Source organism: Micromonospora sp. DT53 (genome assembly GCF_049841535.1).
Lineage (GTDB): Bacteria > Actinomycetota > Actinomycetes > Mycobacteriales > Micromonosporaceae > Micromonospora.
This window is the reverse complement of record NZ_JBNCKM010000001.1, coordinates 303,923-360,051: the sequence shown is the minus strand read 5'-3', so window position 1 is coordinate 360,051 and position 56,129 is coordinate 303,923. Positions and strand designations below refer to the sequence as shown.

Annotated in this window: 53 protein-coding genes and 1 pseudogene (2 of these 54 running past the window's edge); 22 read left to right on the top strand and 32 right to left on the bottom strand. The window is 72.0% G+C overall.

Features of this window, described 5'->3' with window-relative positions; genetic code table 11:
- Both ACLQ3B_RS01840 and ACLQ3B_RS01835 read left to right on the top strand, forming a co-directional pair.
- Positions 1-209 carry the 3' end of a TIGR01777 family oxidoreductase gene (locus ACLQ3B_RS01840; RefSeq protein ID WP_425776752.1) on the top strand. Its footprint begins 691 nt before the window's first position, so the window shows 209 of its 900 coding nt (coding positions 692-900); its start codon lies off the left edge, out of view; the stop codon is at positions 207-209.
- A gap of 88 nt (positions 210-297) precedes the next feature.
- Positions 298-828: a hypothetical protein gene (locus ACLQ3B_RS01835; protein WP_425776751.1), complete on the top strand. Its 531-nt coding sequence runs from the start codon at positions 298-300 to the stop codon at positions 826-828.
- Between the two features lie 99 nt (positions 829-927).
- Here ACLQ3B_RS01835 and ACLQ3B_RS01830 read toward each other — a convergent pair whose 3' ends face one another.
- Complete coding sequence (locus tag ACLQ3B_RS01830) at positions 928-2,127, bottom strand: extracellular catalytic domain type 1 short-chain-length polyhydroxyalkanoate depolymerase (RefSeq protein WP_425776749.1); 1,200 nt, start codon at positions 2,125-2,127, stop codon at positions 928-930.
- A 217-nt stretch (positions 2,128-2,344) separates the two neighbouring features.
- Here ACLQ3B_RS01830 and ACLQ3B_RS01825 point away from each other — a divergent pair, with 217 nt between their 5' ends.
- From ACLQ3B_RS01825 to ACLQ3B_RS01805, 5 genes are all read left to right on the top strand, one after another.
- Complete coding sequence (locus tag ACLQ3B_RS01825) at positions 2,345-4,177, top strand: DUF2079 domain-containing protein (RefSeq protein WP_425776747.1); 1,833 nt, start codon at positions 2,345-2,347, stop codon at positions 4,175-4,177.
- A 104-nt stretch (positions 4,178-4,281) separates the two neighbouring features.
- Complete coding sequence (gene lipB / locus ACLQ3B_RS01820) at positions 4,282-4,923, top strand: lipoyl(octanoyl) transferase LipB (RefSeq protein ID WP_425776745.1); 642 nt, start codon at positions 4,282-4,284, stop codon at positions 4,921-4,923.
- 236 nt (positions 4,924-5,159) lie between these two features.
- On the top strand, positions 5,160-6,086 hold the full coding sequence (locus ACLQ3B_RS01815) for a threonine synthase (protein WP_425776743.1): 927 nt from the start codon (positions 5,160-5,162) through the stop codon (positions 6,084-6,086).
- A gap of 192 nt (positions 6,087-6,278) precedes the next feature.
- On the top strand, positions 6,279-6,623 hold the full coding sequence (locus ACLQ3B_RS01810; protein ID WP_357712902.1) for a YciI family protein: 345 nt from the start codon (positions 6,279-6,281) through the stop codon (positions 6,621-6,623).
- 4 nt (positions 6,624-6,627) lie between these two features.
- A complete protein-coding gene (locus ACLQ3B_RS01805) occupies positions 6,628-7,971 on the top strand; it encodes an RNA polymerase sigma factor (protein WP_425776741.1) in 1,344 nt (447 codons plus the stop codon).
- Here the strand turns inward: ACLQ3B_RS01805 and aspS are convergent.
- Positions 7,961-9,247, bottom strand: a complete 1,287-nt coding sequence (gene aspS / locus ACLQ3B_RS01800) for an aspartate--tRNA(Asn) ligase (RefSeq protein WP_425776739.1) — start codon at positions 9,245-9,247, stop codon at positions 7,961-7,963. The genes ACLQ3B_RS01805 and aspS overlap by 11 nt on opposite strands.
- A 452-nt stretch (positions 9,248-9,699) precedes the next feature.
- On the opposite strand from aspS, the gene lipA reads away from it, so the two are divergent.
- Entirely contained in the window at positions 9,700-10,695 is a 996-nt protein-coding gene (gene lipA / locus ACLQ3B_RS01795; RefSeq protein WP_425776737.1) for a lipoyl synthase, read from the top strand.
- A 53-nt stretch (positions 10,696-10,748) separates the two neighbouring features.
- Entirely contained in the window at positions 10,749-12,413 is a 1,665-nt protein-coding gene (locus tag ACLQ3B_RS01790; protein ID WP_425776736.1) for a hypothetical protein, read from the top strand.
- A gap of 72 nt (positions 12,414-12,485) precedes the next feature.
- On the opposite strand, the gene ACLQ3B_RS01785 is transcribed toward ACLQ3B_RS01790, so the two are convergent.
- Together ACLQ3B_RS01785 and ACLQ3B_RS01780 are read right to left on the bottom strand one after the other, a co-directional pair.
- Positions 12,486-15,383 carry a helix-turn-helix transcriptional regulator gene (locus tag ACLQ3B_RS01785; protein WP_425776734.1) on the bottom strand — a complete coding sequence of 966 codons (2,898 nt, stop codon included), beginning with the start codon at positions 15,381-15,383 and terminating at the stop codon, positions 12,486-12,488.
- A gap of 185 nt (positions 15,384-15,568) precedes the next feature.
- Entirely contained in the window at positions 15,569-15,739 is a 171-nt protein-coding gene (locus tag ACLQ3B_RS01780) for a hypothetical protein (protein WP_425776732.1), read from the bottom strand.
- 207 nt (positions 15,740-15,946) lie between these two features.
- Here ACLQ3B_RS01780 and ACLQ3B_RS01775 point away from each other — a divergent pair, with 207 nt between their 5' ends.
- Complete coding sequence (locus tag ACLQ3B_RS01775) at positions 15,947-16,633, top strand: DUF4191 domain-containing protein (protein WP_124822539.1); 687 nt, start codon at positions 15,947-15,949, stop codon at positions 16,631-16,633.
- A gap of 222 nt (positions 16,634-16,855) precedes the next feature.
- On the opposite strand, the gene ACLQ3B_RS01770 is transcribed toward ACLQ3B_RS01775, so the two are convergent.
- On the bottom strand, positions 16,856-17,254 hold the full coding sequence (locus ACLQ3B_RS01770) for an RDD family protein (RefSeq protein WP_355432875.1): 399 nt from the start codon (positions 17,252-17,254) through the stop codon (positions 16,856-16,858).
- A 262-nt stretch (positions 17,255-17,516) separates the two neighbouring features.
- Here ACLQ3B_RS01770 and glnA (ACLQ3B_RS01765) point away from each other — a divergent pair, with 262 nt between their 5' ends.
- The 3 genes from glnA (ACLQ3B_RS01765) (at position 17,517) to ACLQ3B_RS01755 (ending at position 20,412) form a co-directional block, all read left to right on the top strand.
- Entirely contained in the window at positions 17,517-18,941 is a 1,425-nt protein-coding gene (gene glnA, locus ACLQ3B_RS01765; protein WP_425776729.1) for a type I glutamate--ammonia ligase, read from the top strand.
- Positions 18,942-19,063: 122 nt separating this feature from the next.
- Positions 19,064-19,429, top strand: a complete 366-nt coding sequence (locus ACLQ3B_RS01760; RefSeq protein WP_425776728.1) for a PadR family transcriptional regulator — start codon at positions 19,064-19,066, stop codon at positions 19,427-19,429.
- Positions 19,426-20,412 carry a hypothetical protein gene (locus ACLQ3B_RS01755; protein ID WP_425776727.1) on the top strand — a complete coding sequence of 329 codons (987 nt, stop codon included), beginning with the start codon at positions 19,426-19,428 and terminating at the stop codon, positions 20,410-20,412. Before ACLQ3B_RS01760 ends, ACLQ3B_RS01755 begins: the two co-directional genes overlap by 4 nt.
- Positions 20,413-20,909: 497 nt before the next feature.
- Here the strand turns inward: ACLQ3B_RS01755 and mptB (ACLQ3B_RS01750) are convergent, their stop codons facing one another.
- The 5 genes from mptB (ACLQ3B_RS01750) to ACLQ3B_RS01730 are packed head-to-tail and all read right to left on the bottom strand — an operon-like array spanning position 20,910 to position 29,383.
- Positions 20,910-22,394 (bottom strand): polyprenol phosphomannose-dependent alpha 1,6 mannosyltransferase MptB, encoded by a 1,485-nt coding sequence (mptB, locus tag ACLQ3B_RS01750; protein WP_425778000.1) that lies wholly within the window; start codon positions 22,392-22,394, stop codon positions 20,910-20,912.
- A 59-nt stretch (positions 22,395-22,453) separates the two neighbouring features.
- Positions 22,454-23,854: a polyprenol phosphomannose-dependent alpha 1,6 mannosyltransferase MptB gene (mptB, locus tag ACLQ3B_RS01745; protein WP_425776726.1), complete on the bottom strand. Its 1,401-nt coding sequence runs from the start codon at positions 23,852-23,854 to the stop codon at positions 22,454-22,456.
- 48 nt (positions 23,855-23,902) lie between these two features.
- Positions 23,903-25,546, bottom strand: a complete 1,644-nt coding sequence (locus ACLQ3B_RS01740; RefSeq protein ID WP_425776724.1) for a hypothetical protein — start codon at positions 25,544-25,546, stop codon at positions 23,903-23,905.
- A complete protein-coding gene (locus ACLQ3B_RS01735) occupies positions 25,539-28,616 on the bottom strand; it encodes a bifunctional [glutamine synthetase] adenylyltransferase/[glutamine synthetase]-adenylyl-L-tyrosine phosphorylase (RefSeq protein ID WP_425776723.1) in 3,078 nt (1,025 codons plus the stop codon). Before ACLQ3B_RS01735 ends, ACLQ3B_RS01740 begins: the two co-directional genes overlap by 8 nt.
- Positions 28,616-29,383: a type 1 glutamine amidotransferase gene (locus ACLQ3B_RS01730; protein WP_425776721.1), complete on the bottom strand. Its 768-nt coding sequence runs from the start codon at positions 29,381-29,383 to the stop codon at positions 28,616-28,618. Before ACLQ3B_RS01730 ends, ACLQ3B_RS01735 begins: the two co-directional genes overlap by 1 nt.
- Positions 29,384-29,528: 145 nt before the next feature.
- On the opposite strand from ACLQ3B_RS01730, the gene ACLQ3B_RS01725 reads away from it, so the two are divergent.
- Positions 29,529-30,464, top strand: coding sequence for a S66 peptidase family protein (locus ACLQ3B_RS01725; RefSeq protein ID WP_425776720.1), 936 nt, complete (start codon positions 29,529-29,531; stop codon positions 30,462-30,464).
- A gap of 144 nt (positions 30,465-30,608) precedes the next feature.
- Here ACLQ3B_RS01725 and ACLQ3B_RS01720 read toward each other — a convergent pair whose 3' ends face one another.
- Positions 30,609-31,493 carry a virginiamycin B lyase family protein gene (locus ACLQ3B_RS01720; RefSeq protein WP_425776719.1) on the bottom strand — a complete coding sequence of 295 codons (885 nt, stop codon included), beginning with the start codon at positions 31,491-31,493 and terminating at the stop codon, positions 30,609-30,611.
- A 185-nt stretch (positions 31,494-31,678) separates the two neighbouring features.
- On the opposite strand from ACLQ3B_RS01720, the gene ACLQ3B_RS01715 reads away from it, so the two are divergent.
- Positions 31,679-32,155 carry a hypothetical protein gene (locus ACLQ3B_RS01715; RefSeq protein ID WP_425777999.1) on the top strand — a complete coding sequence of 159 codons (477 nt, stop codon included), beginning with the start codon at positions 31,679-31,681 and terminating at the stop codon, positions 32,153-32,155.
- A 527-nt stretch (positions 32,156-32,682) separates the two neighbouring features.
- Here ACLQ3B_RS01715 and ACLQ3B_RS01710 read toward each other — a convergent pair.
- The 4 genes from ACLQ3B_RS01710 to glnA (ACLQ3B_RS01695) form a co-directional block, all read right to left on the bottom strand.
- Entirely contained in the window at positions 32,683-33,066 is a 384-nt protein-coding gene (locus tag ACLQ3B_RS01710) for a VOC family protein (protein ID WP_425776718.1), read from the bottom strand.
- A gap of 147 nt (positions 33,067-33,213) precedes the next feature.
- Positions 33,214-33,906, bottom strand: a complete 693-nt coding sequence (locus ACLQ3B_RS01705; RefSeq protein WP_425776716.1) for a helix-turn-helix transcriptional regulator — start codon at positions 33,904-33,906, stop codon at positions 33,214-33,216.
- Between the two features lie 141 nt (positions 33,907-34,047).
- The gene (locus ACLQ3B_RS01700; RefSeq protein ID WP_124818273.1) at positions 34,048-34,473 is read right to left on the bottom strand and encodes a DUF350 domain-containing protein; all 426 of its coding nucleotides are present in this window, start codon (positions 34,471-34,473) and stop codon (positions 34,048-34,050) included.
- A 132-nt stretch (positions 34,474-34,605) separates the two neighbouring features.
- Positions 34,606-35,955 (bottom strand): type I glutamate--ammonia ligase, encoded by a 1,350-nt coding sequence (gene glnA / locus ACLQ3B_RS01695; protein ID WP_091409557.1) that lies wholly within the window; start codon positions 35,953-35,955, stop codon positions 34,606-34,608.
- A gap of 214 nt (positions 35,956-36,169) precedes the next feature.
- Between glnA (ACLQ3B_RS01695) and ACLQ3B_RS01690 the strand changes: the two genes are divergently transcribed.
- Together ACLQ3B_RS01690 and panB are read left to right on the top strand one after the other, a co-directional pair.
- The gene (locus ACLQ3B_RS01690; RefSeq protein WP_425776713.1) at positions 36,170-37,927 is read left to right on the top strand and encodes an NAD+ synthase; all 1,758 of its coding nucleotides are present in this window, start codon (positions 36,170-36,172) and stop codon (positions 37,925-37,927) included.
- 217 nt (positions 37,928-38,144) lie between these two features.
- Complete coding sequence (gene panB, locus ACLQ3B_RS01685; RefSeq protein ID WP_425776711.1) at positions 38,145-38,990, top strand: 3-methyl-2-oxobutanoate hydroxymethyltransferase; 846 nt, start codon at positions 38,145-38,147, stop codon at positions 38,988-38,990.
- A gap of 109 nt (positions 38,991-39,099) precedes the next feature.
- Here panB and npdG read toward each other — a convergent pair whose 3' ends face one another.
- The 4 genes from npdG to ACLQ3B_RS01665 all read right to left on the bottom strand — a co-directional run bounded on the left by npdG (position 39,100) and on the right by ACLQ3B_RS01665 (position 42,530).
- Entirely contained in the window at positions 39,100-39,798 is a 699-nt protein-coding gene (gene npdG, locus ACLQ3B_RS01680) for an NADPH-dependent F420 reductase (RefSeq protein WP_425776710.1), read from the bottom strand.
- Positions 39,799-39,898: 100 nt separating this feature from the next.
- A complete protein-coding gene (locus ACLQ3B_RS01675; RefSeq protein ID WP_425776708.1) occupies positions 39,899-41,329 on the bottom strand; it encodes an RNB domain-containing ribonuclease in 1,431 nt (476 codons plus the stop codon).
- 80 nt (positions 41,330-41,409) lie between these two features.
- Positions 41,410-42,243 (bottom strand): histone, encoded by an 834-nt coding sequence (locus tag ACLQ3B_RS01670; protein WP_425776706.1) that lies wholly within the window; start codon positions 42,241-42,243, stop codon positions 41,410-41,412.
- A gap of 83 nt (positions 42,244-42,326) precedes the next feature.
- Complete coding sequence (locus tag ACLQ3B_RS01665) at positions 42,327-42,530, bottom strand: hypothetical protein (RefSeq protein WP_130403226.1); 204 nt, start codon at positions 42,528-42,530, stop codon at positions 42,327-42,329.
- 174 nt (positions 42,531-42,704) lie between these two features.
- Between ACLQ3B_RS01665 and ACLQ3B_RS01660 the strand changes: the two genes are divergently transcribed.
- Positions 42,705-43,202 carry an NUDIX hydrolase gene (locus ACLQ3B_RS01660; protein WP_425776704.1) on the top strand — a complete coding sequence of 166 codons (498 nt, stop codon included), beginning with the start codon at positions 42,705-42,707 and terminating at the stop codon, positions 43,200-43,202.
- A 3-nt stretch (positions 43,203-43,205) separates the two neighbouring features.
- Here ACLQ3B_RS01660 and ACLQ3B_RS01655 read toward each other — a convergent pair whose 3' ends face one another.
- The 4 genes from ACLQ3B_RS01655 to ACLQ3B_RS01640 are packed head-to-tail and all read right to left on the bottom strand — an operon-like array spanning position 43,206 to position 46,444.
- Entirely contained in the window at positions 43,206-44,162 is a 957-nt protein-coding gene (locus ACLQ3B_RS01655; protein WP_425776702.1) for a hypothetical protein, read from the bottom strand.
- Positions 44,163-44,193: 31 nt separating this feature from the next.
- Positions 44,194-45,225, bottom strand: a complete 1,032-nt coding sequence (locus ACLQ3B_RS01650) for a hypothetical protein (RefSeq protein ID WP_425776700.1) — start codon at positions 45,223-45,225, stop codon at positions 44,194-44,196.
- Entirely contained in the window at positions 45,219-45,551 is a 333-nt protein-coding gene (locus tag ACLQ3B_RS01645) for a PadR family transcriptional regulator (protein ID WP_425776698.1), read from the bottom strand. Before ACLQ3B_RS01645 ends, ACLQ3B_RS01650 begins: the two co-directional genes overlap by 7 nt.
- A gap of 20 nt (positions 45,552-45,571) precedes the next feature.
- The gene (locus ACLQ3B_RS01640; protein ID WP_425776696.1) at positions 45,572-46,444 is read right to left on the bottom strand and encodes a GyrI-like domain-containing protein; all 873 of its coding nucleotides are present in this window, start codon (positions 46,442-46,444) and stop codon (positions 45,572-45,574) included.
- 153 nt (positions 46,445-46,597) lie between these two features.
- Here ACLQ3B_RS01640 and ACLQ3B_RS01635 point away from each other — a divergent pair, with 153 nt between their 5' ends.
- Entirely contained in the window at positions 46,598-47,188 is a 591-nt protein-coding gene (locus ACLQ3B_RS01635; RefSeq protein WP_425776695.1) for a GrpB family protein, read from the top strand.
- Positions 47,189-47,291: 103 nt separating this feature from the next.
- On the opposite strand, the gene ACLQ3B_RS01630 is transcribed toward ACLQ3B_RS01635, so the two are convergent.
- The gene (locus ACLQ3B_RS01630; protein ID WP_425776693.1) at positions 47,292-47,918 is read right to left on the bottom strand and encodes a GNAT family N-acetyltransferase; all 627 of its coding nucleotides are present in this window, start codon (positions 47,916-47,918) and stop codon (positions 47,292-47,294) included.
- Between the two features lie 60 nt (positions 47,919-47,978).
- Between ACLQ3B_RS01630 and ACLQ3B_RS01625 the strand changes: the two genes are divergently transcribed.
- Positions 47,979-48,854, top strand: coding sequence for a transglutaminase domain-containing protein (locus ACLQ3B_RS01625; protein ID WP_425776691.1), 876 nt, complete (start codon positions 47,979-47,981; stop codon positions 48,852-48,854).
- Positions 48,855-48,901: 47 nt separating this feature from the next.
- Here ACLQ3B_RS01625 and ACLQ3B_RS01620 read toward each other — a convergent pair whose 3' ends face one another.
- The 3 genes from ACLQ3B_RS01620 to ACLQ3B_RS01610 all read right to left on the bottom strand — a co-directional run bounded on the left by ACLQ3B_RS01620 (position 48,902) and on the right by ACLQ3B_RS01610 (position 52,062).
- Positions 48,902-49,843: a redoxin family protein gene (locus ACLQ3B_RS01620; protein WP_425776689.1), complete on the bottom strand. Its 942-nt coding sequence runs from the start codon at positions 49,841-49,843 to the stop codon at positions 48,902-48,904.
- Positions 49,844-51,070: an epoxide hydrolase family protein gene (locus tag ACLQ3B_RS01615; protein ID WP_425776688.1), complete on the bottom strand. Its 1,227-nt coding sequence runs from the start codon at positions 51,068-51,070 to the stop codon at positions 49,844-49,846.
- A gap of 155 nt (positions 51,071-51,225) precedes the next feature.
- On the bottom strand, positions 51,226-52,062 hold the full coding sequence (locus ACLQ3B_RS01610; RefSeq protein WP_425776686.1) for an SDR family oxidoreductase: 837 nt from the start codon (positions 52,060-52,062) through the stop codon (positions 51,226-51,228).
- 122 nt (positions 52,063-52,184) lie between these two features.
- Here ACLQ3B_RS01610 and ACLQ3B_RS01605 point away from each other — a divergent pair, with 122 nt between their 5' ends.
- Positions 52,185-52,787: a TetR/AcrR family transcriptional regulator gene (locus tag ACLQ3B_RS01605; protein WP_425776685.1), complete on the top strand. Its 603-nt coding sequence runs from the start codon at positions 52,185-52,187 to the stop codon at positions 52,785-52,787.
- Positions 52,788-52,811: 24 nt separating this feature from the next.
- Here the strand turns inward: ACLQ3B_RS01605 and ACLQ3B_RS01600 are convergent, their stop codons facing one another.
- The 5 genes and pseudogenes from ACLQ3B_RS01600 to ACLQ3B_RS01580 all read right to left on the bottom strand — a co-directional run bounded on the left by ACLQ3B_RS01600 (position 52,812) and on the right by ACLQ3B_RS01580 (position 55,765).
- Positions 52,812-53,300, bottom strand: a complete 489-nt coding sequence (locus ACLQ3B_RS01600) for a hypothetical protein (RefSeq protein ID WP_425776684.1) — start codon at positions 53,298-53,300, stop codon at positions 52,812-52,814.
- A gap of 114 nt (positions 53,301-53,414) precedes the next feature.
- Positions 53,415-53,951, bottom strand: a complete 537-nt coding sequence (locus ACLQ3B_RS01595; protein WP_425776682.1) for a barstar family protein — start codon at positions 53,949-53,951, stop codon at positions 53,415-53,417.
- 227 nt (positions 53,952-54,178) lie between these two features.
- Positions 54,179-54,292, bottom strand: a pseudogene (locus ACLQ3B_RS01590) (integrase); the annotation flags it as partial.
- A gap of 178 nt (positions 54,293-54,470) precedes the next feature.
- A complete protein-coding gene (locus tag ACLQ3B_RS01585) occupies positions 54,471-55,118 on the bottom strand; it encodes a class I SAM-dependent methyltransferase (RefSeq protein WP_425776680.1) in 648 nt (215 codons plus the stop codon).
- Positions 55,119-55,318: 200 nt separating this feature from the next.
- The gene (locus ACLQ3B_RS01580; protein ID WP_425776679.1) at positions 55,319-55,765 is read right to left on the bottom strand and encodes a hypothetical protein; all 447 of its coding nucleotides are present in this window, start codon (positions 55,763-55,765) and stop codon (positions 55,319-55,321) included.
- 217 nt (positions 55,766-55,982) lie between these two features.
- Here ACLQ3B_RS01580 and ACLQ3B_RS01575 point away from each other — a divergent pair, with 217 nt between their 5' ends.
- Positions 55,983-56,129: the 5' end (the start) of an expansin EXLX1 family cellulose-binding protein gene (locus ACLQ3B_RS01575; RefSeq protein WP_425776677.1), read on the top strand. The gene runs 783 nt beyond the window's last position; the window shows 147 of its 930 coding nt (coding positions 1-147); it begins with the start codon at positions 55,983-55,985; its stop codon lies off the right edge, out of view.

The following is a 56,129-nucleotide window of genomic DNA, read 5'->3' as shown; positions in this document are numbered from 1 at the left end:
ACGCCGAGTTCACCCGCGAACTGGCCCGGCAGCTGCACCGCCCGGCCATCGTCCCGATCCCCGCACTGGCGCTCAAGGTGGTGCTCGGCGGCTTCGCCCACGAGGCCCTCACCAGCACCAGAGTCCTCCCCGGCGTCCTGGCGAGAGCCGCCTTCCCGTACCAACACCCCACCCTCCCCAAAGCCCTCCAAAAAGCCCTAACCCCCTAACACCCCCCACCCACCCCCACCCCGTTGATCATGAAGTTATTACCACTTGCCTCGGCGTGTCGTGGCAATAACTTCATGATCAACAGGGGTGAGGGGCAGTGCCTCGCCCTGGTGGTTTGCGGCCGAGCTGACGATGCGCGAGGCGGTGCTGCGCGAACCCCGGCCGGTGCAGGACCGGATCCCGCTGACGATTGGCGCGGCGAACTCGACGCTGCTGCGCTGGGCCGGCGCGAACGCCGACGTGGTCGGGTTGACCGGGTTCGGGCGCACCCTCGCCGACGGCCACCAGCATGAGGCGCGCTGGCGGTCCGACCAGATCGAGGCGCAGCTGGCCTGCGTGGCCGCCGGCGCGGCCGGCCGGACCGACCCGCCGGCGCTGGAGGCGCTGGTGCAGACGGTGGTGGTCACCGACGACGCCGAGGCGGCCGCCGCGGAACAGGCCCGGCGCAACGGCATGACGCCCGCCGAGCTGCTGGCCACCCCGTTCGTGCTGATCGGCACGGTGGACGAGATCAGCACGGCGGTCGCCGAGCACGAACGGCGCTGGGGGGTGACCCGCTTCGTGGTTCGCGCCGACGCGCTGAACCCGCTGGTGCCAGTCCTGGCCCGCCTGACCTGAGCCCACTCCGACGGCCGTACTGATCAAGAGGTTTGCGTCAGATTCCGGCTTCCGGATGACGCAAACCTCTTGATCAACAGGGGCGAAGGGGGTGAGGGGTTAGCAGCCGAGGACCCAGTGGTTGGCGGCGGTTTGCTTGAGGGTGCTGGTGTAGAAGGTGTTGTAGAGGCCCATCCGCTGGTTGGAGCCGTTGGCGTAGGCGTAGCCGCCGGACTGGTAGGCCCGGCCCGCCGCCACGTGCGCGTAGTTGCTGGCCGTCACGCAGGTTGGGGGCGTGGTCGGGGTCGGCGTGGGGGTGGGGGTGGGGGTGGGGGTGGTGCCGCCGCCGTTCAGGCCGAAGAAGAGCGCGTCGCGGTACGTCGAGCAGATGGTGTCCAGGAAGTACGCCCCGGCGGTGCCGCACTGGTCGGCCCCGGAACCCGGGTCGACCGGAGTGCCGTGGCCCATGCCGGAGACGCGGTAGAGCCGCACCTCGTCGTTGCCGTACACCTCCAGGCTGGTGTTGGCCGGCAGGGACGAGGTGCTGGTCGGGGTCTGCGAGATGCCGCGCACGTTGGTCCACTGGTCACGGGACTCGGTGCCGTTGAGCGGGGCGACCGTCGGGTCCGAGGTGCCGTGCCAGATGGCCACCCGGGGACGCGGGCCGGTGTAGCCGGAGTACGCGCCGCGGACCAGGTCGCCCCAGGCGGCCGGGGTCTTGTCCGCGCCCGGGTTCATGCAGCTGAACGCGTTGACCATGCTGGTGGCGCAGCGGTACGGGATCCCCGCGATGATCGATCCGGCCGCGAAGACCTCCGGGTAGGTGGCCAGCATGACCGCGCTCATCGCCCCGCCGGCGGAGAGCCCGCTGACGTAGACCCGGGAGCCGTTCACCCCGAAGTTGGCCTTGGCGTGGTCGACCATCTGCTTGATCGACAGCGCCTCACCCTGACCCCGGGCCGTGTCTCCCGCCTCGAAGAAGTTGAAGCAGGAGTTGGCGTTGTTGCCGGAGGGTTGCTGGGCGACGATCAGGGCGAACTTCCACTGGTCGGCGTACTTCTGCCAGCCGGAGTTGGCGAAGTAGCCGGAGGCGTTCTGCGTGCACCCGTGCAGCAGGACGACGGCCGGGGCGTTGGTCGGCAGCCCGTCCGGCCGGTAGGCGTACATGGCGAGGTTGCCGGGGTTGGAGCCGAACCCGGTGACCTGGGTGAGGGTGGCGGCCTGGGCGGGTGCGGCGATGGCGACCGCGCCCGCTACGGCGAGGGCGAGCCCGGCGACCGCACCGAGCAGCCGGGTGAGGGTGGACGAGGAGCGGCGCACGGCGGCCTCCAGGAGGGCGGACTGTGAACTGGGTCACGGTCGAGTTGCCGAGACGTTACGACGACGTGTCGCCGCTATGACATGGGGCACAGTCACACATTCACGACGGACGCTGTGTACGCCGGACCGTCGACATGGCGGACCGAATCCGTCCCCAACGGTCCCCTCCTTGCAGGTCTGACCGGACCGTCCAGGTCCGGTTGGTAACGTCCGCTGCGTGCCGTCCTCCCCGTCGCTGGCCACCGGGCCCGCACCCGCGTCACCGCCGCGCACCGTCCGGGACCGCCGGGCCGACCTGATCGTCGTGCTGGTGGCCCTCGCGCTCGCCGTCTGGGTGACCAGTGGGCTGTGGCGGGACCCGAACGTCCGCACCATCACCGTCAACTCCAGCGACCAGGCGCTCTTCGAGTGGCTGCTGGCCTTCGGTGGGCACGCGGTCACCCATGGGGAAAACCCGCTCTTCACCTACCTGATCAACGTCCCGGACGGCGTGAACCTCGCGGTCAACACCACGATCACGGTGTACGCGGTGGTCTTCGCCCCGCTCACGTACCTGATCGGGCCGCCGGCGACGTTCCTGGTGATCCTCACCCTGAACCTGCTCGCCACCGCGCTGGTCTGGTATTGGCTGCTCTCCCGGCACCTGGTGCGCAGCCGGCTGGCCGCCGGGATCGGCGCCCTGTTCATCGCCTACTCCCCCGGCATGGTGTCGCACGCCAACGCGCACCTGAACTGGACCGCCGGTTGGCTGGTGCCGCTGCTGATCTGGCGGCTGTTCGCGTTGCGCCGCGCGGGGCACTGGCTCCGCGACGGAGTGATCCTCGGCGCGCTGGTCGCGGTGGCCTTCTCGATCGCCGCCGAGGGGCTCTTCTTCGCCGCGCTGGCGCTGGGGGTGTTCGTCGCCATCTGGGCGTTGCACCCGGCCAACCGCGTGGAGGCACGCGCCGCGCTGCCCACCTTCCTGCGCGGGCTGGGGGTGACCGCCGTGGTCGCCGGTGTGCTGTTGTCGTACCCCCTGTGGTTGCACTTCGCCGGGCCGCAACGATTCCACGGCACCGGCTTCGACCCGGTGATCCACTCCGAGGACATCGCGGCGTTCGCCGCCTTCCCGCGCCGCTCGCTGGCCGGCGAGGCCGGGTTGGGCACCTCGTTGGCACCGAACCCGACCGAGGAGAACTCGTTCTTCGGCATCCCGCTGCTGGTGCTCACCGTTGTCTGTTTCGTCGCGCTCTGGCGGCGCGCCGACACGCACCGCCGGGCGACCCTCTGGGCGCTGGGCGCCGTCGCGCTGATCTTCACGGTGCTCTCCTTCGGGCCGATCGCCAAGGTCGACGGCCGACGCACCGACCTCCCCATGCCGTTCGACCTGGTCGGACAACTGCCGGTGGTGAACGCCGCCCTACCGGCCCGGCTGGCGCTTGTGGTCGCGCCGGTGATCGGGCTGTTGCTGGCGTACGTCGTCGACCAGTTGCGGGCCGCGCCACCCCGGCACCGCTCCACCGAGTTGGCCTGGCTGGTCGGGTTCGCGGTGGCCCTGGTGCCGCTGCTGCCCACCCCGCTGCTGACCGACGAGCGCGAACCGATCCCCCGGTTCATCACCTCCGGCACGTGGCGGGACTACGTCTCACCCGACGGGGTGCTGACCCCGGTGCCGCTGACCGTGGACATCTACCCGGACGGCCAACGGTGGCAGGCGTACGCGCTGTCGCACCGGCAGGGCGAGTTCAAGATCCCCGGCGGCTTCTTCCTCGGCCCCGGCGGGCCGGACGGGCGGGGCCGGATCGGCCCGGTGCCGCGCACCCTGAGCGCGTTGATGGACCAGGCCGGCCGGACCGGGCTGGTGCCCATCGTCACCGACGGGACGATCCGGGAGGTCCAGTCGGACCTGCGGCACTGGCGCATCGAGACGGTAGTGCTCGCCGACGAGGTGCACGGCGCGAAGTTCGAAGTCGACGAGGAGACGCTGCTGCGTACCGGCACCGCCCTGTTCGGCGAGCCGCAACGGGTCGACGACGTCTGGCTCTGGCGCATCCCGCCGGCCGACCGATAGGCAACGGCAGCGGCAGCGGCAGCGGCAGCGGCAGCGGTGGTGATCTTCCCTGGTGAGGCGGCTCACGAGGGGCGATCACCGGGTGCGGGACTAAACTGGAGACCGTGACAACGACGATCTCCGGCCTCACCGCCGTCCGCGCCGGCCTGCTCGACTACCAGGCAGCCTGGGACGAGCAGCGGCGCCTACACGAGTCGGTGGTGGCTGGCGAGCGTGGCGACACCGTGCTGCTGCTGGAGCACCCGAGTGTCTACACCGCGGGCAAGCGCACCGAACCGTGGGACCGGCCGGTGGACGGCACTCCGGTCGTCGACGTGGACCGCGGCGGCAAGATCACCTGGCATGGGCCGGGGCAGCTCGTCGGTTACCCGATCCTGCGCCTGCCCGACCCGGTGGACGTGGTCGCGTACGTGCGCCGGACCGAAGAGCTGCTCATCGACGTGTGTGCCGAGTTCGGGCTGACCGCCGGCCGCGTCGAGGGGCGCAGCGGCGTCTGGGTGCCCGAGGACGACCGGGGGCCGGCCCGCAAGGTGGCCGCGATCGGCATCCGGGTGGCCCGGGGCGTCACCCTGCACGGCTTCTCGATCAACTGCGACTGCGACCTGACGTACTTCGACCGGATCGTGCCCTGCGGCATCCGCGACGCCGGCGTCACCTCGCTCACCGCCGAGCTGGGCCGCCCGATCACGGTCGCCGACGTGCTGCCGGTGGTCGAGCGCCGCCTCTCCACACTCATGGCGGTCTGACTGCGGCGTTGGCCGACGGACGCACCCACATCCGCCCACGGCTTCGGGGACGTGACATGACGGACGCGGTACGACCGCCGACCGGTACCGCAGTCACGGCCCTCGAGTGCATTCGATGCGGTGCCCGACATCCGGTCGGCGACTATTCGCTCGGGTGCCCCTCCTGCGCGGCCGCCGGCCGCGGCTCGAACCTGTTCTGCCGTTACCCCGCTGAGGCGGTACGCCAGCACCAACTGGTGCCGTACCCGGTCGTGCCGGACCTCGGCCAGGGGCGCACGCCGCTGTTCCCGTTGCCCTGGCTCGACGGGGTGCTCGTCAAGAACGAGGCAGCGAATCCGACCGGATCCCACAAGGACCGGTTCGCGGCCATGGTGGTGACCCACGCGAAGGCGTCGGGCTACGAGCGCGTCGTCGTCGGATCGTCCGGTAACGCCGGGCTGGCCACGGCCGCCTTCGCCGCCGCCGTCGGCCTCCGGGCCGTGGTGGCCGGCTTCACCTGGCTGCCCGAATCGCTGGCAGAGCCGCTGCGCAGGCTCGGAGCGGACCTGCGCACCTTCGACACCGACGAGGAACGCATCCGGTACGTCAAGGAGGCGGCCAACCGTCACGACTCGTTTGCCGTCTCCAACGTCGCCGACATGGTCATCGGAAGTAGCTGTTTCGGGATCGAGGGCTACAAGGCCATCGCCTGGGAGCTGGCAGCCGACGTACCTGGCGGGGTGGATCACGTCGTGATCCCGTCGAGCCGCGGCGATCTGGCCTGGGGCATCCATCTCGGTTTCGCCCAGTGGTCCGCCCTGACCGGCGGGCACCTGCCCCGCCTTCACCTGGTCGAACCCTTCCCCAGGTTGTCCGCCGTGCTCGCCGGCCGGGACGTCGCGACACGCTTCTCCGACAGCGCCGGAAGCCTCCACTCGATCGCCGGGGACAGCACGACCGTGCAGGCCCAGGCCGCGGTGACCCGTAGTGCGGGCAGCGTCGTGGTGGTGCGGGAGGACGTGGCAACCAGCTGGTACGAGCGGGCGAGCCGACACGGGCACACCTGGGAGATCAGCAGTTGCACCGTATTGGCTGCCTACGACGTCCTACGGCGACGCAACGTCGTCCCGTCTGGCGATCGGACAGTCCTGATCACCACCTCCCACCTGTTCAAGGGGCTGTGACCGCCCTGGCAGTGAGGGGAGCGCGCCAAAGAATGAGGCCTGAGGGTCAGGTCGGCGTCGCCGGCCAGAATTTTCGCACCGAGTGTCCCGTGGGACGGCCGGCCGATCGTCCCTATGGTGGAGTCGGCGATCAGCGTCGGCTCGACACCTGAGGCCGGCGACCACCGCCCGGCCCGGACGCGAGGAGCGGACATGCCCACCTACATCGCGCTGACCTACACCGCGGACGTCGACTGGAGCAGCCCCGAACAGGCTGACGAGATGGCGGAGTACCGGGAGTTCGGTGCGGCCGCCCGTGCGGTGATCCGGGGCGGCAGCGCGCTCTACCCGACGGCCACCGCGACCACGGTGCGGGTCTCCGGCGGCAGGGGCGGTGACGTGCTCACCAGCGACGGCCCGTACGCCGAGACCAAGGAGGCCCTGACCGGCTTCTACCTGCTGGAGTGCGCGGACCTGGACGAGGCCGTGGCGACGGTCGCCATGATGCCCGCGGCCTGGAACGGCGCGGTCGAGGTCCGTCCCGTCATCCCCCTGTGATCCGATGCTGACAGGTGACGCGGCGCAGCGGGCCCAACCGCCGGACGCGGCGCAGCGGGCCCAACCGCCGGACGCGGCGCAGCGGGCCCAACCGCCGGAGGCGGCGCAGCGGGCACGGGCCGCCGACGCGGTGCGGCAGGTGGTCCGGGCCGAGCGGTCCCGGATCCTCGCCACGTTGATCCGCGTCACCGGCAGCGTCGACCTGGCCGAGGACGCCACTCAGGACGCGGTGCTGCGCGCCCTGCAGACCTGGCCGCGCGACGGCGTACCGGACAGCCCGCGTGGCTGGCTGCTGGTCGTGGCGCGACGGCGTGCGGTCGACCTGATCCGCCGGGAGGCCCGCCGCGCCGGCAAGGAGGCCGAAGCAGTGACGCTGCTGGACCCCGCGTCGGACTCGCCCGAGGCGGTTCGGGACGACCTGCTCCGGCTGGTCTTCACCTGCTGCCATCCGGCGCTGTCGCTGGACGCACAGGTGGCGCTGGCGCTGCGTACCATCGGCGGGCTCGGCACCGCCGAGGTGGCCCGCGCCCTGGTGGTGCCCGAGGCGACGATGGCCAAGCGGCTCACCCGGGCCAAACAGAAGATCACCCAGGCGGGCATCCCGTACCGGATACCGCCGGCCGAGGAGCTGCCGGGACGACTCGCCGGGGTCGCCGCCACCGTCTATCTGATCTTCAACGAGGGTTACACGGCCGGCGTCGGCGACGACCTGATCCGGGTCGGGCTGGCCGACGAGGGCCTCCGGCTCGCCCGGCTGCTGGTCGAGCTGATGCCGGACGAACCGACAGTGCTCGGCCTGCTGGCCCTGCTGCTGTTGCAGGACTCTCGGCGGACCGCGCGGGTCGGCGTCGACGGTCGACCGCTGCTCCTGGGCGAGCAGGACCGCACGCGCTGGGACCGGGCCGCGATCGCCGCCGGGGTCGACCTGGTCGGTCGGGGGCTGCGTCGCACCCCCGACCACCCCGACGGGTACGTCGTCCAGGCCGCCATCGCCGCCTGCCACGCCCTCGCCCCGTCGTACCAGCAGACTCCGTGGGACGCGGTGATCTCCTGGTACGACGTGCTGCTCACCGTCCAGGACACTTCGGTGGTGCGGCTGAACCGGGCGGCGGCGGTGGCCGAGCGCGACGGCCCCGCCGCCGGGCTGGCGTTGGTGGACGCGATCGGCGGGCTGGCCGGCTACCCGTGGTTCCACGCGACCCGGGGCGAGTTGCTGTACCGCCTCGGCCGAGCCGACGAGGCCGCCGCGGCGTACCGGGCGGCACTCGCGCTCGACCTCAACGACCCGCAGGCGGCCCGGCTACGCGACCGGCTCGCCGAGTGTGCGCCGACCTCCCTCAGGGAGTGAGCCGGTGCAGGTCACGTGGAAACGCGGTGACCTCCCGGATGTTGGCCGCGCCGACCAGCCGGGCCACGAACCGTTCCAGGCCGATGGCGAAGCCACCGTGTGGTGGCATGCCGTGCCGGAACGCGTCCAGGTAGCCCACGTACGGCTCGACCGGCTCACCCCTGGCCGCCAACGCCGCCAGGTAGTCGGCGTGCCGGTGCAGCCGCTGCCCACCGGTGACCAGCTCCAGACCACGAAAGAGCAGGTCAAAACCGTTCGAGTACGCGGGCCGCGCCGGGTCCGGGTGGGTGTAGAACGGTCGCTTCGCCATCGGGTAGCCGGTGACGAAGAGGAAGTCCGAGCCGTGTTCGCGTAGGGCCCACTCACCCAACGCCCGCTCGTGGGCGGGCGCGAGGTCCGGTTCGTCGGCGGGCGCGCCGGCGATCGTCAGCGCCTCGCTGAAGTGCACCGCCGGGATCTCCGCGGGCACCTGCGGTGGCGTCACGCCGAGCGTCGCGAGAGCTGCGCCGGCCCGTCCGTTCACCGCGTCCAGCATCCCGGCCACTGTGTCGCGCAGTACGCGCATCACGTCCCGGTGGTCGGCGATGAAGCCCAGCTCCGCGTCGAGCGACGTGTACTGCGCGAGGTGCCGGACGGTGTCGTGCGGCTCGGCCCGGAAGACCGGCCCCACCTCGTAGACACGTCCGAAGACGCCGACCATCAGCTGCTTGTAGAACTGCGGTGACTGGGCCAGGTACGCGGGCCGGCCGAACCAGTCCAGCGCGAACACGTTCGCCCCGCTCTCGGTGCTGGAGCTGACCACCTTCGGGGTGTGGATCTCCACGAAGTCGTGGGCGTCGAGCGCGGCCCGGAACCCGGCCACCGCGGCCGCCGAGATCCGCAGCGCGGCCGACCGGGTCGGGTGGCGCAGCGCGGTCGGCGCGTTGTCGAGCTGGGTGGGCAGGCTCGCGGTGAGCGCCGGCCGGTACAGGTCGAACGGTGGCGGCACGGCGGGCGGCCCGAGCGGGCGTACCTCCGGGTCGGTCAGCTCGACCCCGGCGGGCGCCGTGTCGTTCGCGGTCACCGTCGCGGTGACCTCGACGACCGTCTCCTCGGTGAGTTTCTCCAGCTCGGCGCGGACGGCCGGGTCGGTCACGACCACCTGGGCCAGGCCGGCGGCGTCCCGGACGATCAGGAAGGCCACCGACTTGAGCAGTCGGCGGCGGTGCACCCACCCGGCGATCCGCACGGTCGTGCCGATCTGGGCGGGCAGGTGGTGGGACAGGGTTCGTTGCATGGCGGGTTGCTCCTCGGTCGATCGCCACGCCGTCGCCGCCCTGGGGAAGCGATGCGTCGCGTCAGCCCCAGGGAGGTGTGGGCGAGCGGGATCCTCGCGGTGCCACCACACCTTCACCCCCGCCGGAGCGGGGGCCTCGTTCGTCGCCTGATGACCGGGGCCAACCGGGCGGGCTCTACTGGGCGCGGATGCCCGCGGCCGTTCTTCCCGCAGCTCGGGAGGGTCTTCGCACACCGGCACCAGACCGCCTCTCAGCACCGGCGGCTCTCTGCACTGGCGGGTCGGTGCGCTACTCGGCTCCGTCGTCGCTGTTGGCGGAGACCGTAGCACCCGATCCCCCGCTTTATGACGCCCTTTTCTGACCGAGCGGTGTCCGGCGTCACAACGTTCGGGGCGTGACGCCGGTCGCCTGACGCACATAGACACCTGCCGTCCGGCGTAGGCTCGTTTTCGTGACGATCGAGCACTCCGCGCCGACGACCGGCCAGGCAGCGCGCACCGCAACGGCGGCCCCCGAGGGGCGGCGCCTGCTGCGGATCGAGGCGCGCAACGCCGAGACGCCGATCGAGCGCAAACCTCCATGGATCAAGGTCAAGGCCAAGATGGGCCCGGAGTACACCCAGCTGCGCGGGCTCGTCTCGCGCGAGGGGCTGCACACCGTCTGCCAGGAGGCCGGCTGCCCCAACATCTACGAGTGTTGGGAAGACCGGGAGGCCACCTTCCTCATCGGCGGTGACCAGTGCACCCGACGCTGCGACTTCTGTCAGATCGACACCGGCAAGCCGGCCGAGTTCGACGCCGACGAGCCGCGTCGCGTCGCCGAGTCGGTGGTCTCGATGGGGCTGCGCTACGCCACCATCACCGGTGTCGCCCGTGACGACCTGCCCGACGGCGGCGCCTGGCTGTACGCCGAGACCGTCCGACAGATCCACGCGCTCCAGCCCGGCTGCGGCGTCGAGCTGCTGATCCCGGACTTCAACGCCGTCCCCGAGCAGTTGGCCGAGGTCTTCGGCTCCCGTCCCGAGGTGCTGGCGCACAACGTGGAGACCGTGCCGCGCATCTTCAAGCGCATCCGGCCGGCGTTCCGCTACGATCGCTCGCTGGACGTGATCCGGCAGGCCCGCGCCGATGGCCTGGTCACCAAGAGCAACCTCATCCTGGGCATGGGCGAGGAGCGGGCCGAGGTCTCGCAGGCGCTGCGCGACCTGCACGACGCCGGCTGCGAGCTGATCACCATCACGCAGTACCTGCGTCCCTCGCCCCGGCACCACCCGGTGACCCGCTGGGTCAAGCCGGAGGAGTTCGTGGAGCTGCGCGAGGAGGCCGAGGAGATCGGCTTCGCCGGGGTGATGAGCGGGCCGCTGGTGCGTTCGTCGTACCGGGCGGGCCGGCTCTACAAGCAGGCGCTCGACGCCCGCGCCGCAACCCCGGTCGTCACCGCCGGCTGACTTCACCGGCAGCGCCGCACGGCCGTTCGCCGTCCGGGTGCCATGATCCTGTGATGACCGTCGGCGTACGCGAGCAGCCGCGCGGCGCGGGCTCGCCCCGCCCGCGACCCGGCGTACGTGCCGGTCTGGTCGACTGGCTGACCGGGTTGGCCGTGCTCGCCGGGGTGGGTTACCGGCTGTGGTTGCTGCTGCACGCCGCGCCCCCGACGAACAGCGACGAGGCCACCATGGGGTTGGCGGCGCTGCACATCGCGCGGGGTGAGGGCTTCCCGGTCTGGTTCTACGGGCAGCAGTACATGGGCACGCTGGAGGCCTACCTGGCCGCGCCGGTGTTCGCTGTGGCCGGCGGGCCGTCGCTGCTCGGTCTGCGGTTGCCCACGCTGGCGCTGTACGCGCTGTTCCTGCTGCTGACCTGGCGGCTGACGCTGCGGCTGACCGGGGACCGGTGGTTCGGGCTGCTGGTGGTGGCGCTCCTGGCCCTCGGCTCCGACCGGGTCGTCAAGAACCAGCTGATCGCCGGCGGCGGCTACCCCGAGATGAACGCGGCCGCAGCGGCGCTGGCCCTGCTCGCCGTGGACCTGGCCAGCAGCCGACCGGAACGTCCGTCGGCCGGCGCTGGCCGGCCCGGCTGGCGGCTGGCGCGCTGGGCCACCTGGGGGTTCCTGGCCGGGCTGATGCTCTGGGTCGACCCGCTCGTGCTGCCGTACGTCGCCGCGGTCGGCGCGGTCCTCGTCGGGTTCTGCCGCCGGGAGCTGTGGGGTGCCGCCGGGGCGCTGCTCGGGGCGGCGGTCGTGCTGGGGGCGACCCCGCTGCTGCTGCACAGCCTGCTGACCGGGCGCAACCCGCTGCACGCCGTGCTCGCGGCCAGCGGCGCGAACGCCAGCGCCGGCTGGCCGGACCGGCTGCACGGCGGTCTGGTGCTCGGCCCGCCGCTGGGCATGGGCTTCTGCTCCCCCGGGCAGTGCGCCACCTGGCAGCTGTGGTGGGCGCTCGTCCTGCCGCTGCTGCTGGTCATCGCCGCCGTCGCCGCCTGGCGGACCCTGCGCCCTGCTTCTGTCGTACCCGACGCGGTGTCGCCCCGGGTGGTGGCGGCGATCCGGCTGGCGCTCGTGCTGGCCGCGGTGGCCACCCTCGGCGCGTACACCGTGAGCAGTTCGGCCGGGCTCACCCCGGTGGAGAGTTCCCGCTACCTGTCCTGCCTGCTCATCTCCCTGCCGGTGCTGCTCTGGCCGGTGTGGACGGTGGCCCGACACGGGCTGGGTCCGGCGGTGACCGGCCGGCACCGCATCGGGTCGCCGCTGGCCCGGTCGTTCGCGGTTCTGGCGCTCGCCGCCACGCTGGGCACCGCCGCACACGCCACCTGGCGGGCAACGGAAACCGTTTCGGCGACCCGGGCCGCCGAGGCCCGGCACACCGAGTTGGTGAGCACCCTGCGTCACCTCGGTGTACGGCACGTGCGCGCCGGCTACTGGACCTGCAACCGGCTCACCTTCGCCAGCGCGGAGCAGGTGGTCTGCGCGGTCGTCGACGACACCCTGCGCCCCGGCTTCGACCGCTACCCGGCGTACCGCCGGGAGGTGGACAGCGCGGTGGCACCGGCCTGGGTCGCGCCGGCCGGCTCGCCGCTGGCGGAGGTGCTCGACGAGCGGCAGCGGGTCACGCCGGGCAGCCTCGACCTGGTCACCATCGAGGGCTGGCGCATCTACCTGCCGCGCTGATCGCGCGGGCTCGACAAGCGTCAGCGCGGCGGTCTCGGTGCGCGTGTCAGCGCGGTTGTCTCGGTGCGCGTGTCAGCGCGGCCCGGCGGTCTCGGTGAGCAGGCCGAGGCGGTGGGCCAGGGCGGCGGCCTCCACCCGGTTGGTCACGCCCAGTTTCGCGATGATCCGGGAGACGTGCACGCTCGCCGTCTTCGGGGAGATGAACAACCGCTCGGCGATCCGGCTGTTGCTGTGCCCCTCGGCGACCAACCGCAGCACCTCCCGCTCTCGGGCGGTCAGCAGGTTCGCGCCGGCCCCGCCCCCGGCCGCACCGCGCAGGCCGACCCGCCGCGCCAGGGTGGCAGCCGCCTCGACCAGTGGCGTCGCACCCAGCCGCCGGGCGATCTCGGTGGCCTCGGTGAGAGCCGCCGCCGTCTCGTCGCGTTCCCCGGCGGCGGCGGTCGCCTCGGCCAGCGCCAGCAGCGCCCGGCCCAGCGGGTAGGGCTGCCCGTCGGCCCGCCACGCGCCGACCGCCGTACGCCAGGCCGGCAGCGCCTGGTCGCCGACCGCGAGCAGCGCGGCGACCTGGGCGGCGTGCGCACGGGCCGCCGGGTGCCGCGCCGGCAGGTTGGTGGCGAGCGCCGCCACGGCGGCTGCCAGCTCCCGATCACTTACCCGGGCTGCGGTACGTGCGGCGGCGCTGAGCACCGGCCAACCCTCTCGGGGCAGCTGCGGCAGGCTCTCGTCAGCCACCGCGACGCGGGCCGCGCGTACCGCCTCGACCTTGTCGTCCGCGGCCAGCGCCGCCTCGATCGCCAGTTCGTGCAGGGGCAGGCGGTGGTTCGGCCACAGGTACGGCCGACCGAGGAAGGTGAGCGCCCGGTCGACCAGCTCGTCGGCGCCCGGGTGGGCGCGGGCCAGCCGCAGCCCGGCGCCCAGTTGGAGCCAGTGCAGTCCGGTGACACCGGAGAGGTCGATCCGGGCGGCTTCCGCGCACACCGCCTCGGCCTCGTCCCACCGGCCCAGCGCGATCAGCGCCTCGGCCCGGTTGGAGAGCAGGTACGCCCCGGTGGAGCGGCTGATCCCCACCCGTCGCGCCTCGGTCGCGCCCGCCTCGGCGGCCTGCGCGGACTCGGCGTAGCGGCCCAACTCGCAGAGCATGTCCGACTCGAACACCAAGGCGGCCACCAGTGTCGGCGCATCCCCCGTCGCACGGGCAGCGGCGGCGGCCCGGCCCAGCTCGGCCAAGCCTCCGGTCCGGTCCCGCTCGCCGTGGCAGAGCAGCGCGATCCGCGTCGACAGCAGAGCCACGTTCACGCCGAGCGCCTCGGCGTCGGTGGCGGCCTCGGCTGCCACCCGGGCGGCCTTCTCCGGGTCGATCTTGACCAGGTGGGTGGCGATGTCGGCGAGCAGCCGGACCCGCTCCGCGCCGCGCGGGCCACCGGCCGCCAGCCGGTACGCCTCATCCAGCTCAGGGCTGCCGTCGCTCTTGCCGAGCAGGGCCAGCAGTCGGCCCCGCTGGTCCAGCAGGCGGGCGGCGCGCAAAGGTGCGGCGTCGGCGTCCACCTCGGCCAGCCCGGCCCGGGTCAGGGTGCTGGCCCGACTGAAGTCGCCGGCGGTGACCGCGGCGTCCAGGGTCTGCTCCAGCAACGCCAGGTGGTCCATGCCGAGCAGGTCGGCGGCGTCCGGCACCAGCTCCCACAACTCCAACGCCCGCTCCAGCAGTCGGCGCTGCTCGGCGTACGCGTACCTGTCGGCGGCGGCAGCCGCGGCGGCTCGTGCGGCGACGAGGGCACGCGGGTGGTCGTGCGCGGCGTACCAGTGGTGGGCGATCTCGGCCGGGGCCCGGCCGACGGCGACCAGGTGCGGCTGGGCCTCGATGGCGGCGGCGAAGCGGGCGTGCAGCCGGGCGTGCTCACCTGGCAGCAACTCGTCGTGGACGGCCTCGCGGACCAGCGCGTGCCGGAACTCGTAGTCACCGTCCCGGTCGGCCACCACCAACTGGGCGGCGACGGCGGCGCGCAACGCGTCCTCCAGCTCGGCCTCGGGCAACCCGGCGACCTCGGCGAGCAGGTCGTGGGCGAAACGGGTGCCGCCGGCGGCCGCGATCCGCAACACCCGCTGGGCCGGCTCGGGGAGCCGGTCCACCCGGGCCAGCAGCAGGTCACGCAGCGTCTCGGGGAGCGCCGCGCAGCCGATCGGGTCACCGGCGACTGTCAACTCCTCGATGAAGAAGGGGTTGCCCTGGGTGCGGTCGTGCACATCGTCGACGGCGCGGGCGAGCGGCTCGGCGCCGAGCAGGTCGGCGAGGATCGCGGCGGTGCCGTCGCGGTCCAGGCGGCCCAGCTCGACCCGCTCCACACCCCGGGCCCGGTCCAGTTCGGCGAGGAACGGGCGCAGCGGGTGCCCACGCTGCAACTCGTCGGTGCGATAGGTGCAGACCAGCAGCAACCGGCCCGGCCTCGCCGCCCGCACGAGGAACCCGATGAGGTCGCGGGTGGAACGGTCGGCCCAGTGCAGGTCCTCGATGATCAGGACCAGCGGGCAAGCGTCGGCCAGCCGCTGGAACAGCTCGGCGACCAGGTCGAACAGGTAACCGCGCGGAGCGTCGCTGAGTGCGACGGAACGCGGTGCGGCAAGCGTCGCGGAGGCACGGCCCAGCTCCGGCAGGAGCGGGGCGAACTCCGCCTCGTAGCCGGCGAAGACCTCGGGGCCGTCGGCGCGGAGCACCGCGCGCAACGCGGCGGCGAACGGCGCGAACGGCAGGCCCGCCTCGCCCAACTCCAGGCACTGCCCGACGAGCACCCGCGCCGCGCCGTCGGTGGCCCAGCCGGCGAACTCCTCCAGCAGCCGGGTCTTACCCACGCCCGCCTCGCCGCCGACCAGCACGGTGGTCGGCTCCCCGGCCCGCGCCCGACCCAGCGCGTCCCGCAGCGCCACGGTCTCGCGGTGGCGCCCGACGAGGACGGAGCTGGCGGCGCGTACGGTCACGTGCTCGAGCATGCCATGACGGCCCGCTGCGCCGGCCCCGCCGATCGGCCGGTGGCCGGGCGGCGGGGTCGGCTCGGGTCGAGTGACCGGCCCGGCGGGCGCGGTGGGCCTGGCAGCCGCCCTGGGCGCGGTGGACGTGGCAGCCGCCCTGGGCCCGGTGGGCCTGGCAGCCGCCCTGGGCGCGGTCACCGGCGGGCGTCGCTGGTGCGACCGGCCTGCCTACGCCGGCCCAACCACCCACGGCTGACGGGACGCGACAGCGACCGGGCGATCCGGTCCGCGGCCGCGTCGGCGCGCAGCTCGGCGGCGTGGGTACGGTGCAGGGTGAGCAGGAAATCTACGTCGTTGCCGAACATGTCGGGCTCCTTCGTCGCGTCGTCGTCTTCTGCTGACGACTCTTCGCGCGAAGGCCCCACCCGGGCATGGGCACGGTGCCTCATCTTCCCCGCCCACAGCCTCCTTACCCAGCCGCTGAGGAGGCGTACGGCGACGTAAGGTACTCAGCTGCCCCGGCACCCGGACGCGGATCAACCGGGCCGGCGGCGACCACTAGACTCTGCGGCATGGCAAAGCCCCAGGAGAAGGTCTCGTTCGGCCAGCGGCTGAAGCAGATCGGGATGGTGTTCCAGTTCACCGCCAAGCAGGACCGGTGGTTCGCGCCGTTGGTCGCCGCGGCGGTGCTGCTCCCGCTCGCGCTCACCGTGGTCGCGGTCATCCTCTGGGGCTGGATCTGGCTGCCGATCGGCATCCTGTTCATCCTGCTCGCGGTGCTGATCGTGCTCAACCTGCGGTCCAACAAGGCGATGATGAACGCCGCCGAGGGGCAGCCCGGGGCAGCGGCGCAGATCATGGAGAACATGCGCGGCGACTGGCGGGTGACCCCGGCGGTCAGCTCGACCACCCAGATGGACATGGTCCACCTGGTGATCGGCCGCCCGGGCGTGATCCTGCTGGCCGAGGGCAACCCGCAGCGGGTGCGCGGCCTGCTCGGCCAGGAGAAGCGGCGGCTGTCCAAGGTGATCGGCTCCGCTCCCCTGCACGACTACGTGATCGGGCAGGAGGAGGGCGAGCTGCCGATCCGCAAGCTCCGGACGACGCTGCTGCGCCTGCCCCGCGCCCTCTCCGGCAAGGACGTCAACTCGCTGGACAAGCGACTCAAGGCGCTCACCGCCCGGCCACAGATGCCCAAGGGCGCGATCCCGAAGAACATGCGGCCGCCAGGCGCCTTCCGCCAGTCGCGGGGCCGCTGACCCCCCAGGTGTACGCGTAGAGAGCCGGACCCACACGGGTCCGGCTCTTTCGCGCGCGGCGTCAGCGCCGCCCACGCCCGACGACCGGGCCCCTCGGGCCTCCGGCCATGATCGTGCTCGATCCTGGATGTGGTGGCCTCGCGCGCGGTGGATGCCACTACATCCTGGATCGAGTGCGATCTTGCGGTTCGGGCGGCCCGGACCGACCTTGCTGGGGTCGGCTCAGCCGCGGGGGGCGTCGACGATTACCGAGTCGGCGAGTCGGTCGTGCAGGCCGCGCCGGTGCTCGTCCATGATCAGGGCGGGGACGACCAGGGCCAGCAGCAGGCCGCGGATCAGCCCTCGGAGCACGCCGATCCGACCGCCGTCATGCCAGTTCACGCAGCGGATCTTGGTGATGTACATGCCCGGCGTCTGGGCGAACAGGCCGAGGAAGATGCCGTAGACCAGCACCAGCACCAGCACCGGCGCCCAGCCGTCGCGAACCGGGTCGGCGAAGAAGTTGGACACCAGCAGACAGAGCACCCAGTCGATGATCAACGCGCCGAACCGCCGACCGAGGCTCGGGGCGGTGAAGGTGGGGTCGGTGGCCGGCGCTGCCGGGGGGTGCGGATTGGTCACAGCGGTCAAGGGTATCCGCGCCGGGATGAGGGCCCGCCGGGTGCCGCCGCACGGTGTGCCGATTCAGGCCAAAGGCATCAGATGTCATTACACTGGCACAGTCGGTACGGCGTTCCTGGCGGGCCGGAGGCGTGGACCGGGGCATCGCTGACCCTCGACGAGGGACGTAACACGGCAGAAACAACGGAGACACGGCCGGGCAACCCCCCGGCCCTAGCGTCGCCAGAAGCCTAGCCACCCCGTGGACGTGCCAGGAGGATGTGTGTTCGCCAATCCCGAGGAACTGCTGCGATACCTCAAGAACGAGGACGTGAAGTTCGTCGACGTTCGTTTCTGTGACCTGCCCGGCGTGATGCAGCACTTCAACCTGCCGGTCGAGTCCGTCAACGACGACCTCTTCACCGACGGCCTCGCGTTCGACGGTTCGTCGATCCGCGGTTTCCAGGCGATCCACGAGTCGGACATGCTCCTGCTCCCGGATGTCGCCACCGCGTTCATCGACCCGTTCCGCGCGCAGAAGACTCTCGCGCTCAACTTCTTCATCCACGACCCGTTCACCCGCGAGGCCTACAGCCGCGACCCGCGCAACGTGGCGAAGAAGGCCGAGGCGTACCTGGCGGCGAGCGGCATCGCCGACACCGCCTACTTCGGCGCCGAGGCGGAGTTCTACATCTTCGACTCGATCCGCCACGAGACCTCGGCGCACCAGTCGTTCTACTACATCGACTCGATCGAGGGCGCCTGGAACACCGGCCGCGAAGAGCCGGGCGGCAACCGCGGCTACAAGACCGCGTACAAGGGCGGCTACTTCCCGGTCCCGCCGGTCGACCACTACGCCGACCTGCGTGACTCGATCGTGCGCCGCCTGGTCGACACCGGCTTCAACGTGGAGCGCTCGCACCACGAGGTGGGCACCGCCGGCCAGTCCGAGATCAACTACCGGTTCTCCACCCTGCTGCACGCCGGTGACCAGCTCCAGCTCTTCAAGTACATCGTGAAGAACGAGGCGTGGGCCAACGGCAAGACCGCGACCTTCATGCCCAAGCCGCTCTTCGGCGACAACGGCTCCGGCATGCACACCCACCAGAGCCTCTGGCTCAACGGTGAGCCGCTGTTCTACGACGAGACCGGCTACGCGGGCCTGTCCGACATGGCCCGCTGGTACATCGGCGGTCTGCTGCACCACGCGCCGTCGCTGCTGGCCTTCACCAACCCGACGATCAACTCGTACCGTCGCCTGGTGCCGGGCTACGAGGCGCCGGTCAACCTGGTCTACTCGCAGCGCAACCGCTCCGCCTGCACCCGCATCCCGGTGACCGGCAGCAACGCCAAGGCCAAGCGCGTCGAGTTCCGCGTCCCGGACCCGTCGGCCAACGTCTACCTGGCCTTCTCGGCCATGATGATGGCCGGCCTGGACGGCATCAAGAGCAAGATGGAGCCGCCGACGCCGATCGACAAGGACCTCTACGACCTCCCGCCGGAGGAGTGGGGCGACGTCAAGCAGGTGCCGGGCTCGCTGCCGGCCGTGCTGGACTCGCTGGAGGCCGACCACGACTACCTGCTCGACGGCGGCGTCTTCACCCCCGACCTGATCTCCACCTGGGTCGACTGGAAGCGCGCGAACGAGGTCGACCCGGTGCGTCTGCGCCCGACCCCGCACGAGTTCGCCATGTACTACGACTGCTGACGCGGTCTGACTGCTGAGCAGTCGCTCGAACACCGGCCGGGCCGGCTCCGCTCATCGCGGAGTCGGCCCGGCTCGCTGTGCGCCGGCCCCCGGCATACCTTCGCGTCCGATATATTGCTCCGGTGGACACACCTCTGCGCGAACCGACCTTCCTGATCCTCACCGCGCTGGCCGCCCAGCCGATGCACGGCTACGGGCTGATCGGTGAGGTCGCCGCCCTCTCCGACAACCGGGTGTCGCTACGCCCCGGAACGCTCTACGGGGCGCTCGACCGGCTGGTCGACGCCGGTCTCGTCGAGGTCGACGGCGAAGAGGTGGTGGACGGCCGTCTGCGCCGCTACTACCGGCTCTCCCCCGGCGGCGAGACCACCCTGACCGCCGAGACCGAGCGGCTGCGCCGCAACGTCGAAGCCGCCACCACCCGACTGTCCAAGCGGACTCGCGCCGCCCTCCCGACCACCCCACGCACGGCCGGAGGGCTGGCATGACCGACCTAGAACAGCGCTACCTTCGGCTGCTGCGCGCGTACCCCGCCGACTACCGGCGCGCCCGCGGCGCTGAAATCGTCGGTACCTACCTCGACCTGGCCGCCCCCGACCAACGCTGGCCGATGCCGGCGGACGCCGCGGACCTGGTGCGCGGCGGCCTCCGCCAGCGGCTGCGGGCCGCGGGCGTCACCGACCTGATCCCCGGGGTACGCCTCGCGGCGCTGCTCGCCCTGGTCACCGCGAGCGCTCTCGCCGGTGTCTGGGGTACGGCCGAACTGCATCCACCGCCCGTGGAGTGGGGCGCCCCCCACGTCGGCCCGTTCGTCTCGCTCGGTGTCGTCGCGTGGGCGGCGTGGCTGCTGGCGGCGGTGGTGCTCGCCGTCGCGCCGAGCCGGTTCGCCCGGTGGGCCATCACCCTCGCGCTCCTGCTCACTGTTGCGCTGCCAGTGGTGGCCGCGGCGTTCGACGTACTCCGACCGCCGCTGATGGTGCTGCTGCCGCAGGTGGTCCTGGGCCTGCTGGGGCTGGCCCTGCCCGACCAACCCGCGCGGGTGATCCGCCTCGCGCCGGCGCTGTCCGCACTGGTGGCGGTGGTGGCGATGGAATTCCTGGTGGGACTGGGCCCGGCTTTCATCTACTACGGCGCTCCCATGCAAGTTTTCCTGCCCACCGTCGGCGGCCTGTTGCTGGTCGTCGCGGCTCTGCTGGCCATGGGCCTGGCGTTGGGCGGCGACGCCCGCGGTGGCTGGGCGCTCGTCATACTGCTCACTCCCGCCGGCTTCCTGGCGGTGCCCGGCCTGGCTGACAGCTTCGGCCCGGCATGGGGCGGCGGCATCACCGTCGCGGAACTGGCCGTGACCGCTGCCGCCGTCGCGCTCGTCGGCCCCGCCGTCCTGCTCCTGGCCGTCCTGTTTCGCTCCCGCCGAGCCCCCACCCCCCAGCCCTCAGGCCAACCCTGCCCCACCTGCGGCGCCCGAGCCTGACCCCACCCCACCCCTCGTCGCCCCGCGCCGCGCCCCGCTCCGCACCCCGCGCCCCGCCCCGCCCCGCCCCGCCCCGCCCCGCCCCGCCCCGCCCCGCCCCGCCCCGAGATCGTGCTCGATCCTGAATGTCAACACTGTTGCGTTATTGCTGTGGTTGGCGGGTCAACCCGTGCTCGATAAGCGGCTCCTGATAGATCAACGCGTGTCGAGCGAGAAAATCGCGCCGATCTTGCAGGTGCGGTGTCAACATGCGTGGAATGCCTGTTGTGTCGCGACAGAAAGTGCAAGATCGCCGAGCAGGGGTGTCCAGATCCGGCGATCATGGAGTTGTGGTGCCTGTTTTGGCCACTCTCGGGCGTTTTGTTGCCCACCACAACTCCATGATCGGCGAGGTGGTGCCGGTTGGCGGCTGGCGAACGGCCGTTCCGCCGAACGCAACGGCGTTGACATCCACGTTCGAGCACGATCTTGGCCGCACCTCGCTGACGATCATGAGATCAGCCGGGCGTTCTGTCTGGATTGTCGCCTGGCGACCTCCTGATCAACGAGGTCGGCGACGGAGCGCTGCGCAGGAGGACAGTCAGGAGCAGGGCGGTCATCGCCAGGGCGCCGGGGGCCTTCGTGACGCGGGCCAGGTTGGTGCCATCGGGCAGGGCGAGGAAGGCTGCCGCCGCGGCGGGCAGCACGAACCACGTCGTACGGGCGGCGGTGAGCGCGAGCAGCGCCAGGGGCCAGGTCGCGTACCAGGGGTGGAAGACCGGGGACAGGACGACCGTGGCGACCAGCGCCAACGCCGCGCCGTGCAGCGCCACCCGGGGACCCGCGCGCTCGTTCCGCCTGCGCAGGGTCTGCCAGGCCCGCCACCAGAGCACCACCAGCACCCCGACGAGCAGCAGCAGCGCGACCGCCCGGACTCCCGGCACCGCCTGCGGGTCCCGGCCGACAAGCGCGCCGGCGTAGTCCACCACGAAGCCCACGGCGGTCGGTGGTGACGTCCACTGCTCGGAGTCGCCGCTGTGGGTCAGCCCGCCCACCCAGCCGAAGCCGAGGCCGGACGCCGCCGAGGTGACCAGCAGCGCGGCGAGCAGCCCCGCGGCCAGCCAACCGCCGTGGCGCAGCAACGCCCGTACCGTGTGGCGGTCAGGCATCCCGGCCAGCACGGCGAACGGCACCACCACCACGGCGGTGGCCTTCACCGTGACCGCCAGCCCGAGCAGCGCTCCGGCCAGCAGCAACGCCGCCGGCCGACCCGGTCGACGGACCACGATCAGCAGCCCACACAGCAGCAGGCCCAGCATCACGGCGTCGTTGTGCGCGCCGGCCACCAGGTGTATGCCGACCAGCGGACCGGCCAGCGCCAACCAGACCGCCCGCCGGGGCGGAATCCCGGCCGCCCGCGCCAGACCGGGCAGGCAGAGCGCGGCCAGCAGCAGCCCGGCCACGGCGATCACACGCAGTGCCACGATGGTGCCGGTGAGCCCACCACCGAGGCCGACGGCGAGCGCCGCGAGCAGGACGAACACCGGCCCGTACGGTGCCGGGGTGTCCCGCCAGATCGGCGCCACCGTGTCCAGCCAGGGGCAGCCCCCCGCCGCCACCCCCACGGTGTACGGGTCGACGCCGTGCGCGTACGTCCAGCCCTGACAGGCGTACGAGTAGACGTCCCGGCTGCCCAGTGGTGGCGCGACAAGCAGCGGCAGTGCCCACAGCCCGGCGGTCACGTACGCCCAACGGGTCGACGACACACTCCCGCGCAGCGACCACCACGCCCCGACCAGCAGTGCGGTGCCGATCAGCCAGCAGGTGAGCGTCGCCGGGCCGTCCGGGGCTCGCCAGATCGACGCGGGTGTCCCGCCCAGCGGGGTGTCGGGCAGCGCCCCGCCGAGGTGCCCGGCCACGGCGAGCAGGACCGCGCCGGCCAGCCCCGCGTACCGGGCAGAGCGCGGGGCCAAGCCCACGATCGGCGCCGAACGCGGGGCCAGGACGGCGCGAGCGGCCGGCGGGGTCGACGCGCCGGGAGTGGTCACCGGCGCACCTTCCCTCAGTCGGCGGCGACCGGTTGACGGGCCGCCCGAGCCGACCGTACCAACCGGATGACCAGCACGATCACCAACAGCGTCATCAGCGGCGCCCCGACCGTCTTGGTGTAGCGAGGCAGCCCGGTGCCGTCGGGCAGCACCAGGAACGACGCGACAAGGGCGACCACGATGAACCATCTGGTCCGCTGGGCGGTGGCCGCCAGCACGAACAGCGGCCACGTCCAGTACCAGGGGTGCACCACGGGGGCGAGCGCGACGGTGAGGGTGAGCGCGAGGCCGGCGTGGTACAGCGGGTCGCGGGTGCGCGCCCGCCACCAGAGCCAGACGAGCAGCACAGCCAGCAGGACCACGGCGATCCCGCGAGTGACCGGCAGCGCGTCGATGTGACCGCCGAACGGCGCGGCGACATACCCGATGGTCTGCCCGACAGCTGTCGACGGGGAGGTCCAGGCGATGGCGGCACCACTCCCGGACAACCCGCCGACCCAACCGAAGTCCAGCCCACCGACGACTGTCACGCCGACCACGGCGGCGACCGTGCCGCCGACCACCCAGCCGCCGTCGCGGACCAGCGTTCGGATCGAGTACGGCCCGGCGGTGGCCGCCAGCGCGGCGAACGGCACCACCACCACGGCGGTCACCTTGATCGCCACCGCGAGTCCGAGGAGCAGACCGCCGGCCAGCAGCATTCCGCGCCGGCCCGGGTGCGCCGTCACCACGGCCAGCCCACCGACCAGCGCGGCGAGCATCAGCACGTCGTTGTGGGAACCACCGATCAGGTGCGTGGCGACCAGGGGGGAACCCAGCGCCAGCCACACCGCCCGCTTCGCCGGCACACCGGCTCGACGCGCCAGCACCGGCAGGGCCCAGGCGGTGAGGATCACACCGACCAGCGACAGCGCGCGGAACAGCACGATGCTGGCGGTCAGCGAACCGGTGGCCTTCACCACGGCGCCCGCGATGAGCACGAACAGCGGCCCGTACGGCGCCGGGGTGTCGCGCCAGATGACCGAGACCGTGTCCAGCCAGGGGCAGGGCAGCGCGGAGACGCCCTGCTCGTACGGGCTGACGCCGCCGACGAGGCTGGCGCCCTGGCAGGCGTACGCGTACACGTCGCGGCTGCCGAAGGGCGGCGCGATCAGCAGCGGCAGCAGCCAGAGCCCGACGGTGACCAGCGCCCACCGCGTCGAGGGTCCCCCGTCACGCAGTGCCCACCAGGCGTATGCCAGCAGGCCGGTGCCGACCACCCAGGCGGCGAGGATCAGCGGGCCGTTGGGCTGCTGCCAGATGCTGACCGGGGTGCTGCGCAGGGGGCCGCTGGGGAACGCGCCGCCGAGGAAGGCGGACAACGCGAGCAGCATCGAGCCGGCCAGACCGGTCCAGCGCGCGAGGTGGGAAGGCACGCCGGACATGCTGCCAGCCTCACGGTGCGCGGCCGACGGCAGGCACGGTCAACAGTGGCGCGTCGGTGCCAGCCCACTTGAGATCGAGTAGTCACCGGCGGCGCGGACCCGCACCTCGGTCCACCCGTCCTCGCCCGGTCGCAGGCAGCCGTCGGGGCCGCTCAACGAGAGCCAACGCGACCAGCGCACCCGCACCGGCACGTCCCCGGGCGTGGCGGTCAGCCGAACGGCGCCACGCTCGGCGGCGACGAGGTGACCCGGGGCGCCGACCAGCGGGGTCGGGTCGACCACGGCGTACATCCGCCAGGTCGCGTCACTCCAGACCTCCCGCAGGTACGGCAGGCCGGCGCGGATCAGCGCGGCCTCGTCGCGGCCCCACCTGTCGGCGGGGGCGTCCGGGGCGAGCACCACGAAGGTCACCGCCTCGTGCCGTAACCACTGCTCGTACGTCTGCGCGCTCAGGCTGCCGTCGTAGAACAGCGCGTTGCGGTCGCTGTCGACCTGGCGTTCCCAGCCCCGGGCCAGTGGCACGGTCGGCGGCAGGTACGCGGACTCCCAGTGGTCGCGCAGCGGCACCACCTCGACCCGGCCGGCCGGCTGCCGCCTGTCGAGTTCCGCGACGAGCGGTTGGTAGAAGCTCTTGGCGCTCTCCGGGGCGCCGGCCCGGGTCACGTCGCTGACCATCACCGGGGACTGCCACCACACGGTCGCGGCGAGCAGCCCGGCCAGCCACGGCCCGGGCAGCGCGGCGTACCCGGCCAGCACGGGCAGGGCGAACAGCATCGGCAGTCGCAGGGCGTTGGACCCGATGGGGCTGGGCACGTAGTACGCCCCGACCAGGAGCAGCACCGTGAGCGCCGCGCCGATGCGCAACACCCGGCGGCGACGCGGCAGCACGACTCCCACCAGCACCGCGAGCGCGACGTTTATGCGCATCGACTCGGCCGAGTACGGCTGGGTGCCGCCGTTGCCGAAGACGAACGCGATCGGGACGAGTGTGACGGCGGGTGCCACGGCCAGGACGAACCCTTCGGCCAGTGGTCGCTCGGCGCGCCAGCCTCCGGGCAGCGGGCGACCCGGCCCGTCGCCGGTACGCAGGGCGGACAGCAGCAACGCCGCGCCGGCCAGCCCGGTGAACAGGCCGGCGACCGGGCTGGCCGCCGTCGCCAGGGCGGCGCAGCCGGCGGCGAGCGTCAACCGGAGCCAGCGCGGTGGGCGTTCCGCGCTGACCGCGCAGAGCGCCAACAGGCCGAACGCCAGCCCGACCGCGAAGGTGATCCGACCGCTCGCCAGGTTGCCGACCAGCACCGCAGCGCCGAGGACGCCGGCCAGCAGCGGCCGGCGGGCCCGGTTGCGGATGAACAGCCAACCCAGCGCGGCCGCGCCGACCACGGCGGCGACCGCCCCCAGTGGACGCACCCCGATCAGCGCGCCCAGGCGGGCCGTGAAGAGGCTGTAGCCGTACTGGTTGACGCCGCCGTACCAGCCGAAGTCGACAGGCGCGGCCCCGTACCGCTCGGTGAACCCGGCACGGGCCACCTGGGCGGCGAGGTCGGTGCCCATCGGCGGCGCGAGGAGGAACGCGACGGCGAGCACCACCGCGACCCCGGTCGCCGTGCCCACGACGCCTAGCCCGCCGAGGCGTGGCCCGGTGGGGCGTAACCCGCTGGGGCGCGGCGACGTGTCAGGCATCGAGGACCCGTTCGGACGCCGCGCGGGAGCGGCGGCCGGTGCGCAGGTACTCGTCGAGGAACTCCCCCGGGTCGTCCCGGCCGAGCAGCCGGGCCACCCCGGCCAACTCCACCCCGTGCCGGGGCAGCTGGTCGCCGGCCCGGCCCCGGACCAGCATCAACGCGTTGCGGACCTGCGCGGCCAGGGCCCAACCGGCGGCCATCTCCGCGGCGTCCGTCGGGTCGATCAGGCCGGCCCGCTCGGCCGCCGCGAGGACGTCGAGGGTACGCGTGCCGCGCAGCGCCGGATTCGCGCCGGCGTGCCGGAGCTGGACGAGTTGCACGGCCCACTCGACGTCGGCCAGCCCACCGCGACCCAGCTTGGTGTGGGTGGCCGGGTCGGCGCCGCGGGGCAGCCGCTCGGTCTCCACCCGAGCCTTGATCCGCCGGATCTCGACGACCTGCTCGCGGGTCAGACCGTCGGCCGGGTAGCGCACCGGCTGGATCATCGCCTCGAACTCGGCGCCCAGGTCGGCGTCACCGCAGACGAACCGGGCGCGCAGCAGTGCCTGCGCCTCCCACACCCGCGACCAGCGGGCGTAGTACTGCGCGTACGCGGCGAGGCTGCGCACCAGCGGGCCCTGGCGGCCCTCCGGCCGCAGGTCGGCGTCGACGCCCAGCGGCGGGTCGGGGGCGGGCACGCCGAGCAGTCGGCGCAACTCCTCGGCTACGGCGTGCGCGGCGGCGCTGGCGGTGCTCTCGCTGCTGCCCGGCGGCGGGTCGTAGACGAAGAGCACGTCGGCGTCGGAGAGGTAGTTCGACTCGTACCCGCCGAGCCGGCCCATGCCGATCACCGCGAACCGCAGCCCTTCCGGTGCCGGCTGGCTGGCCTGGGCGGCCCGCAACGCGGCGGCCAGGGTGGCGTCGGTGACGTCGGCGAGCGCCGTACCGACCACTGTGATGTCGGACAGCTTGGCGGCCGACCGGTTCGCGCCGTCCGGCCGGGTGGGGCTGGGCGCGAGCGCGCCCGCCCGGCAGAGCACGTCGGCGCAGGCCACCCGGACCAGCTCTCGACGTCGCAGCGCGCGCACCGCGCTGGTGGCCTCGACCGGGTCGGTGTGCCGGGCCGCCGCCGCCAGGAACCCCTCCCGCAGCACCTCGGGCGGGCGTGGCGTCAGCTCGTTCTCCTCGGCCAGCAGCCGCAGCGCCTCCGGGTCACGAGCGAGCAGGTCGGCGACGTACCGGGACAGGGCGAGGACCCGGGCCAGCCGACGGGCGACCGGGCCGCCGTCGCGCAGCAGCCGCAGATACCAGGGGGTGCTGCCCAGCTTGTCGGAGACCTTCCGGTAGTTGAGCAGCCCCCGGTCCGGCTCCGGCGCGTCGGCGAACTCGCTGAGCAGCACCGGCAGCAACGTGCGCTGGATGGCCGCCGTGCGACTCACCCCGCCGGTGAGCGCCTGGAGGTGACGCAACGCCCCGGCCGGGTCGGCGAAGCCGAGGATCTCCAGCCGGTTCCTGGCCGCCTCCGGGGTGAGCCGCAACCCGTCGGCCGGCACCCGGGCCACCGACTCCAGCAGCGGCCGGTACAGCAGTTTGGCGTGCAGTCGGCGTACCTCGGTGGCGTGGGTGACCCACTCGGCCCGGAAGCTCTCCACGGCGCTGCGCCCCGGCGCGGCCGTGAAACCCAGCGCGGCGGCGAGCCAGCGCAGCGCGCCCGGCTCGGCGGGCACGGTGTGCGTACGACGCAGGCCCTGTAGTTGCAGCCGGTGCTCGACGCTACGCAGGAAGCGGTAGCCGCGCAGCAGTGCCTCGCCGTCGGCCCGACCGACGTAGCCGCCGGCGACCAGCGCGCGCAGCGCCGGGATGGTGCCGGGCGGGCGCAGCGTCTCGTCGCCGCGACCGTGCACGAGTTGCAGCAACTGGACGGCGAACTCGATGTCGCGCAGCCCGCCGGGACCGCGCTTGATCTCGCGCTCCAACTCCTTCGGCGGGATGTGGTCGATGATCCGGCGGCGCATGGCGCGGACGTCCTCGACCGCCTCGGGCCGTTCGGCCGCCCGCCAGACCAGCGACGCGAGCTGGTCGATCCACTCCTGGGCCAGCGGCAGGTCACCGGCGGCCGGGCGGGCCTTGAGCAGCGCCTGGAACTCCCAGGTGCGCGCCCACCGGCGGTAGTAGGCCAGGTGGCTGGCCAGGGTCCGGACCAGCGGGCCCCGGCTGCCCTCGGGGCGCAGCGCGGCGTCCACCGGCCAGGCGACCAACCCGCAGATGTAGATCAGTCGGGTCGCCACCAGGGTCGCGGCGGGCAGGTCGGCGTCCTCGGCGGCCACGAAGATGACGTCCACGTCGGAGACGTAGTTCAGCTCACCGCCGCCGCACTTGCCCATCGCCACGACCGCCAGCCGGGGCCGCTCGGTCCCCTCGGCCAACTCGGCGACCGCGATCTCGTACGCCGCGGACAGCGTCGCGTCGGCCAACGCCGACAGTGCGGCCATCGTCTGCTCCAGGCCGCGACCGCCGGTCAGGTCGGCCGCCGCGATCCGCAACAACGCCAACCGGTACGCGGTCCGCAGCGCCGCCACCGCGTTGCCGCCGTCGGCCGGCTCCAACCGCCCCTCGGCGGTCGGGGCGAGCCCGTCCGAAGCGGTCCGCAGCGCCTGGTAGTGCTCGGGGTGGGCGACCAGGTGGTCGCCGAGCGCCGCCGACGCACCGAGCACCGCGATCAGCCGCCGCCGCAGCCCGGGATCGTTGTGCAGGTCCGCGAGCAGCGCCGACCCGGTGCCGCCTTCCGTGGCGCGGGCCTCCGTGGCACGGGCCTCCGTGGCACGGGCCTCGGCGCGGCCTTCGGTGGCGCGGCTCTCGGCCTCCACGATGCGGTGCAGCTGGCGTAGCGCCAGGTCCGGGTCGGCGGCCCGGGACAGCGCGGCGAGCAGCTCCGCGGCGGCCTCGTCGACCGGCTCCTGCTCGGCCGGCCGCCACAGCCGCAGCCCGTCCGAGCCGAGCAGGTCCGCGGCGCGCGCGCCGCCGTCGCCCTCGGCAGTGCCGAAGCCGTACCGGGCAAGCCGGCCCGGTGCCCTGGTCGGCCGGCTCATCAGTGCCCGAGCAGCGGCAGGCCGCGCCGCGTCGTGCTGTCGTCCAACTCGCCGAGGGCCAGCGCGGCGAACCGGGCGGTGAACGGTTGCCAGACCTCCTCGACGTCGGCCAGCACCGAGGCGCAGGCCGCGACCACCAGCTCCGGGTCGTAGCCCAGCTCGGCGAGTTGGGTCGAGTCGGTGGCCCAGTCGGCGATCATCGCGGCGTCGCACTCGATGTGGAACTGCAAACCCCACGCCCGGTCACCCAGGCGGAACGCCTGATGCGGATAGCGGGTGGACGCGGCCAGCAGGGTCGCGCCCCGAGGCAGCTCGGTGATCTCGTCGGAGTGCCACTGGAGCACGTCCGGGATCAACGGCACGTACCGGAACAACGGGTCGTTCTCGGCGGCGTCGCGCCGGCCGACCACGCCGGGGCCGATCTCCGGCCCGGACGGGCTGCGCTCCACCAGCCCCGCGTGCGCGGTGGCGAGCAGCTGCGCGCCCAGGCAGACCGCCAGGGTCGGCACCCGGTAGCGCACCGCCTTGCGCAGCAGGCCCTCCACGGCCGGAAACCACAGTGCGCCGGGCGAGCCGTCCGGCAGCGGGTACGCCTGTTGGTCGCCGCCAAGCACGACAAGCGCCGCGTACCCCTCCAGGTCGGCGGGGAGCTCGTCACCGGCGTGCGGGCGAACCACCCGCAGCTCCAGACCAGCCTCGGTCAGCCATTCACCCAGCAGGCGGGCGTCGTCCGTCGGGTCGTTCTCGATCACCAGCGCGGTTGCCACCCGTCGAGGCTATCCGGTACGCCGTGCGGCACCACGCCCCGGCACGGGCCCGCGCGGCCTCCCACCGCCCGTGCGCGGCTCCCGTGCGGCGTCCCGGCTCCCGTGCGCGCGTCCCGGCCACGGCGGGTCGTTAGGCTCTGCGGTTGTGATCAGCGAGGACAGCGTCGCCGTACGCCCGCCCGTGCTGCGCCCAGGTGACACGGTGCTGTTGGTGTCGCCGTCCGGGCCGACGTCGCCGGAGCGGGTGGCCCGGGGCATGGAGTTGCTCACCGGCTGGGGTCTGCGCCCGGTGCCGGCACCGAACGCGTACGCCCGCCACGGCTACCTCGCCGGCACCGACGACCTGCGCGCCGCCGACCTGAACGCGGCCTTTGCCGACCCGGACGTGCGCGGCGTGATCTGCACTCGTGGCGGCTACGGCGCGCAACGGATCGTGGACGCCATCGACATGGCCGCCGTCCGCCGTGACCCGAAGGTGGTGGCCGGCTTCTCGGACATCACAGCCCTGCAGTTCGCGCTGTGGCGGGGCGCCCGCCTGGCCGGAGTGCACGGCCCCGGGGCGGCCTGGCGTGACGAGCGGACGCCGCTGCGGTCCGCCGAGTCCCTGCACGCGGCGCTGATGACGACCGAACCGGTGTCGATCGCCGCGGTCCCCACCGAGGAAACCTTCGACGTACGCGTCCCGGGTCGCGCAACCGGCACCCTGCTCGGCGGCAACCTGTGCATGATCGCCGCGTCGATCGGCACACCGGACCTACCCGACCTGACCGGTGCGGTGCTGTTGATCGAGGACGTGCAGGAGCCGCCGTACAAGGTCGACCGGATGCTCACCCACCTGCTCCGGGCCGGCGCGCTGGACGGACTGGCCGGGGTGGCGGTCGGGCAGTTCACCGACTGCGGCGACGGCTGGGACACCACGATCGTCGACGTCCTGAACGAACGCCTCGGCGACCTGGGCGTACCAGTCCTCGGCGGCCTCCCCATCGGCCACGGCCCCAACCAGCTAACGGTCCCAGTGGGCACAAAAGCCACCCTAGACACCAAAACCGCCACCCTAACCGCAGCCCCCGCAGTCCACTAACCGGCACCCTCCCCCTCCCGACCCGGCCCCGTTGATCATGAAGTTATTGCCACTCGCCACGGCGTGTCGTGGCAATAACTTCATGATCGTCGCCGGGCCGGGCCGGGCCGGGCCGGGCCCGGCCGGGAGGGGGTAGGGGTGGGGTTAGGGGGCTGGGGTTAGGTGGGCTATTGCGCCGAACTCCAGGGCGGCCCAGATGCCGGCCGGGGTGCGGGTGATGCCGTGGGGTTCGGCATTGGGGGTGGGGAGGGCGTAGCCCTCGATCCGTCCGCTTCGATCGATGTGACCGATCCGGTTGGCACCCCACTCGGTGAACCACGCGCCGCCCTCCGAATCGGCGACGATCGCATGTGGACGGGCCGCCCGATCCGGCAGCGGGAACTCGACGATCTCACCGTCCGGGTGGATCCGCCCGAGCTGACCGGCCGCGATCTCCACGAACCAGATGGCGCCGTCGTCGCCGAGGGCGATGCCGACCGGACCCGCCTGCACGGTGGGTAAGGGATACAACGTCACCCTGCCGTCGAGGTCGATCCGACCGATCGCGTTCGCCTGGTTGAGGGTGAACCAGAGAGCCCGATCCGCACCAGCAGTGATCATCGAGGCGAACCCGCCGGTCACCGGCAGCGGGAACGCGGTGTGGGTGCCGTCGGTCTCCACCCGGCCGATCGTGTCGGAGGTCATCCCGGCGTACCAGAGCGCGCCATCGGGCCCGACCGCGATGCCACCCGGTCCGGTGCCGGCCGGCAGGCCGATGGTGCGCTGCTCGCCGTCGACGGTGATCCGACCGATCCGGTCGTCGCCCGAGCGGGTGAACCAGAGCGCCCCGTCCGGCCCGGCCGTAATGATCAACGGGCGGCCACCGGCCGGTTCCAGCGGATAGGTCCGGACCGCGCCGTCGGGCGACAACCGGGCGATCCCGCCGGCATGGGCCAGCGTCAGCCACAGCGCGCCGTCCGGGCCAGGCGTGATGCCGTACGGCCCGGCGCCCGGCTCGGCGAGTGGAATCTCCCGAATTTCGACTGTCATTTCGCGGTGTCCTTCCGTCGGCCGATCGTCCACCTGACCACTCAGCCAGCGACCACACAACCGATTTCGCCCCACCGCCGGTCAGGATTGTCAGCTCGCTGACAGGGTCGCCACGGCTTCCACCCAGACTGCCCGGTCACTGTCGGTCACGACAGCGCAGGATGACCGAACCTCTGGAGGACAGCATGTCCCGCACCATCAGTAGGAAACACCTGCTGGCCGGCCTGGCCACCGCCGGCGTCCTCGGCGTCGGGATCGCGGCCCCGACGATCGCGTTCGCCGCCGACACTCCCACCCCGGCACCGAGCGCCAGCGCCGCCCCCGACGCGGCTCCGGGCACGGCTCCCGGCGCGAAGGCCGACCGGCAGGGCGAGTTCGCCGAGGCGCTCGCCAAGGAACTGGGCGTGCCCACCGACAAGGTGACCGCCGCACTGGAGAAGATCCGCGAGCAGCACCGGCCGACCGACCGCCCACAGCGCCCGTCCGCCGAGGACCGGCAGGCCGCGCTCAAGCAGCGCCTGGACCAGGCGGTCAAGGACGGCAAGCTCACCCAGGAGCAGGCCGACGCCATCACGAAGGCCGTCGAGGCCGGCGTCTTCCCCGGCCCGGGCGGCCACCGCGGACCGGGCAACCACCACGGCGAAGGTACGCCCGGCAAGTAACCGGCGGGCCCGCCCCCGACAGGCACCGGCCGGCCGGGACCGGCCTCAGCACCCCCCGGCCGGCCGGGACCGGCCTCAGCACCCCCCGGCCGGCCGGGACCGGCCTCAGCACCCCCCGGCCGGCCGGAGCCGCCTCAGCACCCCCGGCCGGCCGGAGCCGACCTCAGCCGGCCCCGGTCCGCCCCGTCGTGCCGGCGCCACCCTCGACACACCCCCGGTCCACGCCCCGCTCTGCCCCGTCGTGCCCGGCGCCGCCCTCGACACCGCTCCCCCGCCCGCGCCGATCTTGCAGTTCCGGTCGCCGAGCTGCGCGCAATGCCCCTTATGCCGCGACAGCAAGTGCAAGATCGGCGAGAGGCTACGACCCAACCCCGTCGATCATGGAGTTGTGGTGCCTGATTTGGGACTGCATGGGGGCCTTGTCACCCACCACAAGTCCATGATCGACGAGGCAGCGCCGGGCCAGGCCAACCAGGAGCAGGGATCGGGCCAGCCGGGGCCGGGTATCGGCCCGGCCCCGGTGGGGGTCAGCTCTGTTGGGGCGGGGGCGCGAACACGCCCAGGTGATTGCCGGCCGGGTCGAGTAGGTGGGCCAACGTGAGACCGCTCGGTGCCGTACGCGCTGGCGCCAGCACCCGGCCGCCGGCCGCTTCGGCCCGTCGGCAGGTCTCTGCCACGTCGGCGACTTCGGCGTAGAACACCGCGTAGTTCGGTGACGTCCCGTCGATGGCCCGGATCGCCCCGCCGATCCCGGTGTCGCCACCGGCCCCGGTCACGCGGTAGGACCTGCCGTTGGTCGAGCCCTGCTCCTCGAAGGTCCAGCCGAACAGCTCTCCGTAGAACCGCTCGGCATCCTCGGGTCGGTCGGTGCCGATCTCGAACCAGGTGATGGGCGTGGTGGAGCTGGACATCTACTGCCTCCAGAATTGGTGCCGGCCGTTCGGCCGTCGTCTGGAGCAGTCTCGGGGCCGTTCGCGACAACGTCCTGTCGGTGTTTCCGGATCACCCGGCGGGGTTCCGGCGACGAGACCCACGCGGGCCCGCCGTGCCGAGCCCGTTCAGACCAGGCTCAGCGGGCGAACCCGTTCGTGCGGGATGTCGAGATCTGCCAGGCGTAGCTCCCGGGCCACCACCTCGGGCAGCGCCTGGACCGCGCTGATCCGGTCGGTGCGGAAGCAGCGCAACTCGTCGCGCAGCCGGCACCAGGCGAGCAGATACCAGTGCCGCGCGTTGCCCAGGTAGCCCAGCGGTTCGATCTCCCGGGTCGAGCCGGCGCCGGCGCGGTCGGCGTACCGGATGCGCAGCACCCGCCGCGCGGCGACCGCGTCGGCGACGGTGGCCGGGACGGGCGTGGCCGGCCCGTCGCCGATCAGGTGCACCCGGCCGGCGAGGTGGTGTGCCTCGGCGGCGTCGGCGGCCGGCAGCACCGCCACGAGTTTGCGCAGCGCGGTGGCGGCCGGCCCGGCGAACGGTGTGCCGGTGAGCCGGTGCAGCGCCACGGCCATCGCGACGGCCTCGGCGGCGGTCAGGTTGACCGGCGGCAGGGTGCGGGCGCGGTCCAGGACGTAGCCGCCGGTGCGCCCGGGCTCGGCCCAGATCGGCACCCCGGCTTCCTGCAACGCGCCGAGGTCCCGTTCGATGGTCCGGCTGCTCACCTCGAAGCGCTCGGCCAGCCAGCGAGCGCTGCGCGGGCGTGGCGACACCGCCCGCAGCTCCTCGACCAGCGCGTAGAGACGGTCCGTCCGGTTCATGCCCGCACGCTACGACCGGGGTACGACGCCCTCCAGCGACCGCCCACACAGCGACGCGCACAACCGCCCGCACGGCGACGCAAACAGCCGCCCGCACAGCGACGCAGGCAACCAGCCGGCACGCCTACGCGGGCAACCGCCTCAGGCGATGCAGGCGCAGACGATCAGCGCGGCCCCGAAGTGGGTGGCGGCGCTGACCCGGGCGGCGGGGTGCGGCTCGGGTGAGCAGATGACCTCGCCGAGCTTGCCGGGGGTGAGCAGGTCCAGCACCACGAAGGCCAACGCCATGATCGCCAACCCGACCAGCCCGAAGACCACGGTGGAGGCGAGGCCCCTGCCGAAGTCGCTGTAGCTGGTCAGGATCGCGGTGAAGACGATCCCGGCGATGCCGAGCTGGTTGGCGGCGAGCAGCAACCCCGCGTTGGCGTTGCGCTCGACCCAGATCAGGTCTCGTAGCCGGCCCGGGGTGAGCAGGTCGACGAGCCCGAAGCCGGCGGCCATGAGCCCGACGCCGACGATTCCGAACACGACGCTCTGCCAGGCACCGCTGAGCAGATCCTCCAGCACCGACTGCCTCCCGACTCTCCGCCCGGAGGGTACCGGCGCGGTGATCGAGACGATAGCGGCAGCGCGCAATCGCGTCAGCCCCGCGCCCACAGCGCCAGGTAGCGCCCCGCGCCTACAACACCAGCCGCGCTCCTACAGCGCCAGGTAGCGCTGCCGCTCGTACGGGGTGACCTCGCGGCGGTACTGTTCCCACTCGGCCCGCTTGTTGCGCAGGAAGAAGTCGAAGACGTGCTCGCCGAGCACCTCGGCGACCAGTTCGGAGCCGGCCATCACGTCGATCGCCTCGGCGAGGTTCTCCGGCAGGGCCTCGTAGCCCATGGCGCGCCGCTCCGCGCTGGTCAGCGACCAGACGTCGTCCTCGGCGCCGGGCGGCAGCTCGTACCCCTCTTCGATGCCCTTGAGGCCGGCGCCGAGCAGGACCGCGAAGGCGAGGTACGGGTTGGCCGCCGAGTCCAGGGAGCGGACCTCGACGCGCGCCGAGTTGGGCTTGCCGTACGCGGGCACCCGGACCAGCGCGGACCGGTTGAGGTGACCCCAGCAGACGTACGCCGGGCTCTCGGTGATCCGGTCGGGCAGGTGCTGCGGGAAGAGCCGCTTGTACGAGTTGACCCACTGGTTGGTGACGGCGGTGTATTCGCGGGCGTGCACCAGCAGGCCGGCGATGAACGACTTCGCCACCTTGGACAGCTTCATCGGGTCGCCGCTGTCGTGGAAGGCGTTGCGTTCGCCCTCGAACAGCGACAGGTGGGTGTGCATCCCGCTGCCCGGCTGGTCGGTGAACGGCTTCGGCATGAAGCTGGCCTGCACGCCTGTGGAGAGCGCGACCTCCTTGACCACGTGCCGGAAGGTCATGATGTTGTCGGCGGTGGTCAGGGCGTCGGCGTAGCGCAGGTCGATCTCCTGCTGGCCGGGTGCGACCTCGTGGTGGCTGAACTCCACCGAGATGCCGATGCGTTCCAGCGCCAGCACGCCCTGCCGGCGGAAGTCCCGGGCCACGGCGTGGGTGGTGTGCTCGAAGTAGCCGCCGGTGTCGACCGGGGTGGGCACCGAGCCGTCCTGTGGGCCGTTCTCCAGCAGGAAGAACTCGATCTCGGGGTGGGTGTAGAAGGTGAAGCCCTTCTCGGCTGCCTTGGACAGCGCGCGGCGCAGCACGTGCCGGGGGTCGGCCCAGGACGGGCCGCCGTCGGGCAGCAGGATGTCGCAGAACATCCGGGCGCTCTCGCCGCTGACCCCGCCCTCGAAGGGGAAGACCTGGAAGGTGGTCGGGTCGGGCATGGCCACCATGTCCGATTCGAAGACCCGGGCGAAGCCTTCGATCGCCGAGCCGTCGAAGCCGATGCCCTCTTCGAAGGCCGCCTCGAGCTCGGCGGGTGCCACCGAAACGCTCTTGAGCGTGCCCAGAACGTCGGTGAACCACAGCCGGACGAACCGGATGTCCCGCTCTTCCAGCGTGCGGAGGACGAACTCCTGCTGACGGTCCACTTCCCCAACCCCTCGCGACACTCTTTTGTCCGCCTTGGCCGGGCTGCACCCGACCTGATCGCCCAGTGTTCCCGGGCCTGGTTACGCAGACGTTACGCGAACTGCCGCCGACCGTCCCCTCGTGTCCCGCCCGGCGGGCCCCCGTCGCGGCGGGTGGCGGCAATCTCGTCCGAGGGTACGGATTGTCGCGCGGGGGCTGGGGCAAGATGAAGGCATGCCCACCCTGCGTCTCGCCCTGTCCCAGGTCAACCCGAGCGTCGGCGACATCGCCGGTAACGCAGACCTGGTCCGCAGCTGGACTCGCCAGGCCGCCGATGCCGGTGCCCAGCTGGTGCTCTTCCCGGAAATGATGTTGACCGGGTACCCGGTCGAGGACCTGGTCTTCCGGCGTTCCTTCGTGGCCGCGTCCCGGGCCGCCGTGGAGCGGCTGGCCGCTGACCTGGCCGCCGACGGTCTCGGTGAGGTGCCGGTCGTGGTCGGCTACCTGGACGCCGACGGGCCGCCGCAGGTCAGCGGGGACGCCGAGCCGGGCCGGGGTGCCCGCAACGCCGCCGCGCTGCTGCACCGGGGCGTCGTGGCGGCCCGCTACTTCAAGCACCACCTGCCCAACTACGGGGTCTTCGACGAGGACCGGTACTTCATCTCCGGTGACGCGCTGACCGTGGTGCGGATCGGCGGTGTGGACGTCGCGTTGACCATCTGCGAGGACCTGTGGCAGGCCGGCGGTCCGTTCGCCGCCGCCCGCAGGGCCGGCGTCGGCCTGGTCGTCAACATCAACGGCTCGCCGTACGAGCTGAACAAGGACGACATCCGGCTGCCGCTGGTTCGCCGCCGGGCCGCTGAGGCGGGCGCCGCCATCGCGTACGTCAACATGACCGGCGGCCAGGACGAGCTGGTCTTCGAGGGTGACTCGATGATCGTGAGCGCCGACGGTGAGCTGCTCACCCGGGCACCGCAGTTCGTCGAGCACCTGCTCGTGCACGACGTCGAGCTGCCGGCCGCCGGCACCCCGCCGACCGCCGAGACGGTGGCGGACGGCATGCGGATCGCGCACAGCACGCTGGACGGCATTCCGCCCGCGCCGTCCGGCCCGGCCGCCACCGGCGGGCTGATCGAGCCGGTGGCCGACGAGGCGGAGGTGTGGCAGGCGCTGGTGCTGGGCCTGCGCGACTACGTCAACAAGAACCGGTTCCCGTCGGTGGTGCTCGGTCTCTCCGGCGGCATCGACTCGGCGGTGGTGGCCGCGCTCGCCGTCGACGCGCTCGGGCCGGACCGGGTGGTCGGGGTGTCGCTGCCCAGCCAGCACTCCTCGGAGCACTCCCGGGAGGACGCCGCCGACCTGGCCAAGCGCACCGGCCTGGACTACCGCGTGGAGCCGATCCAGCCGATGGTGGACGGTTTCCTGGCCAACCTGTCGCTGTCCGGCGTGGCGGTGGAGAACCTCCAGGCCCGGGTCCGGGGTGTGATCCTGATGGCGCTGTCGAACCAGGAGGGCCACCTGGTGTTGACCACCGGCAACAAGAGTGAGCTGGCGGTCGGCTACTCCACCCTGTACGGCGACTCGGTGGGCGGCTTCAACCCGGTCAAGGACGTCTGGAAGACGCTGATCTGGCGGCTCGCGAAGTGGCGCAACAGGGACGCGGCTCGGCGCGGTGAGACCGCCCCGATCCCGGAGAACTCGATCGGCAAGCCGCCGAGCGCCGAGCTGAGCCCGGGCCAGCTCGACAGCGACAGCCTGCCCGACTACGACGTCCTGGACCCGATCCTGATCGGTTACGTCGACGGCGACCTCGGCCGCGACGGGCTGGTCGAGTCGGGTCACGACCCGGCGATCGTGGACAAGGTGCTGCGGCTGGTGGATACCGCCGAGTACAAGCGACGGCAGTCGGCGCCGGGCACGAAGATCTCCATGAAGGCGTTCGGTCGGGACCGCCGGCTGCCGATCACCAACCGGTGGCGCGAGCACGGCTGAGGCGTACCCCTGGGGGTGCCGGGTCGGTGGGGCGGCCCGGCGCCGCCGCGCGGGCGCCGCACGGCGCGCTCGCGGGCGGCCTCACCGCCTCAGGCGGCGTTCCCGCGCTGGTGGAGTGACATCTTGCACTGGGCCCTGCCGTCACCCCGTCTCACGGTGCGACGATCGCGACAACACCCGGGGACCGCGCAGGCGGCCTCGAGGAAGGGAGACAGAGATGGTGGAGTCCACTGGGCACGAGGTGACCGCGTTGTACGGCGGTCCGGCCACCCGACGGGTCCGCACCCGCGACCTGATGGCCGCCAAGGAGCGCGGCGAGCGGTGGCCGATGCTGACCTCGTACGACCAGTACACGGCGTCGATCTTCGACCAGGCCGGCGTTCCGGTGCTGCTGGTCGGCGACTCGGCCGCGAACAACGTGTTCGGCTACGAGACGACCCTGCCGATCACCGCCGACGAGTTGCTTCCGCTGGTCCGGGCCGTGGTGCGGGCGACCCGGCAGGCGCTGGTCGTCGGTGACCTGCCGTTCGGCTCGTACGAGGAGGGTCCGGCCCAGGCGCTGCGGACCGCCGTCCGGTTCATGAAGGAGGGTGGCTGTCACGCGGTGAAGCTGGAGGGTGGCCGTCGCAACGCGGCGCAGATCGCCGCGATCGTCGGCGCCGGCATTCCGGTGATGGCGCACATCGGTTTCACGCCGCAGAGCGAGCACACCCTGGGCGGCTACCGCGTCCAGGGTCGAGGTGACGCCGCCGAGGAGGTGCTGGCCGACGCACGGGCGGTGGCGGAGGCTGGCGCGTTCGCGGTGGTGCTGGAGATGGTGCCCGGCGAGGTGGCCAAGCGGATCACCCACGAACTGCCGATCCCCACGGTGGGCATCGGCGCTGGCCCGGACACCGATGCGCAGGTGCTGGTCTGGCAGGACATGGCCGGGCTGCGGACCGGTAAGGCCCCTCGTTTCGTCAAGCGGTACGCGGACCTGGCCGGCGCCCTCACCGACGCCACCCGCCGGTTCGCCGACGAGGTGCGTGGCGGCGACTTCCCCGCCGCCGAACACACCTTCTAGTCCCGAGCACGGCGTGATCCACTCGCGTTTCCGAAAGTCGGGGTGTCCCGGCGCTACGGACACCCCGACTTCACGGAAGCCGAGTGGATCACGCCGCGTAGGGCGCTGATCAGAGGTCGGTGACGCGGATGCCGGCGTGTGCCTTGTAGCGCTTGTTGATGGCGATCAGGTTGGCGGTGAACGCCTCGATCTGGTGGGCGTTGCGCAACCGGCCGGCGTAGATGCCCCGCATGCCGGGGATCCGGGCGGCGAGCGCGCCGACGATGTCGACCAGCTCGCGGTCCTCGGTGCAGATCAACACGTCCAGATCGATCCGGTCGACCTCGGGGTCGGCGAGCAGCGGAGCGCTGACGTGGTTGAACGCGGCGCAGACCCGGGAGTCGGGCAGCAACGCGGCAGCCTGCTGCACGGCGCTGCCCTCGGCGACGCTCAGCGCGTACGGGCCCTGCTTGTCGAAGCCGAGCGGGTTGACGCAGTCCACGACGATCCGGCCGGCGAGCGGCTCGGCGAGGGCGGCGACGGTGGCGGCGTGCCCGTCCCACGGCACCGCGATGATCACCACGTCGCTGCGTCGGGCCACCTCGTCGTTGGCCGCACCTGTGACGCTGCCACCGGCCGGCACCCCGGGCAGGGCGGCGATCTCGGCTGCGGACTCGGCGGCCCGCTCAGCCGACCGGGATCCGATCAACACCGTCTGGCCGGCCCGCGCGAACCGGTAGGCGAGGCCCCGCCCCTGGTCGCCGGTGCCGCCGATGATGCCGACCGTCAGCCCGGACACGTCGGGCAGCGTGCTCGCGTCGTATGCCATGGCCTCATCCTCGCAAACCGCTCGTCGGCCAGCAGCGCCGAGCGCTGTGAGAATCCCCGCTGCCGGCGAGACCAAGCCGCGGTCGGGGCCGTCGGCCCGGTCAGGCCAGCTCGAACAGGACGGTGCGGGCCGCCGGGTCGGCGGTGACCAGACGGACCTGGACCCGTTCGCCGAGCGGCAGTTGGCCGAGGCAGCGTGCGCGTACCGGCGGCGCGTCCAGCGCGACGGTGCCACCGGGTGGTCGGGGCCGGGACTTGCCGTTGGGCGGGGCGTCGACGTCGAGGACGGCCGCCTCGAAGGTCTCGCCCACCCGGTGCTCCAGCACCGCCGCCTCGGCCAGCTCCACGGCGCCACGGGCGGCCGCCGAGGCGACCCGGTCGGTGCTCGCCATCACCTCGGGCAGCCGCGGCAGCGCGGCGCGGGCCCAGTCGGGCACCGGCTGGCCGGCGTGCAGGGCCAGGCAGACCTCGGTGGCGTACCGGTCGGCCAGCCGCCGCAACGGCGCCGTCACGTGGGCGTACGCGGCCGCCACGCCACCGTGTTCCGGCTGCTCCGGCAGCTCTCCGTCGAACGCGGTGTACCCGGCCCCACGCATCAGCTCGGCCGCCTGGTCGATGAACGCGGCGGCGCGCGGCTGGGCGGCGTCCAGACCGGCGAGGACCTGACCCGGGCCCACGTCGTCCGGCCAGTGCACGCCCAGCGGCGCGGCGGCGGCCCGGAGCCGCTGCACCGCCTCCGGTTTGGGCGCCGGCATCGTCCGCAGCAGGCCGACCCGGCCGGCCAGCATGATGTCGGCGGCGGCCATCCCGGTCAGCAGGGAGATCTGCGCGTTGTGCTCCTCCATCGGGATCGGCGCGCTCAGCACCAGCCGCCAACCCTCACCGTCGGGCTCCAGATCCTGCTCGGGCAGCGGCAGGTTGATGGCACCGCGCCGCAACCCACGCGCGGTCAGTCGGTCGCCGATCTCCGGCAGCAGCGCGATCGGGTCGGGTAGCCGCCCCGCCTCGGCTGCCGCCTGCACCCCTGTGTAGTCGAGTTTGGCGCGGCTGCGGACGAGGGCGCGTTCCAGCTCGACGGCCACGGTGGCGCCGTCGGCGTCCAGGTCGATGGTCCAGACCACCGCGGCCCGGTCGTCGTCGGGCAGCAGGCTGGCGGCCCCCTCGCTGAGGGTGCGCGGGTGCAGCGGCACGTTCCCGTCGGGCAGGTAGATGGTCTGCCCTCGCCGCCAGGTCTCCGCCTCCAACGCGCCACCCGGGGTGACGTGCGCGGCTACGTCGGCGATTGCGTACCGCACCCGGTAGCCCCCACCCGCGCGGCGGGCGAGGTGCATCGCCTGGTCCAGGTCCCGTGAGGTGGCGGGGTCGACCGTGACGAACGGTATGTCGGTGCGGTCGACGGGCGGCTGCGGCGGTGCCGCAGCCGCCTCGTCGGCTTCACGTTGGGCGTCGGCCGGGAACTCCTCGGGCAGGCCGAGCTCGCGGCGCAGCGCGCCGAAGTCGATGCGGGGCGCGAGTACGCGTCGGATGACCACGGGTCAATCCTGACAGCGCCACCGGTGATCCGCTTCCGGTGACCGGCCGAGAAATCCGCCCGGCGAGGGGTGACCCGCTCTCAGCCGGTCGCCTTCCGGGCGGCGCTGCGCGTACCCCTCGGGGCGGTGGCGCGGGCGGCGACCGGGCGGGCCGGCGACTTGCGGGCGGTCACCTTGCGGGCCGGCGCCTTGGCCGCGGCTGTCTTCTTCGCCGGGGCCTTCTTCGCCGCCGCCTTGCGGGCGGTGGTCGACGAGGTGCCCGTCGCCTTCGCGGCCGGCGCCTTCTTGGCCGGGGCCTTGCGGGCGCCGCCGCTGGGGCGGGTCGACGCGGTCTTCTTCGCCGCGGCCGTCTTCTTCGCCGCCGTCTTCTTGGCGGCGGACGCCGTGGTCGCGACCTTGCGCGCCGGGGCCTTCGCCGCAGTGGTGGTCTTGCGCGCCGGAGCCTTCGTCGCGGTCGTGGTCTTCCGCGCGGGAGCCTTGGTCGCGGCGGTGGTCTTCCGCGCCGCCGAGGCGGTGGTCTTCTTGGCCGCGCTCACCGTCTTCTTTGCCGTACCCGTGGTCTTCTTCGCGGCGGTGGTGGTCTTGCGCGCCGTGGACGCCGGGGACCGCTTGGCGGTGGCGGTCGTCTTGCGGGTGGCGGTCGAGGTCTTCGCGGGGGCCTTCTTGGCCGCGGCGGTGGTCTTGGTCGTGGCCTTCTTCGCGGGGGCCTTCGTGGCCGCCGTGGTGGTCTTCTTGGCCGGGGCGCGGCCCGCCGCGCCGGCGGCCTTGCGGGCCGGTGCCTTCGCGGCACCCGTGGTGGACTTGCGCACGGGGGTGGTCCGGCTGGCCGCCGTGTTCCGCTCCGCCGCGGCGGTCTTCTTCGCGGTGGTGCGTCGGGCGGCCGGGCGCTTGGTGGCCTGCTGTGCTTCGGCCATCGTGGTTCCCTCCTCGGGGGACGTGCTCTCGCGTGCGTCCTCGCGGAGCACGAAATACCTCGGCGCGAGCCGTCCCGCGCCGCCTATCTGTCCTCCCCGGCCCAACGAGCGTCCTCGGCATCCCACGCCTCGTTCCGCTCCTGCACTCGTTGCAGGGCGTTCTCCGCGTCGGCCGCCGAGTCGTACGGGCCGAGAACGTGCTTCGCCGGACACACGTTGGCGTCCGTCTCGACCCGGTGATGCCGGGTGCACCAGTAGAACTGCCCACCACGTCCGCTGTCGCTCATGGGAATCACTGTGCACCGCGAACCGGCCGGCCGCCACCGGATCGCACAAGTCGCCGACGATCTCCACAGTAGATATGCATTGCGTTCGTCGGGCCGAAATGGCGAAACGCGTGGGACTGGAACTCCAGAAGATGCGCAGGTGAGCCCGCTGTGGGTCGCAACTATGATCGCCGGATGGCGACTCCGGACTACATCGTGGGGATGCGCAAGCACGTCGGCCACGACCTGCTCTGGCTGCCGAGCGTCAGCGCGGTGGTCCGCAACGACGCCGGCGAACTGTTGCTCGGCCAGCGCGCCGACGACGGGCGCTGGTCGGTGATCAGCGGTTTCGTCGAGCGGGGCGAGCAGCCGGCCACCGCGGTGGTCCGCGAGGTGCGCGAGGAGACGGGCCTGGACGTCGCCCCGGTGCGGATGTCCAGCGCCGTCTCGCACCCGCACACGTACCCGAACGGGGACCACTGCGAATACCTGAACCTGGGGTTCCTGTGCCGGCTGGTGGCCGGCACCGCCCGGGTCAACGACGACGAGTCACTGGCAGTGCGGTGGTTTCCGTTGGACCGGCTGCCCGAGCTGGACAAGCACGCCCTGCTGGTCATCGCGTATGCGCTGCGCGAGAACCAGTTGGCCGGTTACCTGGAGCCGGGTACGACGTGGGACGACGTACCCGACTGAGGTTCACACCGGGGTCGCGGCGAGGGCGACCGGCGCGGTCGGGGCCGACCGGGCCGCCCGGATGGTGTACGCGAGCGCGTACGGCATGCAGGCCAGGTAGAACATCGGCTCCAGCAACAACTGGTCGGTGATCAGGAAGATCTCCCATGACGTGGGGCGGGGCAGGCCGAAGTTCCAGTCCGTCCAGCAGGCGAGGAGCCACAACGGCGCGGAGATCCGGTCGACGCTGTCCGGCGCCATCGGGTCGACCGGACCGGTGCCAGGCCCCGGAATGGTCTGGATCACGAAGAGAATCACGGCCAGGTCGGCGGCGACGAGCGCGCCGACGAGGCCAACCAACCAGGCGAGGCCAACCCGACCCCTGGCGGCGAGGTTCGCCGCAGCCCAGAGGGCGAGCGTCAGGCCAGCCAACCAGAGCAGCAGACCGGGTACGGAACGGCCGAAGCCGTCGCCGCTGATGACAAACATGATCACGAGTACGGCCACACCGACGGGAAGCACCACGCCGAGCGCGATGCGCAGCGGGCCCTGCAGTGCGGTGTGCCGGGCCGACCGTGCTGTGTACTTCGCCAACAGCACCGCGAAGCCGACTGTCAGCGTCGACCAGAGCGGCAACTGCGCCGCGGTCGACCAGCTCACCCGAATCGACAGCCAGTTGTAGACCAGATTCATGGCCAGCGCGCTGACCACCACGATCCCGGCGCAGGCGAGCGGTGCCAGGAGCAGGGCAGCGGCGGTACGGCGGGCCCGCCGATGCATCATGCGGCGATCGAGAAGCGGAGCGCCGGCCCGGCTCACGGCCAGGCTCACGGCGAAGCCGACCATCTTCGTCCAGCGACCGCTCTCGGCGAGGACGTGCAGCTCGGCGGCCCATTCGCGGCGCAGGTCGTCGCGGACGTCGGTTGGCCAGCGGCGCGCGGCCAACTCCAGCAACAGTTCGGCGATCCGGCGGGTCACCATGGCGGCGCTCCGGTGGTTGCTCGCGTCGCACTCACCCGTTCACCGCTCGCGGCCCCGGAGAGGGCTTTCCGCTCGACGTGCGGATCCAGCCCGCGCTCGGCGTCCGCACCAGAGCGACGGGCACTGCGGGCGCCGGCCGGGCCGCCCGGATGGTGTACGCGAGCGCGTACGGCATGCAGGCCAGGTAGAGCATGGGCTCTGTCAACACCCGGTTGGTGATCAGGAAGATCTCCCACTCGATCGGCCGGGGCAGGCCGAAGTTCCAGTCCGTCCAGCAGGCGAAGAGCCACAGCGGCGCGGAGATCGGGTCGACGCGCTCCCGTGCCTCGATCGTCGGCCCGGCGCCGAATCCGGCGGGGTACGCGTCGACGATGACGAGGATCACCGCGAGGTCCGCGGCGACGAGTGCGCCGAGGACGCCCACCCACCAGGCGGCGCGGACGCGACCCCGGGCGGCGAGACTCGCCGCGGCCCAGAGCGCGAGGGTCAGGCCGGCCAACCAGAGCAGCAGACCGGGTACGGCGTCGGCCAGGCCCTCGGCGTTGACGACGTACACGACGTTGACGACGTACACGAACAGGATGGCTGCCGCACCGACCGGAAGCACGACGCCGAGCGCGATACGCAGTGGGCCGTCGAGTGCGTTGTGCCGGGCCCAGCGGGCGGCGAACACCGCCAGCACGACCGCCAGCACGATGGTGATCGCCGCCCAGATCGGCCTCTGCGCCCGCTCCGCCCAACTCGCCCGCGGCAGCAACGAGTCGACGGAGAACAGCGCCAACACACCGAGGGCCACGATCCCGACGCAGGCGAGCGGGGACAGCAGTAGCGCTGCGGCGGTGCGGCCGGCCCGACCACGCATCAGTGTGCGGTCGACGAGTGGGGCGCCGGCGCGGCTGACGGCCAGGCTCGCCGCGAAGCCCACCATCTTCCTCCAGCGACCGCTCTCGGCGAGCACGTGCAGCTCGGCGGCCCACTCGCGGCGCAGGTCGTCGCGGACGTCGGTTGGCCAGCGGCGCGCGGCCAACCTCAACAGCAGCTCGGCGACCCGGCGGGTCACCACGCCGGCGCCCCGGTGGGCTCGGCGCCGCCCCACGATGGACGGCCGTCGGGGATCGCGGCCCGCAGGTCGGCGAGCGCCTGGCGGGCCTGCGTCACGCCCTCGGCGGTGAGTCGGTAGTAGCGGCGGGCCGGCCGGCCGGCCGCGACGGGGTCGATCGCCTCCCAGTCGGCGGCCAGCCAGCCGGCCCCCTGCAACCGGTGCAGCACCGGGTAGAGGGTGCCGCTGGGCAGGCCGGTCAGCCGCATCAGGTCGAGCCCGTAGCGCTGCTCGTCGGGCTCGGTGAGCAGCGCCGCGAGCACCTTCGCGACCGGAATCGTCATCCGCATCCGGCCACTGTATCGGAACTCTACATAGGGGTGGGTACCCGTTCGACGGGAATCCACAGCTCGGCGTCCGCCTGGGTGCCGTCCGCGGACACCCGCACCCGGGAGATCTCCGGTCCAGGTCGGCTGCGGTACGGGTTGGACGGGAACCACTGGGTGAACACGTCACGCCACAGGTACTGCACCGCCTGCGGAAACGCACCGGAGGTGGTGAACACCGCCCACGACCCGGCCCGCACCGGCAGCACGTCCAGGCCCTCCGGCGGCACGGCGCTGGTCACCACCCCGTGCCAGTAGTCCAGCTCGGTGCCCTCCTGCCGGCTGTCGGCGAGGTTGTCGCTGACGTTGACGATCCCCTTCGGCTCCTGATCGGAGAGCGCCTCGATCCGCTCGGTGGTCTCGCTGTCGATGCTCCGGATGAACGCCACGATCGCCGGGTTCATCCCCTCGTGCACCAGCGGAACCCGGGCCTTGCGCCCCACCAGCGCGAACGCGTCCTTGTCGACGATCCGGTACTCCATGCTGCCGCTCCCTTCCACTGTGAGTCGGAAGGACATCCGGGGCTGGGCGCGCAACGCTGCCCCCGTACGCCGGGCTTCTCCGGGGCCCACGCCGTGCACGGCGTGGAACGCCCGGGCGAACGCCTCCGCCGAGCCGTAGCCGTAGTGCACCGCGACGTCGAGCAACGTCCGCTCCCCCGCCAGCACGTCCGCACCGGCGACGGTGAGCCGACGCCGACGGATGTACTCCGACAGCGGCATCCCGGCCAGCGCGGAGAACAGCCGCCGGAAGTGGTACTCCGACGTCAGCGCGATCCGCGCCAGCTCGGCCACCTCGATCTTCTGGTCGAGGTGCCGCTCGATGTACGCCATGGCCTCGTTGAGCCGCTCCAGCACCCGGGCCTCCTTCCCTGTCGAGCACCGACGCTAGGCGGCGGGCCCGGCGGCCCACCCGACATCCGATGCCCGCATCGGTCGGGTATGGCCGCACCAGCCGCACCGGCCCTCGTGTCGTAGCCTGGCGGACTTTGCTAATCGAGGAGGTTGGACGTGACCGAGTATCCGCAGGACGTCGTGCAGCGCTTCCACGGCTCCCCCGAACAGGTCGACGCCGGCCTGGTGGGCGAGCCGCCACGAACGTGGGAGTCCGTCGTCATCGAGGAGTACGACCCGGTCTGGGCGCAACGGTTCGTCGCCGTCCGGTCATCGCTCACCGAGGCGCTGGGCGATCTGGTCATCAGCGTGGAACACGTCGGGTCGACGGCGGTGCCAGGGCTCGCCGCCAAGCCCGTTCTCAATGTCGACCTCGTCATCGAGGACACCGCCGAGGAGGCCACCTATCTCCCCGCCCTGGAACGGCTCGGGTACCGGCTCGTCCTGCGGGAGCCCTGGTGGCACGGGCACCGGATGCTTCTCAGCCCCACCGAGGACGTCAACGTGCACGTCTGGCCGCAGGGTGCGCCGGAGCCGGTCCGGCACCGGCTCTTCCGCGACTGGCTGCGCGCGCATCCCCACGACCGGGAGTTGTACGCCGCGACCAAGCGGCGCCTCGCCCGGGACACCGCGCACCGACCCGGTGACTACAGCCTGGCGAAGAACGACGTCATCGACGAGATCTACGCGCGCATCTTCGCGGCCTGATGACCTCAGGTCGCCGGCGCTCGCCCGCAGATCTTGGACACTTTCCGTTCTGAGCTAACAGTTCTGAGCTAACGGAAACTGTCCAAGATCTGGCGGCCCGACTTCAGCGCGGCGACTGTTGCATGATCCAGGTGGGGACGGGCTCCGGCAGCGTGCCCACCACCTCCCAGCCGGCGCGGCGGTACAGCTCGACGTTGGCCGGGTAGCTGGTCTCCAGGATCGCCGGCAGGCCGTCGGCGGCGGCGCGGGCCAGCCCGGCCCGCATGACGGCACGGCCCCACCCGCGTCCGGCGCTGTCCGGGTGGGTGCCCAGCACACCGAGATACCAGAACGGGTACGTCGGCAGGGCGTCATGAATCGCCTCGTCGTAGCCCTGCACGCGGGCCAGCACGTCGGCGGGATAACGCGCTTGCTCCGGCGACCCGGGGCCGACGCCGGAGGCGTCCGGCGGCGCGTGAACCGGCGACGCGTCGGCCGGCGGCTCGGCCGGCGGCTCCCAGATGGCGACGGACGCACCGCCGCCGATCGTCCAGATCGACGACCTGTGCACCCGCTTGTCGAAGAGGTCGCCGAAGAAGACAGCGGCGTAACGCGGATAGGTGTCCTCGTCCGGGAACAGATGTCGCAGGATGGGATCCTTGATGAACGCGGCAACCAGCGTGGCGACCACCGCGTCGCGGTCCGTTGGCGTGGCGAGGGTGATCTCAGGCGTCGTCACAACAGACGACATTATCGAAATTGGCACCTTGCCCCTGACCCCTGACCGGGCGACGGACCGGAGACTGGTCCCATGGACCTCGATGACTACCGGAGACACTCCCCCTACAGCGACCCCGGTCGCCACGGCGGGCTCCTCGACGCCGTGTCACCCGACTTCCCCACAGTGGCGGCGACCGCCCGCAACGTGATCGTCCACTACCGGGCCGGCGGAGTCGACCTGCCCGTCGACCGGCTGGAGGAGGTCAACCGCCGCTGGGTGGACCGCATCCTCGACACCGACCAGTCCCGATTTCCGCTGCCCCTGGCCGCCGAGCGTCCGGCCGTCGATCGGGTGGCCGGCTGTTGTCGGGACCACACGCTGCTCTCGGTGGCGGTGCTCCGCCAGCACGGCATTCCCAGCCGCAGCCGGGTCGGGTTCGCCTCGTACTTCGTGCCCGGCTGGCACCACGACCACGTGCTTGTGGAGTACTGGAACGGCGACCGCTGGGTCTGGGCGGACCCGGAGCTCGATCCGGCCGGCGACTGGGGGTTCGACGGCTACGACATCGGCCCGAAGGCCGGCCTCTTCGACTCGGCCGCGCGGGTGTGGTCGGCGTACCGGGCCGGGACGATCGACCCCGAGGTGTACGGCGTGAGCCCGGAGCTGCCGATCCGAGGCGACTGGTTCATCCACGACTACGTCCTGCTGGAGCTGGCCCACCGGCAGAAGGACGAGCTGCTGCTCTGGGACCGCCTCGACGCGATGACCGACGATGTCGCCACCGCCGACCTCACTCTCGTGGACGAGATCGCCGCGTTACTGCTCGCCGCCGACGACGGCGACCTGGCCGCGGAGAAGGTTCTCGCCGACCGGTACGCCAGCGACGCCCGACTCCGCCCCGACTCCCGGGTGGAGAGCGTCTCGCCGGTCTCCGGCTCCGTCAGCATTGTCGACCTGCGCCGCTGAACGGCCCGGGCGTGCGTCGAAGCCCCGGCCAGGATTCGACACCCGCCCTACCCGAAGGTGAAGGCGTACGCCTCGGCGCCGGGCTCGTCGAACGTGATCTCCAGGGTCCGCTCACGGATCGGGCCGTCCTGGCGGACGAGCTGGTAGAGGCGGCCGTCCTGGAGTACGCCGTTGCCGTTCCCGTCGACGTCGACGCCGTGTGACGGGCCGGGTGCCGCGCCGTCGAGCAGCAGCCGGAACGGGATCGGCGCTCCCGCCCCGGGGGCCAGCACGAGATGCGCGTCGCGGGCGTGGAACCGGAAGGCGACGCCGCCGCCGGCCCGGTTCAGCACCACGTTCTCCGACCCGATCGTCCACTCCCCCGCCAGCGCCCACTGGTTGAGGCCGAGGTTCTCCGGCACCTGGTAGGCGCGGCGTTCGTCGAGCGCGGGGCCGTTCGGCGACGCGAAGTGTTCGCCGCGGCCGAAACCGAGGTACGTCTCGGGCGTCCGCAGGTTGTTCCAGTCGGCCTCCGCCTCCGGGCCAACACCCTTGACGGGTACGGGGTCGCGCTCGATGCCGAGCAGTTGCTGGAGCACCCGCTCGGACTGCTCGTAGCGTCCCTCGCCGAAGTGGTCGTCGCGGATGACGCCGTCGGTGTCGACGAAGTAGAGCGCCGGCCAGTAGTGGTTGTCGAACGCACTCCAGATCGCGTAGTCGTTGTCGACGGCCACCGGGTAGTCGATCGAGCGGGCCGCCACCGCCCGCCGTACCTGGTCGACCTCGTGCTCGAACGCGAACTCCGGGGTGTGCACCCCGACGACGACCAGCCCGTCGTCCCGGTACGCCTGCGACCAGGCACGCACGTACGGCTCCTGACGCAGCCAGTTGATGCAGGTGAGCGTCCAGAAGTTGACCAGGACGACGCGTCCGCCCAGGTCGGCGGGGCCGAGTGGCTCGGAGTTGAGCCACTCGGCCGCCCCGTTGAGCGGGGGCAGGTGCACGGCCATCTAGCGCAGCGACCGGAAGGCGGTGCGCAGCTCCTCGGAGAAGATCTTCGGCTGTTCCCAGGCCGCGAAGTGCCCGCCCACGTCGAGCTTGTTGTAGTAGATGAGGTTGGAGTACGCCTGCTCGGCCCAGCTCTGCGGCGCCTCGTACAGCTCGTCGGGGAAGACGCTCACGGCGACCGGGACGTTGACGCCCTTGGCGGCGAAGAACGACAGCTTGTTCTCCGCGTACAGACGGGACGCGGAAACCGCGGTGTTCGTGAGCCAGTACAGCGAGATGTTGTCCAGGATGTCGTCGCGGGTGAGGCCCGCTTCGGCTCCGTCGAAGACCTGGGAGATCAGGGCCAGACTCTTCGCGTCGTGGTCGAGCAGGAAGGACGCCAGGCCGACCGGAGAGTCCGCCAGCCCGGTCAGTGTCTGCGGCCGTGTCGCCATCATGAGGGCGTACGCGACGTGTTTCCAGACGTAGTTGGCTTCCTCGGCGGCGCGCATCTCGTCGGCGGAGAGACCGGATGGCAGCGAGCCCATGGCGTTGTTCGCTCCGGTGGTGTCGCCCTGGAACAACAGGTCGATCTCGGGTGGGATCGCACCGGGCATGTTTGTGTGGATGCCGAGCAGTTCCGGGGGCGCCTGGAGGCCCATCTGGTCCACGATGACCGCGCCCCAGTCGCCGCCCTGCGCGACGAACCGGTCGTAGCCGAGACGCTTCATCAGCTCCGTCCAGGCGGTCGCGATCTTCTGCGGGTTCCACCCCGACTCGGTCGGCTTGCCGGAGAAACCGTGGCCAGGCAGCGACGGGATCACCAGGTGGAAGGCGTCCGACGCGCTGCCGCCGTGCGCCGTGGGATCGGTGAGCGGTTCGATGATCTTCAGCTGCTCGATGATCGACCCCGGCCAGCCGTGGGTGACGATGAGCGGCAGCGCGTCCTCGTGCTTCGAGCGCACGTGGATGAAGTGGATGTCCACCCCGTCGATGGTGGTCATGAACTGCGGTACGGAATTCAGCCGTGCCTCGACCTTGCGCCAGTCGTACCCATTTCCCCAATAGCTGGCGACGGCCTGAATCGTCGCGAGTGGCACGCCCTGCGACTGGTCGTCCACCGTTTCCTTGTCCGGCCAGCGGGCGGCCTTGATGCGCCTCTTCAGGTCATCGAGGTCGGCCTGAGGAATGTCGACCGAGAACGGCCGAATCTCCGTGGTGCCCGGACGAGTCTTGGTTTTGACAGCCATGCGTGGTTCCTCTCCGTCTAGGTTTGCGCCTCGCGAGGAGAAATCATGGGGTGAAGGCTCTGCCCGGACTTATCTGCCAACGAGAGGCACGCCGCCGCCATATCTCGGAGCCTAGATCGCCGCACCTGTTGCTCGTGGCGATACGAGAAGCCCTCTCATTGGCCAGATCCGGGGGCCGGGACGGCGTGCTCGGCGGCGCGGCTGACCTGCTCCCAGCCCGCCCAGGTGTCCATCCGCCGGCGGGCGATGTCGAAGGCCAGGTCGTAGACCATGCTGCCGAGCAGGAGCCGCAGCGGCGGGTCGTCGCTGTCGACCAGTTGCAGCAGCGCCTCGGCGGCCAGTCGGGGCTCGCTGTCGATCGAGCCTTCCGCCCACTGCCGCTCCAGCTCGGCGCGCAGTGGCGCGTAGGCGTCCATCGGGGTGGTGGCGCGCACGCTTGTGTAGAGGTCGGTCCAGTAGCCGCCCGGCTGCACGATGCTGACCGTGATGTCGAAGGCCGCCGCCTCCATCGCCAGGGCCTCACTCATGCCCTCCAGGGCGAACTTGCTCGCACTGTAGAGGCCGGTGCTCGCAAAGCCGCCGAGTGCGGCGATGCTGGAGACCTGCACGATGTGCCCGGACCGCTGGGCACGTAGGTGCGGCAGCACGGCCTGACTGGCCCAGAGCGCGCCGAAGAGGTTGACCTCGAACTGGGCCCGCGCCTCGGCCTCGGTGAACTCTTCGATCATGCCCATGGACAGGGTGCCGGCATTGTTGACCACGATGTCGAGCTGGCCGAAGTGCTCGACGGCGACTTTCACGGCCGCGATGACCGCCGCCCGGTCGGTCACGTCGAGGGTCAGGGTCAGCAGCCGGTCGGCGTACTTCTCGTCGAAGTCGGCAGTGGCGATGGTCCGGGCGGCGGCGACCACCCGGTCACCGCGGTCGAGTGCGGCGTCGGCGAAGCCGCGGCCCAGGCCGCGGCTGGCGCCGGTGATGAACCAGGTACGCATTGCGGGTCTCCCACCATTACTGAGACGAGACGGTTCGTCTCGCGATGAGGCCGAGAGTAGGCCGGGCCCACGCCGCCGTCAAGACGAGACGGTTCGTCTCGCTCGCTGGTATCGTTCCGCCCATGACGCCCAACACAGCCCGTCGGCGAGAGACCTCCCGACGCGCCATCCTCACCGCGGCCTTCGACCTGCTCCAGGAACTGGGGTACGCGAAGCTCAGCATCGAGGGCATCGCCGCGCGGGCCGGCGTCGGCAAACAGACCATCTACCGCTGGTGGCCGTCGAAGGGCGCGGTCATCTTCGACGCCTTCCTCATGCTCAGCGAGGCCACCGAGGGTGGGCCGCCGACGCTGCCGGACACCGGCGACCTGGCGGCGGACCTGACCCTCGTGCTGCGCGCGACGGTCGAGGAGATGAACGATCCCCGGTACGAGCAACCGATGCGCGCGCTGGCCACCGAGATCGCGCTCGACCCCGAGCTGGCGGCGGCGTACGCCGAACGGTTGGACGGCCCGCTGAAGGAGGCCAAGCGGCAGCGCCTGCGCAATGCCCAGCGGGCGGGTCAGATCGCCGAGGACGTCGACCTGGACGTGGCGGTGGACATGATCTGGGGGCCGATCCTCAACCGCTGGCTGCAACGCAACGGGCCGCTCACCGTCGAGTACGCCGACCTCGTCGTCGCCACCGCCCTCAACGGACTGCGCCCCCGCCGATCCGTTGAGTGAACCGACGCCGCGGCTTGTGGTCTGTCAGGCGAACGGCTGCTCGGCGAAGCTGATCCCGGCGCGCTCGGCGGGGGTGAGGATCTGCCGGGGGACATGCTGCGGCGGCATCCGAAGGAACTGGGTGTAGCCGACGGCTCGGAGGCGGAGGTCGAAGTTCTGACCCTCGATGTGCCACAACGGTTCCGGGTTGCTGTCCGGGGATTCGAGTCGGTGCAGGTCGGCGATCTCCATGACATCGTGAAGCGGGCCCAGCTTGCCGTCGATGTCCCACGCACCTTCGAACACGAGCGTCGCGGGCGCGATCCAGAAGGTGAAATGCGGGTCCTCTCCCGCAGGTTGCACCCACCGCACGATGTAGTCGAGGTCCAGCAGGATCCTGGCGGGCGGAAGGGAGTCGTCCGCGCCGATGCTCAGAGCATGGATCCGGCAGTCATGCCATCCCATGGTCGGGAAGTCGGCGTCGGTCCAGGTCGCCTTGGACAATCCCGACGGGGCATGCGGCAAGCTGATCATCGGATCAGTATCCGGGACGACCCGCTCGCGTCGGTGACCGCCAGACGCCAACCCGCGCCGCCCACGGTGGCCCGCATGAGCGCACCGGCCCTTCGCTGATGAAGCGCCGCCGCGTCAGTCGGTGCGGCGCTTGGAGTCGAGCCATTCAGCCTCGTTCCACATCACCGCAGTTGCGCCGACAGGCTCGAACCGGATACGCGGATCATTGCTCTGCACCAGGCACATCAGGCGGCGACCGACGAGGGCGGCGCTGCGCGACTGGTCAGCCATGATGTCGAGCACGACCTGAGCCGCGCGGGGGCAGCAGGCGGCGAAGCTGTCGTAGCCGCTGAACACCAGCGCCAAGCCGGTGGTGTCCGGCGCCCAGCCGTAGCCCTGAGAAACGACGTCTCGCATGCAGTCGTTGAGGGCGTCGAGGTTGTGCCCGTAGTAGGCGGGAAAGTTCAGCGCGGCGGCGATGTCGCGGCGGAGGTCACGCTCAGTGGCCCAGTGTGAGGCGTCCATGCGGGTGACCTGGTAGCCGCGTGTGGTCAACCAGGCGGCGGTCTCGCCCAGGATCGTTGAGCGCCAGAACAGGGTCACCGAGGTATTGATCAGCAGACGGAAGTCGAGTTCCTGCCCGAGCTCGGTCGCGGGGTCAAGGGCCGCCATGGCTCACGAGGCTAATGCCAACTCCTCAACCGCACAGACCGCCGAGTACGCCGACCTCGTCGTCGCCACCGATTGCGCCCCCGCCAGAGTACGAACTGCGTGATGATGCTGCTGAACTGGCGTGGATCGGCCTGGCGATCAGCGAGCGCGGCAAGTGGGATGGTGAGCAGGTCGCCGTCGATCTGGATCTCGTCCAGGTCGCCGCGGCGCTGCGAGCTGCTCGTTAGTCAGGCGGCTCGGGCGGCGGGTCGGCCCCAGCGGCATTGCCGTTCGCTGCGGACTCGGGCCCGTTCGCGGCGTTGAGCGGCCAGGACGTCCGGGTGGCGGGCATTGGCGTTACGCGTCTTGGTCCGCCGAAAGGTGATGGCGTGCCGATACAAGATCTGCCGCAGCCGATCGCGCCCAATCTGGATCGGGCGACTCGCCGGCTGGCGAGGTAGCCGGCAAGCTTGCGGATACTCCATCGGGTGAAGGCCAGCGGTGTGTCATACAAGACCGAGAACCTTGTTGGTCACGGCACTAGCCCTGCCAGCCCTGGCGCGCCGTGCAGATCACGTAGCCCTTGGGGTCACGCCACGGCCCCACGTCGGAGGCGAACCGGGCGCGTACCTTCGCGCCGATGGCTCGCGTCAACTCCGGGCGGAGAGCCGAGTCGGGCTCGACGCCGTAGAACGACAGTTGGGCCACCGCGAACGCGATGACCGGCTCCGGACGGTCGAAGACGAGAGCGTTGTCGTATCGGTGTACTGCGACCGCCCCGAAGGTCGACTCGATCATCTCGGGCAGGTTGTCGCCGTGGACTCGCGAGTTGGGCACAATCGGGATGTCGATCCCCGCCGACGAAACCACCTCAGCGACGAGCGCGGACACACGAGGTGTCGCGCCGGGGCGGTTGACCACGGCTGCGAAGACTCCCTCCGACCTCAGCACCCGCCGGCACTCGGCCAACGCCCGCCTCACATCCGGAACGTGGTAGAGCATGTGGCGCGCCGTGACGACGTCGAAGGCCGCCGCGTCGTACGGCAGGTCCATCGCGTTGCCGAGGTGCGCCGACACTCCTGCGACGTCATGAAGCGCGTGTACGGCCGCGGGTGAGGTGTCCAGCCCCACGAGCCGGCCGCGATGGCCCCGCTCCGCGAGGTTGCGGAGAAAGCCCCGGTGCCGCACCCGACATCGAGCAGATCCGCGTCGCTGGACAGCGACACCGCCTGCTGCACCGTCTTCTCGACGTCGTCCGGGAACTCGCTGTAGCGCTGATGGGTCTGGATCCGCGTGGCCAGCGGCTCCAGTGAGAGGTACTCCTGCACGTCGGAGATGGAGGACTCCATATCGTGCCCCTTTCCTCGGTTGTGACCTGGTTCGACTTCTCAGGGCATGCCCGCGTAGCGGAGTGGAAGCTGAGGTCGTGGCCGACGCCAGGTGACGTAGGCCATGATGCCGAAGGCGATCAGAAGTACCACCGCGATGACGATGATGAACCACCCCGATCGATCGCCGACCTCGCGCACCCTGGCGCAGGGGTCGCTCTTGGCGTAGTGGACGCGGATGCGTTCGCCGATGGTCACGGACCGGTTAGCACTGACTGCCGCGCGGAAGCGTGCTTCACAGACCTCGCCACGGCTCGTACTGAACTGAACTGTCACGAAAGTTCGGCCCCCTCGATGTTCGACGTCCAACACCTCGGCCTCTGCCTCCGATCCGCGGCGCTCGTCCACGGCTGACCAGATGGCAAGCGTCGTAAGCGTCATCATGAAGACGAGACAGAACGCAGAGAACACCCGCAGGAAGGTTCGGCTGGGCCGTCGACGGTTCATGGCCGGAACCGTAGAAGGAAGCCGCAACGCGGCTGGTGCCACTCTGTCGGATCGGCCGGCGGTTCCTCGCCAGGCTAAGCAAGCGGTCCGACTCGCCGAGCGCGCCGACCTGGTCGCCATCACCGCCCTCAACGGACTGCGCCCCGCCAATCCGGCGAGTGACGAACGGTGGGACGGCTTTGCGCTGCCCCAGCGCGGTGCGGCAACATCAGGCGCCGTGACGGCACCAGGCACGGCCCCCGACAACGACACCCCGCCCGGCGACAAGGGCACGTTCCGGTCGGGTCGGCGGCGCAGACACTGGTGGGCCGGTGCCGGGGTCACCGCCCTGGCCGTCGTACTCGGCATCACCCTCGCCGTCCGC

What these genes read in the sequence shown, in the direction of transcription:
- ACLQ3B_RS01810 (WP_357712902.1), top strand. Translation starts at nt 6,279, where the DNA reads ATGCCCACCTACATCGCGCTGACCTACACCGCGGACGTCGACTGGAGC.
- ACLQ3B_RS01805 (WP_425776741.1), top strand. Translation starts at nt 6,628, where the DNA reads ATGCTGACAGGTGACGCGGCGCAGCGGGCCCAACCGCCGGACGCGGCG.
- aspS (WP_425776739.1), bottom strand. Translation starts at nt 9,247, where the DNA reads ATGCAACGAACCCTGTCCCACCACCTGCCCGCCCAGATCGGCACGACC.
- ACLQ3B_RS01790 (WP_425776736.1), top strand. Translation starts at nt 10,749, where the DNA reads ATGACCGTCGGCGTACGCGAGCAGCCGCGCGGCGCGGGCTCGCCCCGC.
- ACLQ3B_RS01780 (WP_425776732.1), bottom strand. Translation starts at nt 15,739, where the DNA reads ATGTTCGGCAACGACGTAGATTTCCTGCTCACCCTGCACCGTACCCAC.
- ACLQ3B_RS01775 (WP_124822539.1), top strand. Translation starts at nt 15,947, where the DNA reads ATGGCAAAGCCCCAGGAGAAGGTCTCGTTCGGCCAGCGGCTGAAGCAG.
- ACLQ3B_RS01755 (WP_425776727.1), top strand. Translation starts at nt 19,426, where the DNA reads ATGACCGACCTAGAACAGCGCTACCTTCGGCTGCTGCGCGCGTACCCC.
- ACLQ3B_RS01740 (WP_425776724.1), bottom strand. Translation starts at nt 25,546, where the DNA reads ATGCCTGACACGTCGCCGCGCCCCAGCGGGTTACGCCCCACCGGGCCA.
- ACLQ3B_RS01735 (WP_425776723.1), bottom strand. Translation starts at nt 28,616, where the DNA reads ATGAGCCGGCCGACCAGGGCACCGGGCCGGCTTGCCCGGTACGGCTTC.
- ACLQ3B_RS01720 (WP_425776719.1), bottom strand. Translation starts at nt 31,493, where the DNA reads ATGACAGTCGAAATTCGGGAGATTCCACTCGCCGAGCCGGGCGCCGGG.
- ACLQ3B_RS01715 (WP_425777999.1), top strand. Translation starts at nt 31,679, where the DNA reads ATGTCCCGCACCATCAGTAGGAAACACCTGCTGGCCGGCCTGGCCACC.
- ACLQ3B_RS01710 (WP_425776718.1), bottom strand. Translation starts at nt 33,066, where the DNA reads ATGTCCAGCTCCACCACGCCCATCACCTGGTTCGAGATCGGCACCGAC.
- ACLQ3B_RS01705 (WP_425776716.1), bottom strand. Translation starts at nt 33,906, where the DNA reads ATGAACCGGACGGACCGTCTCTACGCGCTGGTCGAGGAGCTGCGGGCG.
- ACLQ3B_RS01690 (WP_425776713.1), top strand. Translation starts at nt 36,170, where the DNA reads ATGCCCACCCTGCGTCTCGCCCTGTCCCAGGTCAACCCGAGCGTCGGC.
- panB (WP_425776711.1), top strand. Translation starts at nt 38,145, where the DNA reads ATGGTGGAGTCCACTGGGCACGAGGTGACCGCGTTGTACGGCGGTCCG.
- npdG (WP_425776710.1), bottom strand. Translation starts at nt 39,798, where the DNA reads ATGGCATACGACGCGAGCACGCTGCCCGACGTGTCCGGGCTGACGGTC.
- ACLQ3B_RS01670 (WP_425776706.1), bottom strand. Translation starts at nt 42,243, where the DNA reads ATGGCCGAAGCACAGCAGGCCACCAAGCGCCCGGCCGCCCGACGCACC.
- ACLQ3B_RS01665 (WP_130403226.1), bottom strand. Translation starts at nt 42,530, where the DNA reads ATGAGCGACAGCGGACGTGGTGGGCAGTTCTACTGGTGCACCCGGCAT.
- ACLQ3B_RS01660 (WP_425776704.1), top strand. Translation starts at nt 42,705, where the DNA reads ATGGCGACTCCGGACTACATCGTGGGGATGCGCAAGCACGTCGGCCAC.
- ACLQ3B_RS01655 (WP_425776702.1), bottom strand. Translation starts at nt 44,162, where the DNA reads ATGGTGACCCGCCGGATCGCCGAACTGTTGCTGGAGTTGGCCGCGCGC.
- ACLQ3B_RS01645 (WP_425776698.1), bottom strand. Translation starts at nt 45,551, where the DNA reads ATGCGGATGACGATTCCGGTCGCGAAGGTGCTCGCGGCGCTGCTCACC.
- ACLQ3B_RS01630 (WP_425776693.1), bottom strand. Translation starts at nt 47,918, where the DNA reads ATGTCGTCTGTTGTGACGACGCCTGAGATCACCCTCGCCACGCCAACG.
- ACLQ3B_RS01625 (WP_425776691.1), top strand. Translation starts at nt 47,979, where the DNA reads ATGGACCTCGATGACTACCGGAGACACTCCCCCTACAGCGACCCCGGT.
- ACLQ3B_RS01620 (WP_425776689.1), bottom strand. Translation starts at nt 49,843, where the DNA reads ATGGCCGTGCACCTGCCCCCGCTCAACGGGGCGGCCGAGTGGCTCAAC.
- ACLQ3B_RS01615 (WP_425776688.1), bottom strand. Translation starts at nt 51,070, where the DNA reads ATGGCTGTCAAAACCAAGACTCGTCCGGGCACCACGGAGATTCGGCCG.
- ACLQ3B_RS01610 (WP_425776686.1), bottom strand. Translation starts at nt 52,062, where the DNA reads ATGCGTACCTGGTTCATCACCGGCGCCAGCCGCGGCCTGGGCCGCGGC.
- ACLQ3B_RS01605 (WP_425776685.1), top strand. Translation starts at nt 52,185, where the DNA reads ATGACGCCCAACACAGCCCGTCGGCGAGAGACCTCCCGACGCGCCATC.
- ACLQ3B_RS01600 (WP_425776684.1), bottom strand. Translation starts at nt 53,300, where the DNA reads ATGATCAGCTTGCCGCATGCCCCGTCGGGATTGTCCAAGGCGACCTGG.
- ACLQ3B_RS01595 (WP_425776682.1), bottom strand. Translation starts at nt 53,951, where the DNA reads ATGGCGGCCCTTGACCCCGCGACCGAGCTCGGGCAGGAACTCGACTTC.
- ACLQ3B_RS01580 (WP_425776679.1), bottom strand. Translation starts at nt 55,765, where the DNA reads ATGAACCGTCGACGGCCCAGCCGAACCTTCCTGCGGGTGTTCTCTGCG.